Source organism: Helcobacillus sp. ACRRO (assembly GCF_022347125.1).
GTDB lineage: Bacteria > Actinomycetota > Actinomycetes > Actinomycetales > Dermabacteraceae > Helcobacillus > Helcobacillus massiliensis.
The window spans coordinates 1-57,103 of the sequence record NZ_JAKRNG010000013.1 but is presented as its reverse complement, the minus strand read 5'-3'; the positions used below and the strand labels follow the sequence as shown (position 1 = coordinate 57,103).

General features: G+C 69.8%; 46 protein-coding genes and 2 pseudogenes (1 of these 48 cut by a window edge). 27 read left to right on the top strand and 21 right to left on the bottom strand.

Annotated elements, in window-relative coordinates; genetic code table 11:
* Positions 1 to 631 carry the 5' portion of a serine hydrolase gene (locus MHY20_RS06375; protein ID WP_239375684.1) on the bottom strand. Its footprint begins 206 nt before the window's first position, so 631 of the gene's 837 nt are visible here — the first part of the coding sequence; it begins with the start codon at positions 629 to 631; the stop codon falls past the left edge of the window.
* A 62-nt stretch (positions 632 to 693) separates the two neighbouring features.
* On the opposite strand from MHY20_RS06375, the gene MHY20_RS06370 reads away from it, so the two are divergent.
* Entirely contained in the window at positions 694 to 1,893 is a 1,200-nt protein-coding gene (locus MHY20_RS06370; RefSeq protein ID WP_239375683.1) for a glycerate kinase, read from the top strand.
* Between the two features lie 12 nt (positions 1,894 to 1,905).
* Here MHY20_RS06370 and MHY20_RS06365 read toward each other — a convergent pair whose 3' ends face one another.
* Genes MHY20_RS06365 through MHY20_RS06355 form a run of 3 tightly spaced genes read right to left on the bottom strand, consistent with a single transcriptional unit; the run spans position 1,906 to position 5,727 of the window.
* Positions 1,906 to 2,922, bottom strand: a complete 1,017-nt coding sequence (locus MHY20_RS06365) for an NAD(P)-dependent oxidoreductase (protein WP_239375682.1) — start codon at positions 2,920 to 2,922, stop codon at positions 1,906 to 1,908.
* 14 nt (positions 2,923 to 2,936) lie between these two features.
* Positions 2,937 to 4,304 carry a four-carbon acid sugar kinase family protein gene (locus tag MHY20_RS06360; protein WP_239375681.1) on the bottom strand — a complete coding sequence of 456 codons (1,368 nt, stop codon included), beginning with the start codon at positions 4,302 to 4,304 and terminating at the stop codon, positions 2,937 to 2,939.
* Positions 4,305 to 4,326: 22 nt separating this feature from the next.
* Positions 4,327 to 5,727: a gluconate:H+ symporter gene (locus MHY20_RS06355; protein WP_239375680.1), complete on the bottom strand. Its 1,401-nt coding sequence runs from the start codon at positions 5,725 to 5,727 to the stop codon at positions 4,327 to 4,329.
* A gap of 163 nt (positions 5,728 to 5,890) precedes the next feature.
* Between MHY20_RS06355 and MHY20_RS06350 the strand changes: the two genes are divergently transcribed.
* A complete protein-coding gene (locus MHY20_RS06350) occupies positions 5,891 to 6,595 on the top strand; it encodes an FCD domain-containing protein (protein ID WP_183377058.1) in 705 nt (234 codons plus the stop codon).
* 96 nt (positions 6,596 to 6,691) lie between these two features.
* Positions 6,692 to 7,690, top strand: a complete 999-nt coding sequence (denD, locus tag MHY20_RS06345) for a D-erythronate dehydrogenase (protein ID WP_239375679.1) — start codon at positions 6,692 to 6,694, stop codon at positions 7,688 to 7,690.
* Between the two features lie 54 nt (positions 7,691 to 7,744).
* On the opposite strand, the gene MHY20_RS06340 is transcribed toward denD, so the two are convergent.
* A complete protein-coding gene (locus MHY20_RS06340) occupies positions 7,745 to 8,035 on the bottom strand; it encodes a GNAT family N-acetyltransferase (protein WP_183377056.1) in 291 nt (96 codons plus the stop codon).
* Between the two features lie 135 nt (positions 8,036 to 8,170).
* On the opposite strand from MHY20_RS06340, the gene MHY20_RS06335 reads away from it, so the two are divergent.
* Genes MHY20_RS06335 through MHY20_RS06315 form a run of 5 tightly spaced genes read left to right on the top strand, consistent with a single transcriptional unit; the run spans position 8,171 to position 16,288 of the window.
* Positions 8,171 to 11,113, top strand: coding sequence for a PD-(D/E)XK nuclease family protein (locus tag MHY20_RS06335; RefSeq protein WP_239375677.1), 2,943 nt, complete (start codon positions 8,171 to 8,173; stop codon positions 11,111 to 11,113).
* Positions 11,110 to 14,571, top strand: a complete 3,462-nt coding sequence (locus MHY20_RS06330) for a UvrD-helicase domain-containing protein (protein ID WP_239375675.1) — start codon at positions 11,110 to 11,112, stop codon at positions 14,569 to 14,571. Before MHY20_RS06335 ends, MHY20_RS06330 begins: the two co-directional genes overlap by 4 nt.
* A complete protein-coding gene (locus MHY20_RS06325; protein WP_239375674.1) occupies positions 14,568 to 15,650 on the top strand; it encodes a hypothetical protein in 1,083 nt (360 codons plus the stop codon). Before MHY20_RS06330 ends, MHY20_RS06325 begins: the two co-directional genes overlap by 4 nt.
* A gap of 54 nt (positions 15,651 to 15,704) precedes the next feature.
* Positions 15,705 to 15,896, top strand: coding sequence for a CopG family transcriptional regulator (locus MHY20_RS06320; protein WP_183377052.1), 192 nt, complete (start codon positions 15,705 to 15,707; stop codon positions 15,894 to 15,896).
* Complete coding sequence (locus MHY20_RS06315) at positions 15,893 to 16,288, top strand: VOC family protein (protein WP_183377051.1); 396 nt, start codon at positions 15,893 to 15,895, stop codon at positions 16,286 to 16,288. Before MHY20_RS06320 ends, MHY20_RS06315 begins: the two co-directional genes overlap by 4 nt.
* Before the next feature lie 67 nt (positions 16,289 to 16,355).
* On the opposite strand, the gene MHY20_RS06310 is transcribed toward MHY20_RS06315, so the two are convergent.
* Complete coding sequence (locus MHY20_RS06310; protein WP_183377050.1) at positions 16,356 to 16,814, bottom strand: nuclear transport factor 2 family protein; 459 nt, start codon at positions 16,812 to 16,814, stop codon at positions 16,356 to 16,358.
* A 241-nt stretch (positions 16,815 to 17,055) separates the two neighbouring features.
* Here MHY20_RS06310 and MHY20_RS06305 point away from each other — a divergent pair, with 241 nt between their 5' ends.
* The gene (locus MHY20_RS06305) at positions 17,056 to 20,574 is read left to right on the top strand and encodes a DEAD/DEAH box helicase (protein WP_239375673.1); all 3,519 of its coding nucleotides are present in this window, start codon (positions 17,056 to 17,058) and stop codon (positions 20,572 to 20,574) included.
* 33 nt (positions 20,575 to 20,607) lie between these two features.
* Positions 20,608 to 21,258: a GNAT family N-acetyltransferase gene (locus MHY20_RS06300; protein ID WP_239375672.1), complete on the top strand. Its 651-nt coding sequence runs from the start codon at positions 20,608 to 20,610 to the stop codon at positions 21,256 to 21,258.
* A 6-nt stretch (positions 21,259 to 21,264) separates the two neighbouring features.
* On the opposite strand, the gene MHY20_RS06295 is transcribed toward MHY20_RS06300, so the two are convergent.
* Both MHY20_RS06295 and MHY20_RS06290 read right to left on the bottom strand, forming a co-directional pair.
* A complete protein-coding gene (locus MHY20_RS06295; RefSeq protein WP_343217736.1) occupies positions 21,265 to 21,681 on the bottom strand; it encodes a type II toxin-antitoxin system VapC family toxin in 417 nt (138 codons plus the stop codon).
* Positions 21,678 to 22,052, bottom strand: a complete 375-nt coding sequence (locus MHY20_RS06290; protein WP_239375671.1) for a hypothetical protein — start codon at positions 22,050 to 22,052, stop codon at positions 21,678 to 21,680. The genes MHY20_RS06295 and MHY20_RS06290 overlap by 4 nt, the downstream gene beginning before the upstream one ends.
* A 41-nt stretch (positions 22,053 to 22,093) precedes the next feature.
* Between MHY20_RS06290 and MHY20_RS06285 the strand changes: the two genes are divergently transcribed.
* The gene (locus tag MHY20_RS06285; protein WP_239375670.1) at positions 22,094 to 23,329 is read left to right on the top strand and encodes an aminotransferase class I/II-fold pyridoxal phosphate-dependent enzyme; all 1,236 of its coding nucleotides are present in this window, start codon (positions 22,094 to 22,096) and stop codon (positions 23,327 to 23,329) included.
* Between the two features lie 70 nt (positions 23,330 to 23,399).
* Here MHY20_RS06285 and MHY20_RS06280 read toward each other — a convergent pair whose 3' ends face one another.
* Entirely contained in the window at positions 23,400 to 23,846 is a 447-nt protein-coding gene (locus MHY20_RS06280; RefSeq protein ID WP_239375669.1) for a DUF2871 domain-containing protein, read from the bottom strand.
* Between the two features lie 127 nt (positions 23,847 to 23,973).
* Between MHY20_RS06280 and MHY20_RS06275 the strand changes: the two genes are divergently transcribed.
* The 4 genes from MHY20_RS06275 to MHY20_RS06260 all read left to right on the top strand — a co-directional run bounded on the left by MHY20_RS06275 (position 23,974) and on the right by MHY20_RS06260 (position 27,121).
* Positions 23,974 to 25,134: an ADP/ATP-dependent (S)-NAD(P)H-hydrate dehydratase gene (locus tag MHY20_RS06275; RefSeq protein ID WP_239375668.1), complete on the top strand. Its 1,161-nt coding sequence runs from the start codon at positions 23,974 to 23,976 to the stop codon at positions 25,132 to 25,134.
* A complete protein-coding gene (locus MHY20_RS06270; RefSeq protein WP_239375667.1) occupies positions 25,127 to 25,624 on the top strand; it encodes a rhodanese-like domain-containing protein in 498 nt (165 codons plus the stop codon). The genes MHY20_RS06275 and MHY20_RS06270 overlap by 8 nt, the downstream gene beginning before the upstream one ends.
* 216 nt (positions 25,625 to 25,840) lie before the next feature.
* A complete protein-coding gene (locus tag MHY20_RS06265; RefSeq protein WP_239375665.1) occupies positions 25,841 to 26,857 on the top strand; it encodes a TerC family protein in 1,017 nt (338 codons plus the stop codon).
* Between the two features lie 99 nt (positions 26,858 to 26,956).
* Positions 26,957 to 27,121 (top strand): hypothetical protein, encoded by a 165-nt coding sequence (locus MHY20_RS06260; RefSeq protein ID WP_183377042.1) that lies wholly within the window; start codon positions 26,957 to 26,959, stop codon positions 27,119 to 27,121.
* Positions 27,122 to 27,188: 67 nt separating this feature from the next.
* Here MHY20_RS06260 and MHY20_RS06255 read toward each other — a convergent pair whose 3' ends face one another.
* Positions 27,189 to 29,015, bottom strand: a complete 1,827-nt coding sequence (locus MHY20_RS06255; RefSeq protein ID WP_239375664.1) for an ABC transporter ATP-binding protein — start codon at positions 29,013 to 29,015, stop codon at positions 27,189 to 27,191.
* Positions 28,999 to 30,912, bottom strand: coding sequence for an ABC transporter ATP-binding protein (locus tag MHY20_RS06250; protein WP_239375663.1), 1,914 nt, complete (start codon positions 30,910 to 30,912; stop codon positions 28,999 to 29,001). The genes MHY20_RS06255 and MHY20_RS06250 overlap by 17 nt, the downstream gene beginning before the upstream one ends.
* A gap of 109 nt (positions 30,913 to 31,021) precedes the next feature.
* On the opposite strand from MHY20_RS06250, the gene MHY20_RS06245 reads away from it, so the two are divergent.
* Positions 31,022 to 32,404: an APC family permease gene (locus MHY20_RS06245; protein ID WP_239375662.1), complete on the top strand. Its 1,383-nt coding sequence runs from the start codon at positions 31,022 to 31,024 to the stop codon at positions 32,402 to 32,404.
* Here the strand turns inward: MHY20_RS06245 and MHY20_RS06240 are convergent.
* The 3 genes and pseudogenes from MHY20_RS06240 to MHY20_RS06230 form a co-directional block, all read right to left on the bottom strand.
* Positions 32,401 to 33,519 carry a glutamate--tRNA ligase family protein gene (locus MHY20_RS06240; RefSeq protein WP_239375702.1) on the bottom strand — a complete coding sequence of 373 codons (1,119 nt, stop codon included), beginning with the start codon at positions 33,517 to 33,519 and terminating at the stop codon, positions 32,401 to 32,403. The two genes, MHY20_RS06245 and MHY20_RS06240, sit on opposite strands and share 4 nt — an antisense overlap.
* Before the next feature lie 69 nt (positions 33,520 to 33,588).
* A pseudogene (locus MHY20_RS06235) lies at positions 33,589 to 34,044 on the bottom strand (GNAT family N-acetyltransferase); the annotation flags it as partial.
* A gap of 245 nt (positions 34,045 to 34,289) precedes the next feature.
* Complete coding sequence (locus MHY20_RS06230; RefSeq protein ID WP_239375661.1) at positions 34,290 to 35,291, bottom strand: hypothetical protein; 1,002 nt, start codon at positions 35,289 to 35,291, stop codon at positions 34,290 to 34,292.
* Between the two features lie 248 nt (positions 35,292 to 35,539).
* On the opposite strand from MHY20_RS06230, the gene MHY20_RS06225 reads away from it, so the two are divergent.
* The 4 genes from MHY20_RS06225 to MHY20_RS06210 all read left to right on the top strand — a co-directional run bounded on the left by MHY20_RS06225 (position 35,540) and on the right by MHY20_RS06210 (position 40,177).
* Positions 35,540 to 36,076, top strand: a complete 537-nt coding sequence (locus MHY20_RS06225) for a peptidylprolyl isomerase (protein ID WP_183377315.1) — start codon at positions 35,540 to 35,542, stop codon at positions 36,074 to 36,076.
* Positions 36,077 to 36,579: 503 nt separating this feature from the next.
* The gene (locus MHY20_RS06220; RefSeq protein ID WP_183377316.1) at positions 36,580 to 37,341 is read left to right on the top strand and encodes a DUF559 domain-containing protein; all 762 of its coding nucleotides are present in this window, start codon (positions 36,580 to 36,582) and stop codon (positions 37,339 to 37,341) included.
* Positions 37,342 to 37,781: 440 nt separating this feature from the next.
* The gene (locus tag MHY20_RS06215) at positions 37,782 to 39,887 is read left to right on the top strand and encodes a neutral/alkaline non-lysosomal ceramidase N-terminal domain-containing protein (protein WP_239375660.1); all 2,106 of its coding nucleotides are present in this window, start codon (positions 37,782 to 37,784) and stop codon (positions 39,885 to 39,887) included.
* A gap of 98 nt (positions 39,888 to 39,985) precedes the next feature.
* Positions 39,986 to 40,177, top strand: a complete 192-nt coding sequence (locus tag MHY20_RS06210; protein ID WP_239375659.1) for a hypothetical protein — start codon at positions 39,986 to 39,988, stop codon at positions 40,175 to 40,177.
* Between the two features lie 3 nt (positions 40,178 to 40,180).
* Here MHY20_RS06210 and MHY20_RS06205 read toward each other — a convergent pair whose 3' ends face one another.
* Together MHY20_RS06205 and MHY20_RS06200 are read right to left on the bottom strand one after the other, a co-directional pair.
* Positions 40,181 to 40,789 (bottom strand): hypothetical protein, encoded by a 609-nt coding sequence (locus MHY20_RS06205; protein WP_239375658.1) that lies wholly within the window; start codon positions 40,787 to 40,789, stop codon positions 40,181 to 40,183.
* A gap of 188 nt (positions 40,790 to 40,977) precedes the next feature.
* Positions 40,978 to 41,857 (bottom strand): annotated as a pseudogene (locus MHY20_RS06200) (DDE-type integrase/transposase/recombinase); the annotation flags it as partial.
* A 373-nt stretch (positions 41,858 to 42,230) separates the two neighbouring features.
* On the opposite strand from MHY20_RS06200, the gene MHY20_RS06195 reads away from it, so the two are divergent.
* Positions 42,231 to 42,605, top strand: a complete 375-nt coding sequence (locus MHY20_RS06195; RefSeq protein ID WP_239375657.1) for an FAD-dependent monooxygenase — start codon at positions 42,231 to 42,233, stop codon at positions 42,603 to 42,605.
* Between the two features lie 101 nt (positions 42,606 to 42,706).
* Here the strand turns inward: MHY20_RS06195 and MHY20_RS06190 are convergent, their stop codons facing one another.
* Positions 42,707 to 44,965 carry an MMPL family transporter gene (locus tag MHY20_RS06190; RefSeq protein WP_239375655.1) on the bottom strand — a complete coding sequence of 753 codons (2,259 nt, stop codon included), beginning with the start codon at positions 44,963 to 44,965 and terminating at the stop codon, positions 42,707 to 42,709.
* A 128-nt stretch (positions 44,966 to 45,093) separates the two neighbouring features.
* Here MHY20_RS06190 and MHY20_RS06185 point away from each other — a divergent pair, with 128 nt between their 5' ends.
* Both MHY20_RS06185 and MHY20_RS06180 read left to right on the top strand, forming a co-directional pair.
* Positions 45,094 to 46,035 carry a rhomboid family intramembrane serine protease gene (locus tag MHY20_RS06185; RefSeq protein ID WP_239375653.1) on the top strand — a complete coding sequence of 314 codons (942 nt, stop codon included), beginning with the start codon at positions 45,094 to 45,096 and terminating at the stop codon, positions 46,033 to 46,035.
* Positions 46,036 to 46,607: 572 nt separating this feature from the next.
* Positions 46,608 to 47,267, top strand: coding sequence for a GNAT family protein (locus MHY20_RS06180; RefSeq protein WP_239375651.1), 660 nt, complete (start codon positions 46,608 to 46,610; stop codon positions 47,265 to 47,267).
* 120 nt (positions 47,268 to 47,387) lie between these two features.
* Here MHY20_RS06180 and MHY20_RS06175 read toward each other — a convergent pair whose 3' ends face one another.
* A complete protein-coding gene (locus MHY20_RS06175) occupies positions 47,388 to 47,822 on the bottom strand; it encodes an Lrp/AsnC family transcriptional regulator (RefSeq protein WP_239375649.1) in 435 nt (144 codons plus the stop codon).
* Between the two features lie 199 nt (positions 47,823 to 48,021).
* Between MHY20_RS06175 and MHY20_RS06170 the strand changes: the two genes are divergently transcribed.
* Together MHY20_RS06170 and MHY20_RS06165 are read left to right on the top strand one after the other, a co-directional pair.
* Complete coding sequence (locus tag MHY20_RS06170) at positions 48,022 to 49,077, top strand: ornithine cyclodeaminase (RefSeq protein ID WP_275436655.1); 1,056 nt, start codon at positions 48,022 to 48,024, stop codon at positions 49,075 to 49,077.
* A gap of 130 nt (positions 49,078 to 49,207) precedes the next feature.
* Entirely contained in the window at positions 49,208 to 50,116 is a 909-nt protein-coding gene (locus MHY20_RS06165) for an arginine deiminase-related protein (protein ID WP_221187372.1), read from the top strand.
* 118 nt (positions 50,117 to 50,234) lie between these two features.
* On the opposite strand, the gene MHY20_RS06160 is transcribed toward MHY20_RS06165, so the two are convergent.
* Both MHY20_RS06160 and MHY20_RS06155 read right to left on the bottom strand, forming a co-directional pair.
* Entirely contained in the window at positions 50,235 to 51,047 is an 813-nt protein-coding gene (locus MHY20_RS06160) for an aldo/keto reductase (RefSeq protein ID WP_239375698.1), read from the bottom strand.
* Between the two features lie 82 nt (positions 51,048 to 51,129).
* Positions 51,130 to 51,984, bottom strand: coding sequence for an aldo/keto reductase (locus MHY20_RS06155; RefSeq protein WP_239375647.1), 855 nt, complete (start codon positions 51,982 to 51,984; stop codon positions 51,130 to 51,132).
* A 153-nt stretch (positions 51,985 to 52,137) separates the two neighbouring features.
* Here MHY20_RS06155 and MHY20_RS06150 point away from each other — a divergent pair, with 153 nt between their 5' ends.
* Positions 52,138 to 53,826: a polysaccharide deacetylase family protein gene (locus MHY20_RS06150; RefSeq protein WP_239375645.1), complete on the top strand. Its 1,689-nt coding sequence runs from the start codon at positions 52,138 to 52,140 to the stop codon at positions 53,824 to 53,826.
* Between the two features lie 31 nt (positions 53,827 to 53,857).
* On the opposite strand, the gene nhaA is transcribed toward MHY20_RS06150, so the two are convergent.
* Complete coding sequence (gene nhaA, locus MHY20_RS06145; protein WP_239375643.1) at positions 53,858 to 55,342, bottom strand: Na+/H+ antiporter NhaA; 1,485 nt, start codon at positions 55,340 to 55,342, stop codon at positions 53,858 to 53,860.
* Between the two features lie 532 nt (positions 55,343 to 55,874).
* Between nhaA and MHY20_RS06140 the strand changes: the two genes are divergently transcribed.
* Positions 55,875 to 56,858, top strand: coding sequence for an endonuclease domain-containing protein (locus MHY20_RS06140; RefSeq protein ID WP_239375642.1), 984 nt, complete (start codon positions 55,875 to 55,877; stop codon positions 56,856 to 56,858).
* The last annotated feature ends 245 nt before the right edge of the window (positions 56,859 to 57,103 follow it).

Here is a 57,103-nt window from a genome sequence, read left to right as displayed (position 1 = left end):
AGATGATGCGGATCTGCTGCGCGTCCAGCGCCTGCACCGCCAGCTCCCGCGAGGCGGGGAAGAGGGCCGCGGCGGTGCCGACGGGTGCCTCACTCACCAGGGCCCGCAGCATCACCGTGAGGTCCCGCGGGGTCGTCTCGTTCGTCAGGCCCGCTGCCAGCGCCGAGGCATCACCGATCTGTCGCTCCAGGCGCGTTCCCGTCAGAGCGAGCGCCTCGATCTCGCGGGCGACCGCGCCGTTCGGCAGCAGCCCCATCAGGTGATTCGTCGCCTCGTTCGAGGACCGGTCGATCATGCGCAGCGCCAGGTCACGCACCATGACCGGTGCGCCCTCGGCGGGATGCGTCGGGTCGAGATGGTCGCCGTCGAGGGTGAACGGTTCGCCGTCATGCCCAGTGAAGGTGCGGGTCGCAGGAACCACCGCGTCCAGATCCAGAGCGCCCGCATCCGAGGCGCGCAGAGTCGCCAGGAGGACCAGCAGTTTGATGGTGGACGCCGCATAGAACGGCCGGTCGGCACGGTCCTCGGTGATCACGGACCCGTCGACGCGCACCGCACACACCGCGACGGCGCGCTCCGTGGGCGCAGCGGCAGTGGGCAGGGGCGACGCGGCAGGCTCCGGGGTGCTCATGCCCGTGACACTAGCAAGCCGCGCACCCGTCGGCCGGCGCCGAGACCTGGAAGAATCGGGGCATGCGCATCGTCATCGCCCCCGACTCGTTCAAGGAATCCGTCACCGCTGAGCGGGCCGCCGCCGCGATCGCCCACGGCGTCCGCACCGTGGTGCCCGGCGCCGACTGCCGCGAAGTCCCCATGTCCGACGGCGGCGAAGGCTTCACCGACGCGATCGGCGCCAGCCTCGGCGCCGACCTCATCGACGTCCCCACGACCGACCCCCTCGGCCGCCCCGTCACCGCCCGCATCGCCGTTGCACCCGCCCGCCCCAGCGTGGGCGGGACCAGTGCCGACGGGACCCCGGCGACCGCGGTCCTCGACATCGCCAGCGCCGCCGGCCTCGACCTCCTCACCGCGGGCGAGCGCAATCCCCGCCGTGCCACCACCCGCGGGCTCGGCGCCCTGCTGCGCGAAGCCGCCCGACGGGTGCAGCCCGGCGGGCGGATCATCATCGGACTCGGCGGCTCCGCCACGAACGACGCCGGCATGGGCATGCTCGTTGACCTGGGCCTTCGCCTGCTCGACGACTCCGGCACCGACGTGGACCCCGTGCCTGAGGACCTCGGCCGGGTGGCGCGGGTGGACGCGACCGGGCTCGACCCAGTGCTGCGCAGAGTCAGCATCCACGCGGCGTGCGATGTCGCCAACCCCCTGCTCGGCGCGAACGGCGCCAGCGCGATCTTCGGACCGCAGAAGGGCGCGGACGACCAGGCCGTGCGGGAGCTCGACGCGGCGCTCGCGGCCGTGGTCCGCGCTGCGGCCGAGGTCGAGCTGCCCGGCAGCGAAGGCCGCACCATCGACCCCGCCTCCGCGAACGAACCGGGAGCCGGCGCCGCCGGCGGACTCGGCTGGGCCCTGCGCGCCGTGCTCGGCGCCGAGATGACGCCCGGGATCGAGCTGGTCGCGGACACCGTCGGCCTCGATGAGCAGGTGGCCGGCGCCGACCTCGTCATCACCGGTGAAGGCAGCGTGGACGCGCAGACCCTCGAAGGGAAGACCCCCGCGGGCGTCGCCGCGGCCGCGCAGCGCCACGGCGTGCCGTGCGTGGTCCTCGCGGGCCGCGTCCACGCCGACGCCGATGTGCTCCACGACCACGGCGTCACCGCGCTCGTGCCGATCGTCCAGGGCGTCACCGATCTTGAGGCCGCGCTCGCGGACGGCGAGGCCAACCTGGAGCGCGCCGCCGCGATGGTGATGCGGCTCGTGACCGCGCGCTGAGCCCCCGGGGGGTCAGGCGCTGGGCGAGGCCCCGTCGCCGCGAGTGCCGCGCGTACCGCCGCCGAGGAGGCGGAACACCACAGAGTCATCGAGCCGGCCCATGCCCTCGTCATGTCCCCGCTGATAGAGAGCCTGCGCCGCGCCCGCGAGCGGGGCCTCCTGGCCCACGAGACCAGCGGCCTCATTCACCAGCCCCATGTCCTTCACGAAGATGTCGAGCGCACTGCGGACATCATCGAACGTGCCGGCGACCATGCGGGAGCCGCGGTCACCGAACATGAACGACTGGGCGGCACCGGCGCCGAGCACCTCATGCACCTGCGCAATATCCAGTCCCATCGAATCAGCGAGCGCGAGCGCCTCACCGGCGGCGGCGATGTGCACGCCGCACAGCAGCTGGTTGACCACCTTGAAGCGCTGCCCGTCGCCGACCTTCGAACCCACCACGGGCGCGTTCGACGCCATGGCGTCCAACAGGGGCCGTGCAGCGGCGACGTCCCCGTCGGCCCCCGACACCATGACCAGCAGGTCACCCAGGCCCGCGCGGGCCACGCCGCCGGAGACGGGCGCATCCACGAACCGTGCGGTGTGGGGAGCGAGCTTCGCAGCGGCCTCCTCGATCGCGGCGGGGCCGACGGTCGCCATCACCATCACCACCGTGTCCGGGGTGAGCACCTCGGCGATGCCGGTCTCGCCGAACAGCACGCTCATCAGCTGCGGCCCGGTGGCGACCATGATGACCACGGCGTCGGCGCCGGCAGCGGCGTCGCGGGCCGACGGGGCCGCGGCGACATCCGGGGCGACGGCCTCCAGGGATGCCGGGTTCATGTCGAAGGCTGTGACGCGGTGGCCGGCCTTCGCGGTGACGCGGGCCATCGGGCCGCCCATGGCGCCGAGGCCGATCCAACCGACGTTCAGTGCGTCACCACCAGTGGGAGCGGCGACGGGCGCAGCATCGGAAGCGGGCACCGTGGCATCAGCAGTCTGATCGGTGGGGTGGGAGGGCGAGGTCGTGAAATCGGAAGACATGACGGTCCTTTCGGTCATGCGGCGGCAGCGACGGCTGCGCGGAGACGGTCGATGACGTCGGCGAGGGCCTCCCGGCCGCCGACATTGCCGGGGAACACCACATAGGGGACGCCGAGCACGTCCTCGGGTGCGTCCTCAGCGGTGAAGAGGCTGATCTGGCCGGGGAAGAACTGACCGGCCACGGTGGCCCGACGGATGCCGAGACCCGACGCGGCCACCTCATGGGAGGTGATGCCGCCCTTGGCGACGACCCACGCGGGGCGGGCCGGCCGTACGCCCTGCACAACAGCGACCACGGCGTCGGAGACGCTCCGCGCGATCGCGAGGGACTCATCCTTCGAATCAGTGGAGACCAGGGTGCGGCTGGTGTAGACCACGCAGTCGGAGCCGTCCAACCCCGATCGGATCGCGGCGATCGTCTCCTCCAGGTGCTGGTCGCGGCGCTCAGGATCCAGCAGCGCCTCCACATCCAGTTCGAACTCGGTGAGGGCGCCTCGCTGCTGCACCACTTCCAGCTGCTGAGTCGTCAGCCCCACATGGGACCCGACCACGACCAGGCCGTGCTCACCTCGACCGGACGCCACCGGCAGATCGGCTTCGCCGAGCACCACAGCACTCGACTGGCCGGCCAGCGGCCGCACGAACGACGGGCCGCAGCGTGTGACGAACACGCGCCCGTCGGCCTGCAGGCGCCGAACGGCCTCCGCCACCACATCCATGTCGCTGTACTCGGTCGCGTTGACCACCACCCAGGTGCGCGAGCGCGCCCCAGCGAGGATCTCCACCACCTTCTCGACCCCGCCCTCGCGGATGTCGTCCAGCGAGATCGTCAGGACGTCCTCGGCGTTCACTGCGCCGCCGGAGCGCTCCTGCAGGAACGCCCGAAGGTCCGAGTTCGAATACCCGAACGTGGCGTCACGGGCGAAGTCCGTGTCCTCCACGCGGCGCGCCTCGCCATCGACCACGGCGAAGTGGACATCGCCCTCGGTGAACCGGCCCGCCTCGATCATCGCGGGGCAGAACAGGAACGCGTCCACCTCGATGCCCTTCTCGGCAAGGGCATCGGCGATCGCCTCCGGCTCCGCGATCACGTGCCCCCGCAGCGTCGAATCCGAACGGGAGATGACATGCAGGCCCGACGGGTCCTCCAGGCGGTCCAGCACGCCGCCCACGATGCGGTGGTTCAGCGCGACGGCGTCCCCTTCATCGAGGGCACGGGAATTGGTGAGCACGAAGCACGTGCCGGACCCGTCGGCCAGCAGATCTGCGGGGATCGCCGGATCGAGGTTGAACGCGGCCGAGACACCGGCCACGCACTGCGACCCCGTCGGGTCGTCGTCCAGAACGAGAAGGCGGGGCTGAACGGGCAGCGATGCAGACAATGCGGTCTCCTCAGGGGTGGGGTCAGCCGACGACGGCCAGCAGCGCCCAGAGGACCAGGGCGACAGCGAAGCCGGCGAGGGACATCAGGGTCACGGTGACGGTGTAGGACTTCAGAGCGGTGGAGGTCGAGACGCCGAAGTAGCGGCTCCACACCCAGAACAGGGAGTCGTTGACATGGCTGAACGCCATCGAACCGATGCCGATTGTGACGGTGACCAGGGCGATCTGCGGGGCCGAGAGCCCCATGCTGGCGGTCATCGGCAGGATCAGCGGCGCCGTGGTGAGCGTCGCGACGGTGGCGGAGCCCTGCGCGGCACGGATCATCGCTGCGAGCAGCCACGCCAGCACGAGGATCGGCAGGCCGGTGGAGGTGAGCAGGTCGGCGACGGCGTCGGCCACACCGGTCGCGGTGAGGACCGCGCCGAAGGTGCCGCCGGCGCCGGTGATGAGGATGACCGCTGCGGTGGCGGGCAGGGCCGCGGCCAGCACCTCTTCGAGGCGCGACACGGACCAGCCGCGGGCGAAGCCGAGGGTGATGGACGCGAACAGCACACCGATCAGCAGGGCGATCGGGGAGTTGCCGATGAAGGCGAGGAAGTCCGCGATTGGGTCGCCCTCGTCCATGAACAGAGCGGACACGGTGCCGGTCATGATGAGCGCGAGCGGCAGCAGGATGGCCGCGAGGACCATGCCGACCGAAGGGTCAGCGGTGCGGGCGGATGCGCCGGCGGTGCCTGCGGTGCCATCGGTGTCATCGGCAGCGGCGCTGGACAGCTCGGCGTGCAGCTCAGGAACCGGGGAGAACACGCGCTTGGCGATCACGGAGGAGAGCCACTGGCCGACCAGCCACATGACGATCGAGGGGATCAGACCGATGACGAGGACGAGGCCGACGTCGGCCTTCATGACCTCGGCGCCGCCGACGATGCCGGGGTGCGGCGGCAGAACGACGTGGACCGTCAGGAGTGCGGCAACCGTCGGCAGGGCGTAGGCCAGCATGTTCACGCGGCCGCTCATGCGGCGGGCGACGGCCAGCACGATCGGGACGAGCACGATGGTGGCGACGTCCACGAACACCGGGATGCCGAACAGGAAGGATGCGGCACCGAGGGCGAGTGGTGCGCGCTTCTCGCCGACTGCTCGTTCGAGGGCGGCTGCGAGGACGCGGGCGCCGCCGGAGATGTCGACGATCGCGCCGAGCATGGCGCCGAGGGTGACGATCAGGGCCACGCCCCCGAGGGTGCCTCCCATGCCGTCCTTCAGGAGGGGCACGACCTCGCGAAGGGGGATGCCCGCCACCAGCGCCAGGGCGACCGAGACCAGGAGAAGCGCCAGGAAGGGATGGGTGCGGGCCTTGATGATCAGGACCAGGATGGCGAGCACGGACGCGAGTCCGAGCAGCACGAGCACTGTGGGTGACATAGAAATCCTCGTTGATTCCACAGGGATCGCGGTGCTGGCGATCGGGATGTGTGCGGGGGAGGAGACCCCCGCGCCTATCAGATATCTGACAACTTAGGGCGCGGAGGGTAGTCTGTCAACGTCCCGGTTGATCCAGCAGAGCAGCCAGAAAGTGGAGACGTCGATGAAGACCGCCGACCGCGCGCTGCGCGGCATCCTCCAACGCATCGCCGACGGCACCTACCCGATCAAAGCCGAACTGCCCCCGGAGAGCGACATCGCCGCCGAGCTCGGCATGTCCCGCCTCTCGGTCCGTGAAGCCATGAGGGAGCTCATCGCCGACGGAGTCATCGCCGCCAAACAGGGACGCCGCCACCGCATCGCCCCCACCATTCACTGGTCGGTCCGCTCACGCGAACTCGCGACCACGGTCGCCGCGCTCGAGGGCGGCTCGCAGCGGCTGGTCGATGAACTGCTGGAAGCCAGGCAGGTCCTCGAAGTGGAGATCTGCCGCCTCGCCGCCACTCGCATCACCGATGAACAGCTCGAGCAGATGCAGCAGCAGGTGGACATCATGGAGTCGACCCGCGACTCACTCGATGAAGCCGACATCGCCGCCAACGTGGCCGCTGATCTGGTCTTCCACCAGGTGATCGTGGACGCGGCCAGGAACCGCTTCCTCGCCACCGGCATGCGCCCACTGGCCGACATGCTCTTCGCAGTGCGCGAGCAGACCTCCCGGAGCGCGGAGGTCCGCACCGACGCTCTGCACCACCATCGACAGATCCTCGCGGCGCTCACCGACCGCGACCCCGGCGCAGCGGCGGACGCCATGGCCGCCCACATGGACCAGACGATGGAGGCGAGCCACGGGCTCAGTCTCAGTTGACGCGGGATCCCGTCGGCCCCGGCTCTCGCTGTCCCTCGTTCCGGCCCCGCGCCGCCAGCTCACCCCCCCTTGTACGCGACTATTCGAAGGAGACTCATGCACGTTCTCATCACCGGCGGAGCCGGATTCCTCGGCACGATGCTCACCCAGGAGCTGCTCGACCAGACCGATGCCGGGCGGCTGGACGTGGGCGGCCGCGGCGGCATCACCGCCATCACCAGCCTCGACATGGCGCCGAGCCGAGTGGATGATGCGCGGGTGCGCTCCGTCGTCGGCGACCTCAACGACCCGGGCGACCTCGCTGACGCCCTCACCGGCGGGGCCGACGTCATCGTCCACCTCGCGGCGGTCCTCTCCGGCGGTTCCGAGCAGGACTTCGACCTCGCGGACCGCGTCAACATCGACGGCACTCGTGCTCTCCTCGACGCCGCTCGCCGTCAGAGCGCCGAGACCGGTGCCGCTGCGCGGTTCGTGTTCACCAGTTCCCTCGCCGTGTTCGGCGGAGACGTGCCCGGCACAGTGCCGGAGCACTGGGCCGCCCAGCCCGAATCCACCTACGGCGCGCACAAGGCGATCGGCGAACTGCTGGTCAACGAGTACGGGCGCAAGGGGTTCGTGGATGCGCGCATCTGCCGCCTCCCCACCATCTCTGTGCGCCCCGGCCGGCCGAACTCGGCCGCGTCCTCGTTCGCCAGCGGCATCATCCGCGAACCGCTGAACGGCGAAGTCGCGCCCCTGCCGGTCCCGCAGGACACGCGCCTGTGGCTGTCCTCCCCGCGTGTTGTGGTGCGCAACCTCGTGCGGGCCATCGCCATCGACGGGGCCGTTCTCGATGAATCCGCGAAGGGGCCATGGCGCGTGATGAACCTGCCGGGCATCACCGTCACGGTCGCCGAGATGCTCACCGCGCTCGAAGCGGTCGCCGGTCCAGAGGCCCGCGCCCTTGTGCGCGACGAACCGGATGCGGCGGTCGCCGCGATCGTCACCAGCTGGCCCGGGGCGTTCGATGTGGAGCGCCTGCGCGGGCTCGGCTTCGAGGCCGACGAGTCCGTCGAGGACATGGTGCGGCAGTACCGCGACGACTTCTGCGCCTGAGAGCGCCGGCGCTTCGACTCCGTGTCCGCGCGCTGAGCCGCGCCTCGCCCGCCGTCACCCGTCGGCGAGGAGGTCCTGGTACTCGGGGTGCCGGTCGATCCACCCGGCCACGAACGGGCAGGCGGGGTTGACGCGGTGTCCGTCGGCGCGGATCGCGTCGAGCGCGGCGCGGACGAGAGCGGATCCCACGCCCTGCCCCTCGAATTCGGGGTCCACCTCGGTATGGGGGATGGTGACGATGCCGCCGGGGGAGAGGCGGTAGTCGGCGAACCCGGCGAGGCGGTCGTCGAGGTGCGCTTCGAAGCGTGAGCGCTGCTGGTTGTCGGTGACGATCGGGGCGGCCATGGGTCCTCCTGGAGGTCGCTGGGCAGGTCCCACTTTAAATGTCGCACCCCTCTTCTAGGCTGGATGCATCACGCCCAGCCAGGGTCCTCGCCGGTCGCGCCGGCCGGGCTCCCGGCGGAGAAGAAGGGGATGAACATGCAGGTCAGGTTCGGGTGGACGCTCGATGGTGCGCCGTGGGCGCCGCGGATTGCGGCGGAGGGTGCGCGTGCGGATCTGACGCTGGGCCCACGCGGTCTGATCGAGCTGCTGCAGGTGCGGTTGGGTCTCGCGCATCCACCGGTGGCGCCGTCGGTGCGGGTCGCGCAGTACCGGTCGGCGATGCAGGTGGCGGACCATCACTGGTTCCGTGAGTCGTTCGCGGTGGATCCGTGGAACACGGCGGCGCATGTGCTGGCGCTGCGGGATGCCGCGATCGAGGCGGGGTGGGACGGTTCTCGTCCCCAGGATCCGTCGGTGCTGCCGCGCCTGGATGCGCTGGCGGCGATCGAAACGCAGATTCAGGTGGGTCCGGACGGTGCGGAGGGGACCACGCTCGTGCCGGGTGCCGCGGATGATCTGCGGGATGTGCTCTTTCATCTGACGGACCTGTCGGCGTCGGCTGCGGCGTGGCCGCTGGGGATCGACGTGATTCGCGTGCAGGAGCCGGTGGCGGAGCTGCCGGGCCTGTTCCCGGAGGTGTTCGCGCAGCTCACAGCGCTGGGAGTCGAGGTGGTGGATGCCGAGGTGGAGACCGAGGGGAATGGGCCGACGGGTGCCGTCACCGGCACGGTCCCGCGCCTGCGGATCATCGAGGCGCCGGAGGAGTTCAGCGCGGCGGAGGCCTGCGCGCGGGTCTTGGCGGATGTCGCTGAAGCGTCGGACGGGGAGGGCCCGTCGGCCGCGGCGGTGCTGGTGGGGGCACCCACGATCCTCCTCGATCATGAACTGGGCCGACGGGGCCTGCCGACCCTCGGCGCGGCGGATGCGTCCCGCAGCCGGCTCACGGGGCAGCTGCTGCCGCTGTTCCTGTCGATCATCCGGCCGCAGCTGGACGTGTACGACCTCGCGGCGTTCCTCGACTTCACCATCACCTGCACGGATGAGGACGGCGCCCTGATGCGGGTGGGGATTCTGCCGGCACCGGTGCGTCGGGCGCTGCTGGGGGCGCTCGAAAAGGAGCCCGGTGTGCAGCCCGCTGCTGCCGCGGGGGCCGCGGGAGCCTCAGCCCCTGCGGCCGGCGATGACGCCGCTGACGCCGACGACATGACCGCGTGGGACCGCGCCATCGCGGGCCTGGAACCGACGCACGCGCAGATCGCGCGGGACCTCACCGCGCTGCTCCAACCGGACGAGGAGGCGTACGGCGGAGGCGGCACCGTCAACACGGACCTGCTGACCGCCCGCCTCACCTGGCTGAACGACCGCCTCACCGCGCTCGGCCGCAGCGACGGCGCACGGGAGGCCGCGCAGCAGATCCGCGGCCACCTCGACCTGTTCACCCGCCTCCTGGATGACACCACGAGCGACCCGACCGGCGGCAGGCGCCCCATCATGGAGAGGGAACTCGCGGACATCGTGGCCGCGTCGGCCCCCAGCACCCGGTCCAGCCTCACCACCCGCACCGCATCCGCCTGGACCGTCCTCACCGACCCGGCGCACCTCGACCCCGCACCCGGCACCCACCTCATCTGGTGGTCCGGGATCGACGACACCCGGCCCACCCCCACCATCTGGGACCCGGCCGAAGCCGCCGAACTCACCCGCGCCGGCGCCCGCATCACCCCCGTGGAACAGGTCGCCGCGCTCCAGGTGGCGGGCCGTCTCACCGCCCTGCGCGCCTACGAGCAGATCACCGTGGTGATCCCGAAGCGCCGCGCCGGGGAGGCCATCGCGATCCACCCGTTGCTGTCTCACCTCGCGCTCGACATCGCCGCCCACGACCGCGAACTCCACGGGCGCGACGTCGACAAGGTCCTCACCCATCCCAACATCCGCACCACCGCCGCGGACCAGGCCCGCGCCCTCCTCGACACCGGCCGCGCCACCCTGCCCGAGCTGCAGATCCCGCAGGCGCCCACCACGCTCGAGCGCACCCTCCCCGGGGGAGGGGAGCACCTGCTGCCGCGTCGGCTCTCCTTCACCCAGATCGACACCCTGCTGTCCGACAACCTCACCTGGGTGCTGAAATACGGGTACGGCATCCGCCGCGGCCACATCGCCGAAGTGCCCGCCGGCAGCCGCATGATCGGCTCCTTCATCCACGCGGTCGTGGAGACCCTGGTGAAGCGCGGATCCGTCGGCCCCCAGCAGGTGCCCACCGAGGACACCATCACCGCCGTGTTCGATGAGCTCGCGCCCCGCTTCGCCAGCCCGCTCACCCTCCCCGGAGCCCGCGCCGAACGCGAGTCCGTACGCCGCAGCACCGTCGACGCGCTGAGCACCCTGTTCGGCACCCTCGCCGAGCAGGACATTGCGATCCGCGGCGTCGAAGAACCGTTCCATGTTCCCCTCGACCTCGCCATCACCCGGCCGGGCGAAACCGCAGAGCACCGCACCTCGGAGCTGATCGGCTCCATCGACCTCAGCGCGCGCGACCGGGGCGGCGACCCCGTCGTGATCGACCTGAAATGGACCCGTGCCGTCCGCTACTACCGCGACCTCGTCACCACCTCCCGCGCGCTGCAGCTCGCCACCTACCTGCACGCCCTCTCCCGCGAAGAGGGCCGCTCACCGGCCGACGGGTACGGCACCGCTGGGTACTTCCTGCTCGAACCCGGTGAGTTCATCAGCGACGACCCCCGTATCGGCGACCTACCGGCCGGGCCCGATACCCACCCGGAACTGTTCGCGAAGATGCGCGCCACCCTCGACCTCGAACTGTCCCGCATCGCTGCTGGTGACATCGGGTCCGACGCCGCCGACCTCGCCATCGCCACCGGACGCATCGGCGACTCCAGCTCGAGGACCCGCAAGGAGCATGCTGATGCCGTCGGCCTGCGGGACGCCGCTGCGGCCGAGGACGGTCGCCTGTTCCACGACCACCGCTTCGACTTCAACGACTTCACGCTGATCACCGGCCTGACGGGGGACTTCACATGAACCGCACACTCATCACCGCGTCCGCCGGCTCCGGCAAGACCTACACCCTTACCGAACGCATCGCCGCGCGCCTCGCCCCCGAGGACGGCAGTGAGGCGGTCAGCCCGTCCGGCATCATCGCCACCACGTTCACCAAACGCGCCGCCGCTGAGATCACCGAACGGCTCCAGCAGAAACTGCTCGACCGCGGCATGGTCGATGAGGCCGGTGAGATCTCCACCGCCCTCATCGGCACCGTCAACTCGGTCGCCGGCCGCATCGTCACGGACTACGCCATCGACACGGGCCTCTCACCCGAGCTGCGGATCCTCGACGAGCACGCCAGCGATGCCGCATTCCAAGCCGCGATCGACACCCGCATCGCCGAAGCGGAGGGCCGGCACATGCCGATGCTGCGCCGCCTGCGCCACAACGGCGACCCCGCCGACGACCGCCCCGCCTACATGCAGACCGAGATCGCGTGGGCAGCGCTCGTCAAACAGGTGGCGGACAGGGCCCGCGCCAACAACCTCACGGCCGCGGAGGTCAGGGCCGCGGCCGACGCCTCCTGGGCTGAGCTCGAAGCGCAGCTGAACCGCATCGCCCCCGTTGCCGACGAGGACGCCCGCGCCGAGTGGATGCGCATGTTCGACACCTGCCTCGACACCGTCCGCGCCGACGCCGCCGCCTGCGAGGACCCCGACGGGCCGCCCAGCCACTGGCCATCCGACGGCGCGAAGCTCAACAAGCGGTCCGTCGCGAACGTCGTCGGGTCCGTGCCGAGCCTGGAGGCGTACCGCCGCCGCATCCTGAAGGACGGCCGCGACCTCGACGCCGTGCCGTGGGCGGCATGGGCGAAGGCCGCCACCGGCAAAGTGCCCGCAGCCGCGGGTGGGAAAGCGCCCGGCACCCGCATCGTCGCCGCGTTCGAACCGCTCACGGCACTGATCACCCCGGTCACATTCGAGGACATCGAGGACGGCCCATCCACGCAGGCGGCCGACGGGGGCCTCTTCTCCAACCCGGCGCTGCGCGACGACCTGCGCGCCCTCGTGGACCTCGTGTTCCACACCGCCGCGGACTCCCTCGACGCCTACCGGGAGCACAAGCGCGCCCTCGGCGTCATGGACTACGTGGACCAGGAAGTCCTCGCCCTCGAGCTCATCACCGACAACCGGCGAGTCCGCGACTCCCTCGCCGCACGGTTCCAGATGCTCGCCGTGGACGAATTTCAGGACACGTCCCCCATCCAGCTCGCGCTGTTCCTCGCCCTCGGGGAGCTCGTGGACCACGTGCTGTGGGTCGGTGACCGCAAACAGTCCATCTACGGGTTCCGCGGCGCCGCCCCCGACCTGATGGAAGCGGCCGTGGACGCCGGCGTGATCGGTGCAGCCAAGCCGCTGCGCTACTCCTACCGGTCCACGCTCGGCCCGCTCAGCGTCTCCAACGCCCTGTTCTCCGCCCTGTTCCACGACCAGCCGCAGGCTGACGTCACCCTCGACGTGCCCGACTCCCGCCAGAACATCCAGCACCTCGGCGGGGCCGAGTTCTGGACGTTCGAGAAGGAAGAGGCATCGCGGATGTCGAACGCGGTTGTCACCGCCGGCATCGCGAATGGTGTCGCGGACCTGCTGGAGCGCACCCCCGAGATCGATGGTGAGGCCGTGCGGCCGCGGAACGTGGCGGTGCTGGTGCGTGCGAACGCGCAGATCCCCGAGCTGGTGGCGGCGCTGGAGCAGCGGGGCGTCCCCGCGACCGGATCCGCCCAGAGCGTGCTCAGCACCCGCGAAGGGCAGGTGCTGCGGGCCGGTCTCGCGTCGCTGCTGGACGCGGAGGACACCCTCGCCCTCATCGAACTGGTGACCCTGCTGCCGGACCATGCCGCGCACACCACCTGGTTCACGGACCTCGGTACCGCCCGCGGGGAGGACGGCCCGGAGGACCGGCCCGGGGCGGGTGATCGTCGTGCCCGCCGTGAGGTGTTCCGCCGCATGCAGGACGACCCGACCCTCGCCGCGCTGGGGCGGCTGCGCACCGCAGCGTCCGGCCTCACCCCGCACGAGCTCATCCTCGCTCTGATCGACGCGCTCGACCTGCCGCAGCGCATCAAATCGTGGACCTCCCCAGACGTCCGCCTGGAGACCCTCGACGTGTTCCGCCGCCTCGCCGCCGACTACGAGGAACGACAGGAAGCGGAGAACGCGCCGCTCAGCATCACCGGGCTCATCGCCCACATCGACGCCGAAGCGGACAACATCGAACCCACCTCCGATGCGGACGCCGTCCTCGTCACCACCGTCCACCAGGCGAAGGGCCTCGGCTGGAAGGTGGTGGTGTCGGTCCTGCCGGATCAGAAGGACCACCGCCGCGATGCGATCACCGTGATCCCGCGCGGCCCGTCCGAGTTCGACGCTCACCATCCCCTGGAGGGTCGACGCCTCCAGTACCTGCCGGAGGTTCCCGGTCTTGGGCTGCTGGAGGACGCCATCGCCGCGAGCGAAGCCGGGAAGCGTGCCGCGGCGGCGGCACGGGAAGAGGCGAAGCGCGTGCAGTACGTGTCACTGACCCGCTCGAAGTTCATCACCGTCCTCACTGCCGCCAGTGACGACCTGACGAAAACAGTGCTGGGCTCCCTCGACGACGCCGTCGACGTCACCCTCACCGGGGACGAGGCAGGGGAGCGGAAGACACCGGCACCGCGGCGGCTCACCGTTCAGGGGCCGACTGGTCCCGACGGGGAGCCCCGGTCAGGGAGTGCAGTGGTGGAGCATCGCGTGTTCACGGACTCCACGGCCCGCGTCGGTGGGGGAGGCGCGGCGCGGTCCGCGATCGCCGCAGCCGACCTCCCGGAACGCCTCGGTCCCGCCCCGGCGCCCCTGCCGGCCCGGATCACCGCCAGCAGCGTCCCCTCGGACGGCGTCGACGCCGATGTCCGCATCGTGGCGAGCCTCGGCGACGCCCTCATCTCCTCGGGTGATGAGCGGTGGGAGCTCGTCGGCGAAGCGGTCCACGCGTACCTCGCCGCGCCGTACGCGCAGCTCGAGCAGGGGCAGCGGGTGGCGCTCGCGGAGCGGGTCCACCACCGGTGGCTGTCCGCGCATCCGCGCGCTGCCGCGAAAGTGACCCCGCACCACTTGATGTCTGCGGGTCAGCGATGGGCGGACTGGTGCGATCGTGAATTTCCCGGCGCCCACACGGCGACGGAGCAGCCGCTCGCGTGGTGGAGCGCCGAGCAGCAGGAGATGGAGGGCTGGATGGATGCCCTGCTCACCCTCCCCGACGGCCGCACGATCGTGGTGGACCACAAGACGTTCCCGAACGAAGAGCCGTCGGCGATCATCCAGCACATCCGGGAGAGTTACCTCGGGCAGATGGCGACCTACGCCCGTGCGCTGGAGGAGACCACGGGGGTGCGGCCGTCGCGGCTCCTGATCCACCTGCCGCTCAGCGGAACCGTCGCCGAGGTGATAGTGCGGTGAGCCAGATGAACGACTCCGGAGGCGCGGCGCCCTCGGTGACGCCTCCTATCAATGAACCGGGCCTCCCGACCGGCGCCACTGTCCGTCCGGCGACGGACGCGGATGTGCACGCCGTTGCCGACGCGTTTCCGGACATGCAGCCGGATCGGTGGCGGGGCGGCGACAACCGCCGCTCCTTCGCTGCCCTCGCCGACGGACACGTGGTCGGACATTGTCGCGGGATCGACAACGTGTTCCACCCCGGCACTCGCACCCTGGTGTTCGAGATCGATGACGCGCACCGCGGCACTGATTTGGAGGATCAGCTGCTCGCCGCACAGATCGCGGTGTCCACGGTCCCGCTGACGGTGAAGCTCACCCGCGACACCCCCGCCATGACCGCGCTCAGCGCACGGCATAGGGGTTTCGCGTACCAGCTCTGCCCGCCGTGGGCGTATGTCGTCGGCCCGGAGATGCGCGCCTGGGCTGCCCGACACATCGCTGCCCACCGGGCCCCCACTGCGGGGGATTCGCAGGCGCTCGCGCAGCTCGAAGCCGAGCACTACGCGGCCCAGCATGCCGCGTGGAACCCGTCGGCCCCCATCGACACGATGCTCGACGCGTTCGCCGATGACCACGACCCGGACGCGCCCGGGTATGACCGCGACCGCAGCGTCGTGATCGAACGGGACGGCAGGGTCGTTGCCGCCGCGCTCGTCTGGCCCGGCAGCAACGCCGTTCCCGACCTCGACCTCACCGGTGAGGCAGAAGAGGGCGGCAGAGAAGTCACGCTCCTGTCCAACCCGTACGACTCACCCGCGGCATGGCGCGACAAAGCAGCCTGCATCGCCGCCGTCGTTGAGCGCTCGGCCGATGGGGACCGCCTGCTGATCGACTCCCACGCCACACAGCGGGGCGAGATCGCGCTGATGGGAAACGTTCCGGGGCTTGACCCCGCGCATGATGACGAATGGACCGCGCTCGTCGCGATCCCCGCCGGAACCGGCGCGAACGCGCAGGTCCGCCCACTGCCCGCGGACGCGCTGCCAGCGGACCTGTCGGCCGCCGGGCTCACCTGGGCGCGGCCCCTGCTCACCTGACCCGTGCCCATCCGGGTCTTGCCCACGGTCCACTAGATTGCTAGTATACTAGTCATGGTGGCGCAGAAGAAGGACCAGCCTGGGGCCGAAGCACCCAGCAAGGACGACCCGAAGAAGCAGTTCAACGTCTACCTGCCGGCGTCACTGATCAAAGAGATCAAGTTCGCCGCCATCGATGACCAGAACTCCCTGTCGTCCTTCGTCGAAAAAGCGATGCGCGACTACCTCACAAGGAGCCGACCATGACCCACCTCAGCCCCATCCGATTCACAGCGGCACCCGCAGCAGTCGCCGACTTCTACACACTGCTCGGCCTGCGTGAATACACTGCCGAAGCATCCGACGGGTGGCGCCCCATGCTCGGCGGCCCCCAGCCCGGCCGGCTCAACATCCATCACGCCGACGAGGCTCGCGGTGACGCCCACCTCCATGCCGTCGACCTGCACCTCGACACCGACGAGGGTGAATCGCTCGAAGCGCTGCACCGGGCACTGCAGGACGCCGGGCATGAGCCCGGCCCCATCATTGACGAAACCTTCGGCCGGTTCTTCCGCGCCGTCGATCCCGACGGGTACACCGTGCAGGTCAACGACACCGACCACGAACTCCAGTCCCGCCAGTACACCCTCGGCCAGTAGGCGCCGCTGTCGAAGCCTGGCCCCTCGGCTCAGCAGTGCCCAAGTCGCAGCCCAGGCGGGCCTGCGTTCACTGCAGCGGGATCTCGCCCGTCTCGCCGTCCCCGCGCGGACCGACGATGCGGCGCTCGTCCTCGCTGATCGGCACGTCGTTGATGCTGGCTTCGCGGCGCTCCATGAACCCGTCGGCGTTGAACTGCCAGTTCTCGTTGCCGTAGGAGCGCCACCACTGGCCGTCCGCGTCATGCCACTCGTACTGGAAACGGACGGCGATGCGGTTCTCCGTGAATGCCCACAGGGACTTGCGCAGCGCGTACTCCTGCTCCTTCTCCCACTTCCGGGTCAGGAACTCCACGATGGCCTCGCGTCCGGTGATGAACTCGTCCCGGTTCCGCCACTGCGAATCCGGGGTGTAGGCGAGAGCGACCTTGTGCGGGTCGCGCGTGTTCCACGCATCCTCCGCGGCCTGGACCTTCTTCGCGGCCGTCTCGGCGGTGAACGGCGGCAGCGGCGGCTTCTGATCGGACATGACTGCTCCTCCTCGAACATTCGTGAGCGTCGCCCGCGGCCTGCGCCGCGGGTCACCCCGAGTGTCCCGAGTTCACCTGGGCACCACCTGCCCGGCGCCCCTGCTTCCCCGCCCAGCGCAAGAAGCTTCAGCAGAACGAGGCACGTCTGGCGCGCCTCGTGCGTGCGGCATTCTGCTCAATTTCGACCGGGGAGGGGCATGCGACCACGCACCCGCCACCCGCAGACCGTAGGCTGGAAGGATGGCTGAGAACCCTGCCCTGCCCGTGATCGACCACACGCACCTGCAGCGGCGCTTCGGCGACACGGTGCTGGAGCGCGCGGAAGGACTGATCCGCCGCGGCCAGGTCCTCCACGCCGACTGGTCGCCGGAGAACGGCTCCATCGACGCCATGGTCCAGGGGACCGATCCTCAGCCCTACAGCCAGACCATCAAACTGCGCCGCGCCGCCGGCGACCCTTCCCGCTGGAGCGTCACACTCGCGCACTGCAGCTGCCCCGTCCGCCTCGACTGCAAGCACAGTGCGGCGGTCCTCCTCGACATCGCCCGCGACGCCGCCGCCCTCGCTGCCGCTGACCGCCTCCGCGGCGGATCCGCCGACACCACAACCGGCACCCGCCCCGCCGGCACCACCCGGCACGACGGGCGCACCGAACACGCTGGGCACGTCGATCACCCGGAGCACGCTGAGCGACCCGCCACCCCGGAGTGGCGCACCGCCCTGTCCTCCCTGCTGCGGGACGAGCCGCGCGAGCAGGAGCAGCCGACCCCACTGGCAATCGGCTTCGAGCTCGATGCCGAGAAGATCGACAAGCGCCCCTTCGAATGGGGGCAGGAGCCGGCCGCAGCGGAGCACATCGCCGCTGGCAAGCCCCTGTTCGTCAAGATTCGGCCGCTGCAGGCCGGCAAGCGCAACAACTGGGTGCGCTCCGGGCTGTCCTGGCGCACCTTCGAGTTCCGGATGCGCAGCCTCGGCTACGTCCCCGAGCAGGCCGATGCGCTCCACCGCATCTTCGCCGCCGCCGAATCCGAGCGCTCCCACGTGTCCGGCACCGTGGAGCACCTGTGGCTGAACTCCATCAACACCGACATGCTGTGGGAGGCGCTGCACCGCGCGCGCGAAGCGGGCGTGGCGTTCGTGGGCCTCGGGTCGGTGAAGGACGTGGAGCTCGCGGACCGCGCCGCCGTGGACCTGCGGCTCTCCCGCCCCGGCGAGGAGGGGGCCGACGGGTCCGCCGCGCGCGACGAATCCGGCGACCTCGCGCTGCGTCCCGTGCTCACCATGGACGGTGAGGAGATGGAGATCGGCCGAGCCCTCGGCGCTCACGGTGCTGTAGCGATCACGCACATGACGCCGGCGAAGCAGCCGAAGTTCTCCATCCGGATCGGCGGGATGAACGAGCCGATGCCCACCCAGCTGCAGAACCTTCTCGCGCGCCCGGAACCTCTGGTGATCCCGGCGGAGGACCGTGACATGTTCCTGCTGGAGGCGTACCCGCGGCTGCAGCGCACCGTTCCCGTCACCACGCGGGACGAGTCGATCCAGCTGCCGCAGATCCGGCCGGCGACCCTGGAGCTGACCGCCTCGTACGGGAAGGAGGACTCCCTCAACCTGGACTGGGCGTGGCGTTACCACGACCCGGAGCGGATTCTGCCGATGAACCAGCAGGTGGGGGCGCGCCGCACCATCGAGCATGAGGATGCGGTGCTGGCTCAGGTGCGGATGCTGTGGCCCACCGCCGGCGGCACTGCCACGGAGCGTCTGCATGGCGTGGACACCGCCGAGTTCACCACCACGGTCCTCGACCAGCTGATGGAGATGGACTTCGTTGAGGTGCGGATCACCGGCACCCGCCACGCCTACCGGGAGCTCGACGACGCCCCGCATGTGCGCGTCACGCAGACCGAGTCACCGGGGAAGAACGACTGGTTCGATCTCGGCTTCCACATCACCATCGACGGCCGTGAGATCCCGTTCCCCACCCTGTTCGTGGCGCTGGCGAAGGGCCAGTCGAAGGTGCTGATGCCGGACAAGACGTTCTTCTCCCTGGAGCGGCCCGAATTCGATGCGCTGCGCGAACTCATCCAGTCCGGTGAGCAGATGCAGGAGTGGGAGCCGGATGTTCAGCGGATCTCCCGCTACCAGATGGACCTCTGGGATGACATCGAAGCGGTCGCGCAGGAGGCGGAGACGGCGGCGACCTGGGATGCGGCCGTCGGCCGGCTGCGCACCCTCACGGACCTGGAGGACGTGCCTGCCCCCGACGGGCTGAACGCGCAGCTGCGGCCGTACCAGCGTGACGGGCTGACCTGGCTGGCCTTCCTGTGGCGGCACGGCCTCGGCGGCATCCTCGCCGACGACATGGGGCTCGGCAAGACCCTGCAGGCGCTCGCCCTCATCGCCCACGCGCGCGAGCGGCAGGCTGCCGGTGACGAACCCGTCGGCGGCGCGGGCCCCGTCGGCGCGCCCAGCGGGGGCGGGGCCGACGGGTCCGCGCATTCCCCGGGTGCCGCCTCCCGCCCGTTCCTCGTGGTCGCCCCCAGTTCGGTGCTCGGGGTGTGGCAGGAGGAGGCGGCGCGCTTCACGCCGGGTCTGCGGGTCGGTGTCATCGACCAGACGCGCCGCGCCCGCGGCACCTGGGTGGAGGACGAGGCCGACGGCTTCGACATCCTCATCACGAGCTACACGATCCTGCGGATCGACGCCGATGACTTCGCCCGCCTCGACTATGACGGCGTGATCTTCGACGAGGCGCAGTTCGTGAAGAACCGCGCCTCGCGCGTCCACCAAGCGGCGGCGCGGCTGCAGGCGCCGTTCCGCCTCGCGATCACCGGCACCCCGATGGAGAACTCGCTCGCCGACCTGTGGTCTCTGCTGTCGCTGACGGCGACGGGCCTGTTTCCGTCCCCGATCACGTTCCGGGAGCAGTTCACGAAGCCGATCGAGTCGGGGGAGCATCCGGAGCGGATGGATGTGCTGCGCCGACGGATCCGGCCCTTCATGCTGCGCCGCACGAAGGAATTGGTGGCGAAGGATCTGCCGGCCAAGCAGGAGCAGGTGCTGAGTGTGGAGCTGGAGAAGCAGCATCGGAAGCTGTACGACTCGGTTCTGCAGCGGGAGCGCAAGAAGGTGCTCGGGCTGCTGGATGACATCGACAAGAACCGGTTCATCGTGTTCCGGTCGCTGACGCTGCTGCGGATGTTGGCGCTGGACCCGGGGATCGTGGATGAGACGGAGCATGAGGGCGTGGAGTCCTCGAAGCTGAATTCGCTGTTCGAGCATCTGGAGGAGGTGCTGTCGGAGGGGCACCGGGTGCTGGTGTTCAGCCAGTTCACGTCGTTCCTGCGGCGCGTGGCCGGCCAGTTGGAGCAGCGTGGGGTCGCGTTCTCGTATTTGGATGGGTCCACCCGCAACCGCGGTGGTGTGATCGAGGAGTTCCGTGAGGGCGCGAACCCGGTGTTCCTGATTTCGTTGAAGGCGGGCGGTTTCGGATTGACGCTGACGGAGGCGGACTACGTGTTCCTGCTGGATCCGTGGTGGAACCCGGCGGCGGAGGCGCAGGCGGTGGACCGTGCGCACCGCATCGGGCAGCAGCGCAACGTGATGGTGTACCGGATGGTTGCGCAGGACACGATCGAGGAGAAGGTGCTGCAGCTGCAGCAGAAGAAGGCGGCATTGTTCTCCTCCCTGACCGACGGCGGCGATGCCTTCGCCGAGACCCTCAGCGCTGACGACATCCGCGGCCTGCTGGAGGGCTGAGCCGGGGGACCCTGCCGCCGCTACAGTTGAGCGATGAGCATCCCCGAGGACCACGGACCTCTCTACGCGGTCGTCACCTCCGACGACCGCGAGCACCTGGCGCGGCTGCTCGCCTCGTTCCCGGACTATGCACGGCGCGTCGGCGGCCTGCGGGCTGACGGAACCGTCGACGGCGACTCCGCCGCACGCGACGTGCTGGAGACCCTGCCGCCGGGGGTGGATGCGACGGCGAAGAATCTGCGCGGCCTCTGGGGGTCGGCACCCGTCGGCCCCTCCGTGCATCCCGACCGGGAAGCCTTCGCCGGGCGCCCCACTCCCTCCACTCACCCGGCCGCGGGCCCGCCCGGCATGGGCCTGATCGCCGTGGCCGACGTGATCCGCGGCTGGCCCACCGACTCCACCGCGTTCATCGGGATCCTGTTCGTGCACGGTGAGCAGCAGGGCCGCGGCCTCGGTGCCGCGTTCTACCGGCGCGTGGAGAAGGAGATCTCCCGCTGGGCCGAGATCGACCGGATCGAGCTGCGGATCGTGGAGACGAACGCGGACGCCGCAGAGCCGTTCTGGCGGCGCATGGGCTTCGAGCCGACGGGGGAGACCAGCCCGTTCGAGCGAGGCGAACCAGGCGAGGCGGGGCATGTGAGCAGCACGTCGGCCCGCTGGGCGAAGGACCTGCCCCGCCGCTGATTGTCGTCAGGAACCAGGAACGTCGGCTGGGGAGTGTCGGAGCAGGCCCGGGACACCATCGAAAGCCCGGTCCGCCGAAACTATTTCATTGAATCCAGCGAGGAAAGCTGTTGCCGCGTGGACGGCATCGCGGCCCCCAATTCGGCCAGCCGACGACAGCTCAACTGACTTGCGAAGAACTGCCTGGTCGAACGAATGCCAGAGCACAAGTCTGTCAACGATGCGGAGCTCCTGAGCTGCCTGAGAGCCGCCCACACGGCGCATACGGTGGAACAGGAACTCCTGCCCCGCCTCAACGCTTGCGTGCAGGGTGACACGGCTTTCGCCTGCCGCCCCTAACAGTAGGCGGCTCGGTTCGCGCATCGGATGAGGGCCTCCGACAGCATGGAGGAGCACTGTTGAGTCGATGAAAAGCGAGGTCACCAGCGATCCGCCTTCGCGATGAGCTCTGCGTCCATCTCGTCGCGGACGCTTTCGACCTCGCCTGCAGCCACAGGAGGCTCGGAGTCATCATTACTGGCGGTCAGAGCGAGCAGTTCGCGCGCTGCCTGTGCGCGCACTTCCACCGCATCCGTTGCGAATGATGCGTCGATGGCGTCGCGGACCACCGCGGACACAGAAGTTCCCTGCTCGGCGGCGCGCTCACGGAGCTGATCGAGCCGCCGCGAATCGAGAAGCAGTTGAAGACGGTGTTCCATAACGCTCATAGCCAGATCATACACATGCTCATGCTCATATGTGTTCGAGCTGATGGTCGCAGATCCGCCACAACGCTCCGTCACAGGCAGAAACATGGCCCCTCATTGCGTTCTCTAAGCGGCTTATGGTGAGGGGCATGACTCACAGCGACCCCTTCGACATTCCCCTGTCCGAACTGCGCCAGCGCCGCAGCATGAAATGGTCTGCGGTCGATGCCGACGTGCTCCCGCTGTGGATCGCTGAAATGGACGTGCGCCTGCCCGAACCGGTCCGCAGCGCCCTCCACCGCGCCATCGACCTCGGCGACACCGGCTACCCCGGTTCCCTGCCCGGCTTCGCCGCTTCGTTCGCCGATTTCGCGCACCGCACCTGGGGCTGGGACATCGACCCGGGCCTGTGCCGCGGATTCCCTGACCTCGCGGCGTCCGGCCAGGCGCTGCTGCGCCACTTCGCCGGCGACGACGCCCGCGCCGTCATCACCCCGCCGGTGTACAACAACTTCTTCGCCTGGCTGCGCGCCGCCGGCATCACCGGGGTGGAGGTCCCCGTCGGCCCCGACGGCGCCCAGGACCTCGACGGCATCGAAGCCGCGTTCGCCGACGGCGTGCGGGTCGCCCTCATCTCCAACCCGCACAACCCCCTCGGCCGCATCTGGACCGACGCGGAACTGGAGCGCCTCGCCGACCTCGCCGCCCGCTACGACGCGTTCGTGATCGCCGACGAGATCCACGCGCCCGTCGTCCACCCCGGCCGCGCCTTCCGGCCCTTCCTCACCATCAGCGACGACGCCCGACGACGCGGCGTCGCCCTCCACTCGGCATCGAAGGGCTTCAACATCGCCGGCCTGAAGTCCTCCCTCCTCATCACCGCGGCCGACGGGCCCCACCTGCCCGACGAGCTCGACGGCTTCGCCGCCGTCGGCCACCTGGGCGCCCTCGCCAGCGAAGTCGCGTTCTCGCCTGCGTGTGATGACTGGTTCCAGACCGTCCGCGAGGGCATCGCCGCGCGCACCGCGCATGTGGCCACGCGCGTCACTGAGGAGATCCCGGGCGCCCGCGCGGACGTGCCGGAGGCGAGCTACCTGGTGTGGGCGGACCTGCGCGAGCCCCTGGCTGCGGACCTTGCGGAGGGCCGACGCGCCGGTGACGTGATCCGTGAGCGCGGCCGTGTGCAGTTCGCGGACGGTGAGGACTATGGGCGTGAGGGCCGCGGGTTCGTGCGGATCAACTGCGGGACGTCCTGGGAGGTGCTGGACGAGGCGATCGACCGGCTCGTCGCTGCGTGCCGCGGTGGCCGTTCCGCTGACTCCGCTCGTGTCGGCGCGGCCTCTCCTGCCGGCGCCGCAGCGGCCACCGTCGCCGCGCGCCGCTGACCGGGGCCCGATCCGTCGTCCGATTCGGGATCCGGAGCGCGAAGAAGCCCGAATGCGCAGAAGGATCGGCTCAGCGCGCGGCCGGCTCCGCGGCGGTCACCTCACGGTCCTTGATCGCGCCGTAGAGGGCCACGAGCAGGGCGATGAGGCCGCCGGTGATGAGCATGTGGCCGAGGCCCGCGATGCCGGGGATGGCGGCAGTGGTCATCTCCTCCGTCTTGCCCTGCAGGGTGAGAATTCCGCGGATCACCATCATGACGCTGGTGAGGAGGACACCGGCGTTGTACACCCAGAAGAACACGGTGAACGAGCGCCGGCCGGACAGGCGCAGAGAGGCGTCCAGGGCGATCATGATCAGCGCCATCAGCAGGCCGAGGGCCAGCAGGTGGGTGTGCACGGTGGAAAGCTGGGACTTGACGCCGACGGCGTCGATCGACTTCGTGTACTCGCGGTAGAACAGGCCCGAGACCAGGCCGAGGATCGTGTACATGACTGCGGCAGCGTAGTTCTTCATCATGTCCCTCAGACTATGCGCGCGCCTGCGGGGGCAGATCAATCGAACGGTTGAACCCGTCGGCCCCGCGCCGCCGGTGCGCGTCCCGCCGCAGCCGGGCGTGCTGACGCTCCCGCCGTACACTGGCCGCATGCCCCACGCCACCGCACCCGCTCCCGCCCCCGAGCATCTGCCGCGCTTCCTTCCCGCCCCCACCGCGAGGGACCACAAGTACACGCGCGGCGTCCTCACCGTCGCCACCGGCTCCGCGCAGTTCCCCGGCGCGGCCCTGATCGGCACGGAGGCCGCGGCCCGGGTCGGCATCGGCATGGTGCGGTACGTCGGCGCGGAGTCCGTGGGCCGCCTTGTCCTGGCCCGCACTCCCGAGGTCGTCCTCGGCGAGGGCCGCTCGCAGGCCGTGGTCGCCGGGTCGGGGTGGGCCGTCCCGGCCGACGGAGCCGGGGAGCCCGAGGGACCCGCTGCACCCGACGGGTTCGAGACCGTTCTCGAGGCGTCCGGCCGCATCCCGCGCCCGGGTGAGGCGTCGAAGCCGCGGCCGCTGCCGCTGGTGCTGGACGCCGGCGCGATTCCCGCGATCGCCGGTGATGACCGCGTGGGCGACTGGGCGACTGTTCTCACCCCGCACGCCGGTGAAGCCGCGGACCTCCTCAGCGCGCTGCTGGATGCTGGCACGATCACCATGGAGCAGCTGACCGGCGCGGGCCTGTCACCGGTGTGCGCAGGCGCCGGCCCGGGCGACACCGCCCCAGGCGACTCACGCCCGGATCGCACCGCCGCGGACGGGACCGATACCGCCCCGATCACCGTGCCCCGCGCCGAGGTTGAGTCAGAGCCGCAGGCAGCGGCCGCGCTCCTCGCCGAAGCGACCGGCTCCACCGTGGTCCTCAAGGGCCACACCACGCACATCGCGACCCCGGAGCACGACGGCCCGATGGACTCCGCATTCACCGTCACCGCGCCCACCACGCGGCTTGCCACGGCCGGGTCGGGCGATGTGCTCGCGGCGATCATCGGCGCTCTGCTCGCGCTGAACGCGGCCGAGATCCAGGAGGCGCGCGCCTACTTCGCGCCGGCGGCGCAGGAGATCATCGCGATGATCGCCGCCGCGGGCGTGGAGCTGCACGGCCTGGCGGCGCTGCGGGCGTCGCAGGCACTCGCGGGAGGGGCAGCGCCGAACGGGCGGGCCGACGGGGACGCCCCCGCCGAACTCCCCTCCGCCGGAGCACCGATCCTTGCCGCGGACATCACCCGGTTCGTCCCGCAGGTCGTCGCCGAGAACACCCGTGCCTGACCCGGACCCCCGCGACACGCCCGGCCCGGCGGAACCGCCCGCGCCCACCTCGGCGGTGGACCGGCTCGCGCCCGAACCGACCTCGGTCGCGGACCTGCTCGCCGAAGCGCGTGCGGCCCAGCGCGCGGCCGGCATCCGTCGGCCCACCGCGGCTGAGCTGCCCGCGCTCCTTACCGACGGCGCCCACCTCATCGACATCCGCACCCCGTGGACCCGTGACACCGAGGGGCACGTTCCCGGCGGGATCGTGGTGGAGCACACCGTGCTGCTGTGGCGGCTCGACCCCGCGAGCCCGAACCGGATGGCGGGCGGTCCCGGCCCGGACGACCTCGTCATCGTCATGTGCAACGAGGGCTACCAGTCCACCCTCACCGCGGAGGCGCTGCGCCGCCTCGGGTTCTCCCGCGCCACTGACCTGGCAGACGGGTTCCGCGGGTATGCCGCCGCCGGACTGCCCATCGCGGCGCACCCGACCCGCTACGTGACCTGACCTGCGGCTCATTCCCGGCCGGCCGCGTGACCTGACCGGCGCTGCCGGCGCGGCGTTCGACACACCGCCCGCCGACCGCCCCGCCCGCAGCTGTGCGGCTGAGGGGACTGACGGGGGAATGCCGGGGTGCGGCCTGTAGTGTTGCCTCATCTTCCCGCATCCGCCGAGCGGGCCCCGCCGTGGGTCCCGCCGGGTGCAGTCGGCGAAAGGAACCCTATGGGCGGCACACTCTCAGTGCAGTTCGAAGTCATCACCCTCGCGGTGCTGGTCGCAATCCTGGTGGTGGACCTGATCCTCGTGGTGAAGCGTCCGCACATCCCCTCGGTCAAGGAATGCCTCGGCTGGGTGGGGTTCTACGTGGCGCTCGCGCTGGTGTTCGCCGCTGTCCTGTTCTTCTTCGCCGGTGGCCAGATCGCCGGCGAGTTCGTGGCCGGTTGGCTCACCGAATACTCGCTGAGCGTGGACAACCTGTTCGTGTTCCTGGTGATCATGTCGCGCTTCGCGGTGCCGAAGAAGTACCAGCAGGAAGTGCTGATGGTGGGCATCATCATCGCGCTGATCGCCCGCGCCCTGTTCATCCTCGTAGGCGCCGCGGTGATCGACCGCTTCGCCGGCGTGTTCTACCTGTTCGCGATCTTCCTGCTGTGGACCGCGTGGCAGCAGGTCAAGGGTGAGGACGATGAGGACGACGGCGAGTCGTTCATCATGCGCTCCCTGAAGAAGCTCATCCCCGTCTCCAACGACTACGACGGTAACAAGCTGCGCACCGTGGAGAACGGCAAGAAGGTCTTCACCCCGATGCTGCTGGTGTTCCTCGTGATCGGCCTGACGGACGTCATGTTCGCCGTGGACTCCATCCCCGCGATCTTCGGCATCACGCAGAGCGCGTTCATCGTGTTCACCGCGAACCTCTTCGCCCTGATGGGTCTGCGCCAGCTGTACTTCCTGCTGGGCGGCCTGATGGACCGCCTGGTGTACCTGCACTACGGCCTCGCGGCGATCCTCGCGTTCATCGGCGTCAAACTGCTCATCCACGCGGCGCACGAAGCGCCGTTCTGGTCGGAGAGCTCCGGCTTCGGTCGCTTCGTCCATTCGATCCCGGAGATCCCGATCTGGCTGTCGCTCTCCGTCATCATCGGCTCCATGGCCATCGCCACCATCGCGTCTCTCGTGCGCGCACCCCAGGTGGCATCGGCGGGTCGCGACGAGGACGACGACACCCCGACCGCGTGATCTGAGCGACGTTCCGGGACCCTCCCACGGCTGGCGGGGCGGGCGAGGACAGGCTCACTAGCCTGGCCAGGCGGGTCACGGACGCATAACGTCCGAGGCATGAACGCCTCATCGTCCCGTCCTGCTTCCACGTCTCCGGCGTCGAAGCCGGCCCGCGCGGTCCCGTCGGCCTCCTGCCTCAACCAGCTGCGCACCATCGCCGGCGGCGTGCTCGCCATGGCGGTCACGTACGGCATCGGCGCCCTGGTGGGCGTGGCCGTCTGATCGGCCGACGGTTGCCCCGCGCCCATCGGCCCTGCGCCGCGCGGACCCTGCCGCGCCACCGCTGTGCTCAGTCGGTGTGCTGGGAGGGTGCGTAGCCGCGTGCCTGCACGGTGAACATGTCGTAGTACTGGCCCCGCGCAGCCATCAGCTCGCGGTGCGTTCCCTGCTCCACCACGCGGCCGTGGTCGAGCACCACAACGCGATCGGCGGCGGAGACGGTGGAGAAGCGGTGCGTGATCAGGAGGGTGATGCCGCCGGCGGCGCGGGTCTCCTCCGCGGCCGCGGCGTACTTCCTGAAGAGTCGGTCCTCCGTCTCGGGGTCGAGGGCGGAGGTCGGTTCGTCGAGGATGCGCAGCAGGGGAGCGGTGCGCATCATGCCGCGGGCGATGGCGAGGCGCTGCCACTGCCCGCCGGACAGGCCCACACCGTCGGGCCAGGATGTGCCGAGCTGCGTGTCGAGGCCGTGCGGCAGGGCGGTGAGGACGTCGGTCGCCGACGCCCTCTCCAGGGCCCGCATCGCAGAGTCTGCGCTGTCGTCCCCGCCGAGGTCGCCGACGGTGATCGTCTCCCGCGCCGTCGCTTCGATGTTCGCGTGGTCCTGGAACGCGCCCGCGCACTGTGCCCTCCATGCCGCGAGGTCCATGTCCGCGAGCGGGACCCCTTCCACGTCGATGCTGCCGCTGTCGAGGTCGTGCAGGCCGAGCAGCAGTTCCACCAGGGTGGTTTTGCCCGCTCCGTTCTCGCCGACGAGCGCGATCGTGGACCCGGCGGGCAGGTCGAGTGTCAGGTCATCGAACACGGGGGAGGACGCCCCCGGGTGGGTGAAGGACACGTTCCGCAGACGGATCCCGTCGGCCAGGCCGGCCGGCGGCAGCGCGGTGCCCGCGTGCGCCTCCGCCTGCCCGCGCGCGTAGTCCTCGAGCCAGAGGTAGCGGGCAACGGAGCGCGCGCAGTCGTCGAGGGTGGTGATGGCGGTGCGCACACCGCCTGCGGCCTGCTGCAGGCCGGACAGGCTGGTCAGCGCCACCGTCATCGCGCCGAGGCTGACCGTTCCCGCGACGGCGTCCATGCCCATCCAGACGAGGACGCCGACGGCTGCCGCGAGGTAGATCAGCTCCATCGCGAGCGTCAGTGCGGACGTGCGGGCGGTGCCGCGCAGCAGGACGCTCTGCCAGCGCTGTGCAGCGGCCCGCAGTTCGGCCCGGAGGAACCCGCGGGCGCCGAAGGTTCGGGCCTCACTGCCGCCGGGGCGGCTCGCGGCGATGTCCATGAGCGCACCGAGCCGCTTGGAGTCGTCGGCGGCGGCCTCTTCGTGCTTCTGGCTGATGGAGGAGATGCGGCTGGTGATGAACAGCTGCGGGACCACGGCGAGGACCACGAGGATGAGGCGCCAGTCGGCGGTGACGGCGACGGCGACGGTGGCGATGGGGGCGAGCAGCCACCGCAGGGCGTTGAGCACCATGTTGTAGGTGCCGCCGATGCCGCCGGCGAGGTCCCGCAGCAGCTGCACCTTCGCGGACATCGTCGGGTCGTGCAGGTGCGCGGTGGTGGGGATGGAGGCGAGCAGCCGCGCGGTGCGGCCCTCGAAGCGGGCGGTGAGGCCCGCCATCAGGCTGACCCGGTGGGTGATGCCGATGAACGTCAGCAGCATGCCGGCGCCCGTCTCCAGGGCCAGCAGCGTACCGCCGGCGATCGCGAAGGACCATGTACCGGTGGCGATGCCGGTAACGATGAGGGCGAAGAACACCGGCTGCAGGGCCTCGGCGAGACGGAGCAGAAGCTCCAGCAGCGCCAACAGGCTGGAGCGGGGGCTGAGCGCCCACGCCTCGCGCAGGGCGAAGCGGACGGCGGTGATCCGGGAGCCCTTCGCGACGGGCTCAGGCGTCGTCGTCATCGTGTCCACCTGCTTCCTGGAACCGCTGGGCCTGGGTGGTGAACATGCGGGCGTAGGCGCCGCCGGCGGCCATCAGCTCGTCGTGCGTGCCGTCCTCGGTGATGCGGCCGGCGTCGAGGACCACGATGCGGTCGGCGCGGCGCACCGATGAGAGGCGGTGGGAGACGAGCAGTGTGGTGGCGCCGCGGGTGACGCGCAGGAAGTCATCGAAGATCTCCGCTTCGGCGCGCACATCCAGCGCGGAGGTGGGCTCGTCGAGGACGAGCACCTGCGCGCCGGCGTCCACGGCTGCGAGGGCGCGGGCGAGCGCCACCCGCTGCCACTGGCCCCCGGACATCGACGTTCCGCCCTCGAATCCCGGGGCGAGGATCGTGCCGAGGCCGTCGTCATCAGTGGTCAGGCGGTGCAACAGGTCCGTGCCGCCGGCGCGCCGCACCTGCTCGGCGACCTGTTCGTCGTCGGCGGGGCGGCCGAGCGTCACGTTGGCGCGGACATCCAGGGGGTAGCGGGAGAACTCCTGGAAGATCACGGCAGCCGTCGGCCTGCCCTCCGCGGCGGGCGTGAGCGGCCGCCCGCCCACCTCGATCGTGCCGGCGGAGGGGCGCTCCAGCCCGGCGATGAGGGACATGAGGGTGGATTTGCCGGCGCCGTTCACTCCCACCACGCCGACGCTCTGACCTGCGGGGATGCTGAGGCTGAGGTTGTGGAGGGTGTCGGTGTCGCGGCCGGGGTAGCGGAACGCGAGGTCGCGGATCTCGATGCCGGCGCCCGGGGCCGACGGGGGCAGCGCGTCCGTCGGCGCCCCAGCGGTCGGCTGGACGGTGCCGGCGGCGGGATGGGAGGGACCGGCGACGAGGCGGGAGGCGCGGGCGAGATCGTCGATGCGGCGCTGCAGGCGACCCGACACGATCATGTGCAGGTGCGGGTCGCCGATCGGCCCTACGAGTGCCACGAGGGACACGGCCGCGACCACGAGCGCGGCTATCTGCCCGGGGCTGATGCGGCCCGCGGTGGCGTCAGCGATGATCAGGGCGATGGTGCCGAGCAGCGCCACGAGGCCGAGCAGCATGGCAAGGACCTGTGGGCGGCGCAGACTCATCCCCTGCGAGCTCTCCCGCAGGGAGTTCTCCGACCCGGCGAGGTGCGGAGTGATCCACGGCAGCAGGCCGAACAGCCGCACTTCCTTCGCGGCGGCGGGCCCGGTGGCGAGGTCGAAGAAGTAGCGGGTGCGGCGCTTCGCCGGGCCCGGCGGCTTCGTCCGCGCCGCCATGAGCCGGCTCAGGTGCTGCAGCATCACGACCGCGACGATCTGGAACACCACCAGGAGGATCAGCGCCGCCCACACGTTCCACAGGCCGATGACGATGACCGGGGCGAGCGCCGAGACGCGCATGGTGACCGTGGTGACGGTGGATTCGGTGCCGAGGAGGATCTGCCAGCCCCGCAGTTCGGACGCCACCGACTGCGCCTCCTCGGACAGTTCCGGGGTGTCGAGGTGGCGCAGCGTGTCCGGGGTGAGGACGGCGGCGGCGAAGTCGTCGGAGCGGCGGACCTGCACAGCCCGGTCCAGTGCCTTCGCGCCGATGTCGGTGGCCGCTCCCAGGAGCGGGGCGGCGAGGAGGGCGCCGCCGAGCACGATCAGCGCGGTCACCATGCTGGGGTGGTCGGCGGCGGCGAGCGCTGTGACGACCCAGCCGATGGACAGCAGCCGCGCGGCCTCCAGCACCATCTGCGCCACGATGAGGACGCCGACCAGAGCCGACAGCGCCGGGCTCGACTCCACAAGGAGGCGCACCTGCCGCACACGGTCCAGCAGCTGCTGGCGCTGCGCCTCACCGGTGCTGAGCGCGGCGTCCGTGGGTGGGATGCGCAGCAGCGGCGCGGCGGGGGAGGACATGCCGCCAAGCATAGTGCTGTTCGTGACGGGGCGCCCCCGTTTTTCCGCAGGTCGCGCGGCCTTATTCTGGGGTGGCCCTCAGTACTCGCCCATTCTGCAGAGGAGCCCCGTGAGCACTGCCGCCCCTTCCGGCCTGCGCCGCCAGGTCACCCTTCCCGAACTCATCGCCTACGGCCTGGTGTTCATCGGACCGGCGGCTGCCGTCGGCGTCTTCGGTCCGCTCGACGCCAAGAGCCACGGCGTAGTCCCGATCGTCTACCTCGTTGCGACCATCGCGATGGCGTTCACCGCCGCTTCCTATGTGCTGATGAGCCGAGAGGTGCCCAGCGCCGGGTCCGTCTACGCCTATGCGCGAGCCGGCATCGGGCCGCGGGCAGGGTTCTTCACCGGCTGGATCGTCATGCTCGATTATCTGCTGATCCCGTCGGTCGCCTACCTGTTCACCGGCATCGCCATGAACTCCCTGGTCCCGGTTGTGCCGGTGTGGGTGTGGACCGCCGGTGCGGTTGCGCTGACCACTGCGATGAACCTCGCTGGATCCAAGATCGCCGCCCGCGCCGCCACCATTGTGGTGGTCGCTGAGGTGATCGTGCTGGGGCTCGTGCTGATCGTCGGCGTGTGGCACTTGGCGACTGTTGGTCCGTCGCGCGGCTGGCTCACCCCATTGACCGGTATCGGAGTCTTCTCCTGGCAGGCGGTGTTCGCGGCAGTGTCCGTCGCCGTGCTCTCCTATTTGGGGTTCGACGCGATCGCCACGTTCGCCGAGGAGACCGTCGGCTCCTCCCGCGTCGTCGGCCGCGCGACCCTGGTCTGCCTCGTCCTCGCCGGCGCCCTGTTCATCCTGCAGACCTACATCGGAGCCCTCCTGATGGAGCCGACCCCCGCGGAACTCGCCGCGAACCCCGAACTGCAGGGCCCCGCCTACTACACGGCGGTGGGGGAGCAGCTGTCTCCTATCCTGCACACTCTGCTCGCGGTGGCGAAGGGCATCGGCGCCGCATTCTCCGCGATGGTGGGCCAGGCGGCGGCGTCGCGAATCCTGCTCGGCATGGGGCGCACCGGAGCCCTGCCCTCGGCTCTGACGCGGGTCTCGGAGCGGACAGGCGTGCCGATGCGCGGCATCCTCTTCGCGGCGACCGCGAACGTTGCGCTCGCGGTGTGGGCCGCCACGCGGGCCGACGGGCTCGACCTCCTCGTCTCCATTGTGGACGTGGGCGCCCTGGTCGCTTTCACTCTGCTGCACGCTTCAGTGATCGGCTGGTTCTGGGCCGGCCGGCGCCACGCCGCGGGTGCAGCGCCCGTGGCGCGCTCCGTGCTGCGGCACCTGATCCTGCCGCTGATCGGCGCGGCGATCCTCATCGCGGTGCTGGTGAACGCCTCCACGATCGCGCTGATTGTGGGCGCGGTGTGGACGGTCGTCGGCGTGGTCGTGATGCTGGTGCGCGGTCCCGGCAGCCTGGACGACCCCGCCGTCACGAGGCGCGCGGCCTAGGCGCCCGGCGGCGTCGCCGGCAGATCCACCACCCACGGTTCGAGCACCCATTCAGTTCCCGGACCGGCCGACGGGTCCAGGGCGGCGGCGATGTCCGCGGCGCTGCGGGCATGCTCCACGCCCAGGCTGCGGCCGATCCGGTCCACCACGTCCGCGATGCTCTCGCCGGCGTCCAGGCGGTCGCGGAGGGTGACGGCGCCGTCCCGCTTCGCGAGCCGCTGCCCGTTCGTGTTCAGCGCGAGCGGCACGTGGATGTACTCGATCTCCGGCCACGGCGCGGCCCCGTCGGCCCCTCGGTGCCCCGTGCCCCGCGCGGCCCCGTCGGCCGCCTCCCCGCCGCCGGCGGAGGAGCCCCCGTCGGCCGTTCGGCCCGACCGCGCAGCGCCTTCCCACCCGGGGACGTCGCGGCCCCATAGGCTCGGCCACACCTCCTGCAGCAGCGCCGTCAGATGCGCCTGGCGGGGCGCCGAGGCCAGCAGGTCATCAGCGCGGACGATCTGATCGACCGCAAACGCGCAGTCATCCACCACGCTGACCAGGTTGTACGCCCACACCCCGTCCCCGCGGCGCAGGACGATGTCATCGACCGCGCCCTCCACGCTCCCCGCGAACCGGTCCCGCACCCGGTACGTGGACACATCCGCCCGCAGTCGCAGCGCCGGCTCCCGGTTCAGGTCCGCGACCTTCGCCCGGCCCGCTTCCCGCTCCGTCTCCGTGAGATCCCGGCACGTCCCCGGGTAGGCGCCGGGTGCGGCGTGCGGCGCACTCGGCGCCTCCTGGATCTCCCGGCGCGTGCAGTAGCACTCGTACACCAGGCCCCGCTCCGCGAGACGGCGCGCCGCCTCCGCATACAGGTCCGTCCGCTCCGACTGCCGCACCAGCGGCTCATCCCACTCGATGCCGACCGCCCGCAGATCCTCCAGCTGCCGCTGCTCCGCGCCGGGCCGCACACGGTCCAGGTCCTCGACGCGCATCACGAACCGGCGATGCGTGGCCCGGGCGAAGAACCACGCGAGGATCCCGGTGCGCAGGTTCCCCAGGTGGAAATCGCCGCTGGGGGAGGGGGCGAATCGGCCGGCCGGTGCCGGGCGGTCAGCGGGCGCCGCGAGCCCCATCGGCCGGCGCAGCAGCACGTGCTCGAACCCCGCCGTCGGATCCTCTTCACCGGTCTCGTGGAAGCCGAGCCGTTCGGCGAGGCGGCGCATCGGCGTGTTCTGCACCGCGGTGATCACGACCGCGTCCGACGGGTAGGGAGTGTCCGGGTCGAGGGAGCGGGAACGGTCCGCGGCGGCGAGGACCGCGCTCAGCGCCTCGAGGGCGTAGCCCTGCCGCCACTGGTCAGGGAAGAGGCGGACGTACAGGTTCGCCACCTTCTCGCCGCCGACCTCCATGCCGGAGAGGCCAGCGGCGCCGACGGGTTCCCCGTCGTGTGTAGTCACGAGGAAGTAGCCGTAGCGGTCGCGGCGCGCGTGGGCGAGCCACTGCGCGAGGACGCGCTGCATCTGGTCGACTGCGCCGAGCTCGGGGATCGCGTCGTGCTCAAAGGCGCGCGGGTCGGAGTGCAGGCGCCACAGCACCGGCAGGTCCGTGTGGGCGAGGGGGCGCAGCTGCAGGCGTTCGGTGAGGATCGGCTCGGACACGCGGCCAGCCTATCGGGCAGCGCGGCACCCGTCGGCCCCTGCCTGCGGCCACCGCACTCAGTCGGCTGGGACCCGTCGGCCCCTGCCTGCGGCCACCGCACTCAGTCGGCTGGGACCCGTCGGCCCCTGCCTGCGGCCACCCCACTCCGACGGCTGGGGCCCGTCGGCCCGCCGCGGCACAGCGAAGCGGCCCGACGCAATGCGCCGAGCCGCTTCGATTCACTGCCCCTGATGGGGAGCACGGATCACTTGTTCGGGAAGTGTTCCTTCTTGTTCACCGGAGCCTCCGGGTCGCGGGTGGCGTTGGGGTCCACGACCTTCTTCGGGTTCTCCACGTCGTTCACCTTCTTGGCGTCGGCGACGTGGGTCGGGGTGGAGGCATCGCGCTGGGCCGGGTTCGGCTTCACCGGGGTGTCGGTGACGCGCTTGACGTCGCCGCCCTTGGCCTCCGGGTCCGGGGTGCGCTTCACAGCGGTGTCCGCGCGCTTACCGGTCACGGGACGCTCAGAGCCCGGGTTCGTGTTCAGCGACTTCGGGTCGCGCTTGAGCGCACCCGGGAGATCGCCGGCCTCAGCGGAGGCGACGGAGTCGGACACGTCAGCGGAATCCGCATCGGTGGTGCCGGCAGCCGGGTAGTGCGCGCGAGCGAAGTCCGCCGGCGGAGCCCACGGATCCTCGATCGGACGGGTCTTCTGCCACACCACGTAGCCGACGGCCGCACCAGCAGCAGCCAGACCGGTCACCAGCAGCAGCTTGCCGCACACGCCCTTCTTCTTCTTCGGGGAGGTGGTGGCGGCCTTCTGGATGTCACCAGCGCTCTTGTCCCACTCCTTGCGGGCGGCAGCCAGAGCAGCGGTGAGCGCAGCGGCAGCGGTATCGGACGCGGCCGATGCGGTGTTGCGTGCGCGCGGCAGGTAGTCGTCCTCGAAGTCGCCGCGGAACTGCTTCGCCTTCTTCGCGTAGTCGCCGTTGAGGTTGGAGGCGAGATCACCGAAGCGCTCGCCGCCCTTCTTCAGGCCCTCACGCACGTTCTTCTGCACCACGGGAGCGTAGTCCTCGTAGTAGCCGGCAGCGCGCTCACGTGCCTGCTCAGCGGCAACAGCAGCCAGCGGGCCGATCGAAGCCATCGCCTTCTGGGCGCGGGTCTGCGCCTTCGATGCGTTCTTCTGCGCCTTCTTCGACAGATGCTTCTTCTTCACAGCGGCCTTCTTCTCAGCCGCGCGTTTGGTCCTAGGCAGGAGTGCCATGTGCGAACCCCTTTCGTTGGTTCCTCCGCGTCAGCGGAACAGACTGTGCACCCGGGCGCGCGCCGCGGCAGAACCGAAGGGTCAGCCGAGCAGAGCGCACCTGTGGGCTACGCCGCAACTCTACCGCTGAGGTCTCGGAAGGATCACAGAGACTCCCCAGACACCCGCGCGCATCGGCCCAGCACACCCGCGCGCATCGACAGCGGCCTCTGGGCCGGCCCGGTGCGGGTATGTGGGAGACTGGAGGCATGTTTGCAACGCTTCACACCAACCACGGTGACATCCGCATCGAGCTGTTCCCGAACCACGCCCCGAAGACCGTCGAGAACTTCGTGGGCCTCGCCAAGGGCGAGAAGGAGTTCACCAACCCCCTCAACGGTGAGAAGGAGCAGCGCCCCTTCTACGACGGCGTCATCTTCCACCGCATCATCGACGGGTTCATGATCCAGGGCGGCGACCCGACCGGCACCGGCACCGGCGGCCCCGGCTACAACTTCGATGACGAGATCTCCGAGAAGAACTTCGACAACAAGTACATGCTCGCCATGGCCAACGCCGGCAAGCGCATGAACGCCATCACCGGCCGCCCCTCCGGCACCAACGGCTCCCAGTTCTTCATCACAGTGGCCCCGACCCAGTACCTGTACGGCAAGCACACCGTGTTCGGTGAGGTCGCCGACGACGAGTCGAAGAAGGTCGTGGACGCCATCGCCACCGTGAAGACCGATATGCGCGACCGTCCGCTGGACGATGTCGTGATCGAGAAGGTCACCATCGAGGACTGAGCCCCTCGGCACCTGTCGTCGGGCCACGGCCAGCTTCCTGGCCGCCCGGCCACCTGACCACCGGTCGCGACGAAGGCCCCGGACCACCGCAGCAGCGGAGGCCGGGGCCTTCGTCTGTCTCCGCGCCGCCCCACGCCCGCGGGCCGGGGCGCCGCTGAACAAAAAACGACCGGAAACGCCCCGATACAGCACGAGGGATCCCTGCAGCCCGCTTTTTCTCCAACATGTGCACGCCGTGCGTCGGCTGCAGACGCGGGGCGGCTGCCGTGATCCCTTCGGCCCGAGCGTGCGCGCGCCGATCCTGGCACTTCTCCCCAAAAACGGAATCGCCGTGGAACGGAGGCTGTGTTCGGGTTGAGTGTTGAGAAATGGGACAGACGAGTGCGCCGCTCAACCTCGAGCGGGTCTTGACCGAGAGGCCTCCTCCGCCCGGCCGCCCGGCCACAACGATCCGGGATATCCACGACTCCTTCTTCAGCCACGGACAACTCAGAGCTCGGGGCATGACCCGCCGAAGAATCGAAGCTGCTGTTCGGCAGGGCAGGGCGGTCAAGGTGGGGTGGGGCTGGTACGCAGTCCCGGGATCAGACCCGACAGTCGCGGCGGCATTGGCTCGAGGCAGGCGGATCACCTGCTATTCCGCGCTTGCCCTGTACGGACTGTGGGTTCTCGACCGCAGCGGCACTCATGAATACGGCCGAAAAGGGATTGGTGGTCGTGCAACAACAGGCCACCGGGCGGCCTGCCGGTGGCCCAACGATTCGCCGGTAGCGCCACTGCACTATGCCCTCGACGATGCGCTGCGATGCGGCAGCGCATCGGAGTCAGCCGTCGTGCTGGAGTCCGCGATCAACAAGCGTCTGCTCTCCTTCGAGGAAGCCGAGTCGCTGCTTGCCGCGGTGCCGCGTGACCGCCGACGCCAGATCGGACGGATCTCGGGTCTCTCCGAATCGGGAACGGAAACCCTGATGCACCGCATCCTTGATGCGATGCGGGTTCCCTACCGCCAGCAGGTGCGGTTGGCGCACGGGCACAGGGTGGACTTCCGAGTCGGGAAACGGCTGATCATCGAATGCGACTCGCTGGCGTTCCACGGGAACACGATCGATGCCTACCGGATCGACCGAGCGCGCGACCTCGCCTCGATGGAGCTCGGTTTCCACACGCTGCGGTTCACCTGGCAGCAGATCGTCTATGAGCCCGACCGTGTCGAGGCGGCGATCCGGTCAGCACTCAGCCATGACCGCCGTTCACGCGTTCGCTGACCTCGGCGGTGATGCCTCGGGAGTGGGCATCGGCCCCAAACGCTTGTGCAAAAACAGGGGGAGCGGCCCCTTTTCGGTTGTGCACTGTGCAAGAGATGGAGTCCGATGCCCCCTCAAACGCGTGGAAAGCTGAAAACCGAGGATTCTGGTCGGAAAGTGCACGGTGACCCGTCGGCAGCCCGCGGCGAGGCGGGTGCGTAGGCGGGCAATGGCGCGGGGGCAGGGGCGGAGATCCGGGTGATGCTGCGCAGGGCCTGGCGCTGCGCGGCGTCTCATCACCGCGTTCCGCACCCGCCGGCGACGACCGAGTGGTAGATTCCTCACAGCTGAAACGCCGGGTACGGGGGATGAGCATGGGAGGTTCGCACAGCATCGAGGCGTGCGGACAGGCCCAGGGTTCCTCCATCGGCCCGCATCCCCCGACTCTCAAAGGACCACCGATGAGCCCCTCCCTCAGCTCCCCCCGCCGCTCGGTCGCGCTCCTGTCCTCGCTGGCATCCGTCGGCCTCGGACTGTCCCTGATCGCCGCGCCCGCATCCGCAGCACCCGTCGATCCCCTCGAGCGGGACACCACTCTGGCGGACACCGCGACACTGAAGACCCCCGCCGCCCCGGTGCCCGCCACGGATACCTCCGCGATGCAGATCCTCACCGGCTCCGGCACCGCCGACATCACCGGCGAGCCCGGCGAGAACGGCATGATGGGCTACGGCGACGGCAGCCAGAAGTCCAGCGGCATCCACATGCGGCAGTACGCGCGCGCGTTCGCGTTTCAGGACCCTGCCACGGGGGAGCGGACCCTCATCATCACCGCTGATGTCCTCTCCGGCACGAACCTGGTGCGGCAGCAGGTGCTGGCGCAGCTGAAGAAGGAGCTCGGGGACAAGTACACCGACGCGAACGTGATGATCGTGGGCACCCACACGCATGCCACGCCGGGGGGTGACACCGACTATTCGCTCTACAACGTGACCACGATGGGTGTGCACCAGAAGACCCTGGATGCGCGAGTGAACGGGATGGTGGATGCGGCGAAGCAGGCGGATGCGTCGCTCGCGCCGAGCACCCTGTCCCTCGGCACCGCGGAGCTGACCGATGCGGGCACGAACCGGTCGCTGAAGGCGTGGGAGCGGAACCCGTCGGAGCTGAAGGCGAAGACCCCGGGAGCCCGCGACCCGAAGTCGGTGACCCTCGGCATCGACCGGCAGGGCGATGAGCCGGACATGATCAACTTCTTCGGCACCCACCCCACGTCCCTGACCTCGAAGAACACGCTGATCTCCGGTGACAACAAGGGGTACGCGCAGTCGCTGTACGAAGCGGAGACCGGCGGGACGGGTGCGTTCCTGATGTCCGGCGGCGCCGATCAGACTCCCAACCTGAACCTGTCACCGGGCTCCGGCCCCACCGATGACGAGTTCGAGAACATGCGGATTATGGGCAGTCGCCAGCACGACGCCGCGGTGAAGGCGCGTCAGGCGGCGGAGCCGATGGGCTCCACCACCGTGAAGTCGCAGATCATGTGGCTGGACATGCAGAACCAGACGGTGAGTGCCGAGTACTCGACCACCGGGAAGACGGAGCGGACGTGCCGCGCGATCCTCGGTGCGCCGTTCGGCGCCGGCAGCCAGGAGGACGGTGGCGGCGGCGCCACGTTCCTGCACGAGGGTGACGCCAACAACCCGTTCTTCGAGGCGATCACGAAGGGCACGCAGAGCGGCGATGCGGCGCTGCGGCACTGCCAGGCGCCGAAGGCGACCCTGTTCGAGTCGGGGCTGATCAACGGCGTGCAGACCAGGCTGCCGCTGCAGCTGATCCAGGTGGGTGACCTGTGGATCGTCGGCGCGCCCGGTGAGGTGACGGCCGCGTCCAGCGTGATGCTGCGCGAAGCGGTCGCGCAGAAGGCGGGGATCGACCCGGATCAGGTGGTGGTGGCGCAGGCCGCGAACGCGTACGGCCACTACTTCGCGACCCCGTGGGAGTTCGAGCAGCAGGACTATGAGGGCGGCGCGACCCTGTTCGGCCGGTTCACGGTGCCGGCGCTGCAGCAGGGGTATGCGCAGCTCGCGGACCACCTCGCGAACGGCGCCGAGATCGATCCGGGGTCGGCGCCGAAGATCCGCCCGTACGTGAAGAGCGCAGTCGGCGTGGTCCTGTACGACCTGCCCGGCACCCGCAGGTACGGCGATGTCCTCACCCAGCCGACGGGTGCGGTGCAGCGGGGGCAGCGCGCCAGCGCCGTCTTCCAGGGCGCGCACCCGAACAACGATCTGCGCCACAACGACACGTATCTTGCGGTGGAGCGCCGGGTGGTGAGGGCCGACGGGTCCGCGTCGTGGGAGCGGGTCGCTGACGACAACGACTTCTCCACGCGGTTCGAGTGGAAGCGGCACCTGGCGGCGCAGTCCCATGTGACCGTGTCGTGGGATGTGCCGGAGGATGCGGCGGCGGGCGAGTACCGCCTGCGCTACTTCGGCACCGCGAAGAACGGGGCGGGGAAGCTGACGGAGATCTCCGGCACATCGCACTCGTTCCGCGTCGGGTGAAGCCGCTGGTCCTGCGGGGGAGTGTGGGGGTGAGGGCCGACGGGTGAGTCCGTCGGCCCGGATCAGGCAATCCTGCCCTGTTCGGTGATGGCGGGTCGGTGAGGCGCACTGTTCTCGAGGCGGCGGCGCGTCGCCGGCTCGGCATCGTCACCCCGATCATCGCGACGGTGGCGCTGCTGAGCGTGCCGCTGGCGACGTCCCCTGGTGAGTCGCTGGAGAGGCGGACCACGCCGACGGCGCAGCTCGAATTCCACACGCGGGTGGCGGGGACGGCGCTGCCGATCCTGTAGGTGCTAGGCGCGGTCGGCGCCCTCCGTCGGCGTCTCACCACGAGCCTGCATCCGCAGCTGCTCGAACAGCTCGAACAACGACTGGATCGGCGGATCCGTGGCGAACTGCGTATAGATCAAGTGGTTTCGCGGGAGCAACCCGCCCAGGCCGAACGGATACCCCGAGTCCCACCTGTTCCCCCGCCGCAGTTCGTCTGTCCAAGCATGATCCTCGACCATGAAACCGACCTGCGTCTTCTTGTCCGGGGCCTGACCGTGCGTCGGGTTCAGCCACAGGGACTCCACGTCCTCCCAACGCACCCGCCACGAGTGCGTGCACACCCCCTGCTCATCCACCGTCAGATGCCGCGGCCGCCGCCACGCCATCCACGCGTAGACCACATACAACGTCAACGGCAGAAACCCGATCCCCATCAACACCCGCAACAGCAACAGCATCGCGGACTCATCATCGAACAACGACGACGGCACCCCCGCCATGATCAGCACGGACAACACCCACAACACCACCGCCAACACGAACGCCGGCGCCCACACCTTCGTCCGCACACGCACCCGCAACGGGAAACGCACATCCTCCAGCGACACCGACTGCACTCCCTGCTCAGACATTGATCGTCCTTCCATCGCCACGTTCGGGGCCACCGCCCGACGCCCAACCGGCATCAACAGCCATCCCGAGTCGCATCTGTTGTCCTACCGCAGACCGTCCTGCCACAGACGCTTGAAGCGCCCGGGGTTTCGTTCCGAGGTCAGGACGCAACGGGCGGGACTGATGCGTGATCAGGTGTCAGTTGGGGTTAGGCCGCCAGGCTGACGGTCGGGTTCATGATGGTCTCGTTTTCGATGGGGGTCAATCGGCCCAGGCGGGCCTGTCGGTGGCGTCGATGGTAGGTTCGCTCGATCCAGGTGATGATTGCGATCCGGAGATCTTCTCGAGTCCGCCATTGCTTGCGGTCCAGGACGTTCTTCTGGAGCAGGGCGAAGAAGGACTCCATCGCGGCGTTGTCCCCGGCAGCACCGGCTTTGCCCATCGATCCGATGAGGTGATGGCGGTTCAGGGCGTTCACCGCGAGGCGGGCCTTCATCCGGTCGCTGATGGAGCAGCCGACGATCCGGCCGGAGAACACGTCCTTGATCGCGCAGAGGTAGAGCTTCCCCTCGTCGGTCCAGTGTTCGGTGATGTCAGTCAGCCATATCTCGTTGACGTTATCGGCGGTGAAGTCGCGCTTGATCAGGTCGTCGTGCACGGGTGGTCCGGGGCGCTTGCCGTTCTTGCCGCGCTTCTTCCCGAACACCGACCACCACTGATTGTCCCGTCAGATCCGCCACGCGGTCCGCTCACACATCGGCTCACCAGCGGCTTCCGCTTCCCTGGCGAGGAACCGGTTGCCGAACTCGGGATCGTCACGGTGGGCGTCGAACAGCGGTTAGCTCGATAGGCCTCGACCAGCTCGGACTCGGTGACCTGCTGTTTCCGCCAGCGGTAGTAGGGCTGGCGGGAGAGCTTCAGCACCCGCAAGGACACCGCGACAGGGACCCCATCGGCGGCGAGCTCACTCACGAGCGGGTAGAGCCTGTTCCCGGCAGGTTCGCCTGCGAGAGGTAGGCGGCAGCGCGGCGCAGGACCTCGTTCTCGTGCTCCAGCAGCCGGTTGCGCCGGCGGAGGTCGCGCAGCTCGACCAAGTGCGCAGCGTCGGGCTCAGCGCCGAGCTCAGCGCAGCGGTGGAACAAGGGGTCCTCTCCGCTTGGCGGGCGGACCGAGACGGTGTGGACCGGATTCAGCGAGCTTGAGCCCTCACCAGGGAGTCTGTCCGTGAATGTCAGACCTTGGCTGAGACCGCGAGCCGTGCGCCGAAGAAGATCAGGACACCCCGGTGACTCGGTCGATCCAGCGGAGGAAACGAGCGGACCGGAGCTGTCGTCCGATCGTGGCGGTGCCCAGGATGATCAGGGTCAGCCAGATCATTCCGATCACGCAGGCGGGTCGAAGTGCGGTGCTGTGTCCGCTGCCGCCACGGGGTGAGCCCGAGACCCGCGCAGTCTGCTCGTGATGGCCGTCGTCTCGCGTCCGGTCCGGTGGTGCCGGCTCGCCGGTGACGCCGCGCACGCGATGACTCCAAACCTCGGCCAGGGCGGCGGGCAGGCTATGGCGGACGCGGCCACTCTCGCGACTCTGCTCGCCCCGCTGGCTCCCCATGACTCTCCGGACCCCGAGGCACTGGCGCGGGCACTGGAGGCATACGACTCGCTGCGCAGGCCTCGCAGTCAGCGGATCGCGCAGCGGTCCCGGCTGGTGGGCCGGCTCGCCCACGCCGGTGGTCCGGTTGCGGCGCGAATGCGGGACGCGGTGCTCGCCGCCACGCCTCAGTCGGCGCTCAGGCGGCAGTCGGACTGGTTGCAGTCGTGGACTCCACCGGCGAAGTGAGTGCCCAGAGTCCGCGGCCAGATGCGACCGCTCCTCCTCCTGTCGGTCGATCCGGTTTGAGCTCGCGCCGGAGCGTACCGCCGACCGTGCGTCCTGGACGGTTAAGGGGTAGAGCCCGGCTGTACCGCCGCCGTCGGCCACCACACCCTGTCGCCGATGAGGGTGAACACGGCGGGCACGAGGACGGTGCGCACGAGCACCGTGTCGATGAGGACGCCGAGGCCCACGATCAGACCCAGCTGCCCCAGCACCACCAACGGCAGAACACCCAGAGCGGCGAACACGGCGGCGAGGACCACGCCAGCGCTGGTGATGACCACGCCCGTGTGGGACACGGCCCGCACCAGGGCACTGCGCATCGGGTGCGTCCGGTTCTCCTGGCGGATGCGGTGGGCGAGGAAGATCGAGTAGTCCACACCGAGCGCCACCAGGAACAGGAACGCGATCAGGGGGACGGTGATGTCCAGGCCCGGCCAGTCGAACAGGGCCTCGCCGAGGAGCGTGCCCATGCCGATCGCACCCACGGTGGAGACGCCGGTCAGGGCCATCAGCACGATCGGGGCGACGACCGAGCGCAGCAGCACGCCGAGCAGGATGAGGACCACCAGAACGATCAGCGGCGCGATCAGGGTCAGGTCCCGCACGGACGCGTTGTGCACATCCGCCGCGGCCGCGCTGGTGCCGCCCACGAGGATCTGCGGATCGGTGTCCACGGCAGCGGAGCGCAGGGCGTCCACCTCAGCGGTCGCAGCAGCGGTCTCCGGCTCCGCCGTGCCGGTGACGCTGATCGGAACCCAGGTGCCGCCGTCGGCAGTGAACGGCTTGCCGGTCACGTGGGCGCGCTGCACACCGTCCACGTCCTTCGCCTTCGCGAGGAACCCGTCGGCCGCGGCCTCGGGCGCGACCACCGTGTGCGGGCCGGCCTCACCGGCCGGGTAGTGCGCAGCCATTGTCTCCAGTCCGGAACGGGACTCGGACGCGGTCGCGAACTGCTCCGACTGCGACAGCCCGATCTGCGTGCCCACCAGGCCCAGGCCACCGGCCACGAGGATCGCGAGGGCGGCCAGGCCCGAGATGACCGGATGTGCCGTGACGGCGCGGGCCACGGCAGCGAACAGGCCGCGCGGCTCCTCCTCGGCACCGCCCTGTGCCTCATGGTGATGCGCGGGCCGCGGGATGAACGGCCAGAAGATGCTGCGGCCCAACAGGGCCAGCAGAGCGGTCAGCGGGAACACGACCGCCAGCAGTGCCAGCAGCAGACCAGCGGCGGCAGCGATGCCGAGGCCGCGCGTGGCAGGCATCAGCGCCACCATGAGGGTCAGCAGGGACAGCACCACGGTCACGTTCGAGGTGACGATCGCGGGGATGATCCGCGACCACGCGGTGGCGAGCGCTGAGCGCTGATCCTGCTGGACGTGCAGCTCCTCGCGGTAGCGGGAGATCAGCAGCAGGGCGTAGTTCGCGCCCGCGCCGAACACCAGCACGGAGATCACGCCGGCGTCGAAGGCGAGGCTGAGCTTCTCGCCGAGGAAGCTGGTCAGAGAACTGGAGGCCCCGTCGGCCAGGGCGATCACCACCAGCGGCACGATCCACAGGATGGGGGAGCGGTAGGTGAGCAGCAGCAGGACCGCGACCACCGCGATCGTCACCGCCAGCAGGGTGAAGTCGGCGCCGACGAAGGCGCCGCGGATGTCGGAGCCGATGGCGGGACCGCCGGTCACCTGCACGGTGAGGTCGTCGCCGCCGGTGCGGTGCGCGGTCTCCCGCAGGGCGTTCACTTCGGCGTCCACAGCCGTGTTGTTCTCACTGGTCGCGGTGGCCTCATCGGCGGAGGTGGACGGCTCCGTGTTGATCTGGGTGCCCACGATCACCGCCTTGCCGTCCTCCGACGGGATCGGCCCGAACGCCTCCGTGCCGCTCTCGGCGGCGAGCGCGGACTTCACCTTCTCGGCGCGCTTCATGTCCTCCGGGGTGAGGGCGGCGCCGTCCGGGCGGGAGACCACGGCCATGACCTGCTGGTTCTCACTGCCGGGCGCCTTGGCGAGCAGCTCCTTCGCCTGCGTGGACTCAGCGGTCGCGGGCGCGGCGTCCATTCCGCCGACGGGCCCCGTGCCGCGCAGACCGCCGAAGATCGCGAGCGCGGCGACCACGGCGACGGCGAGGGTGATCCACGCGCCCTTCGTGGACGTGAGGAATAGGCCCATGCGCTCCAGGCGGGTCGGCTCACCGGCGGGGCCGGGCCCGCCCGGGTGGGCGCTGTGCCCGTTGCCGGTGTGGGCGGAGCGGGCTGCGGGGTCAGATGCGGAGGGGGAGGCCGACGGGTGCCGGCGGGCCTCAGTGCGGGGCAGTGCGGTGCTCATGCCTCCACGCTAGAAATCGGGCAGACGGGGGTGATCAACCGAAGGGTTGATCGTGCCCGCGCTCTGACCGGGCCCGCTCCCCGCGCCCTGACCGGGCCTGGGCGGGCCGGGTCGGGTAGAAATGGGGTATGAGTCAGAACCCACCGAGCTTCGGCCAGTCAGGATCCTCGGGCGCCGCCCACAGCGCGCCCGTCTGTCCGCGCCACCCGCAGGTCGCCAGCTATGTGCGATGCCGGCGCTGCGACCGGCCCATGTGCGGCGCCTGCCAAGTGCACACCGAGGTCGGCGCCATCTGCACCGACTGCGCCGGCGGCCTGCAGCGCGACCGCGCCGCCGCCCAGCCCCGCAACGCCATCGGCGGCCGCGGCTCCGACACCCCGATCATCACCTGGACACTGATCGGCATCTGCGTGGTCATGTTCGGCCTGCAGAACCTCCCCGGGGTCTCCGGCGTGATCCGGCAGTGGACCACCTTCGCGCCGTTCCGCACCGAGGCGATGCCGTGGACACTCATCACCTCCGGATTCCTCCACGGCGGCATCATGCACCTGCTGCTGAACATGTACGCCCTGTGGGCGATCGGCCAGTTCCTCGAACGGTCCTTGGGCCGCTGGCGCTACCTCGGCCTGTTCCTGCTGTCCGTGATCGGCGGCCACGCCGCCGTGATGTGGCTGGCGAGCGCGGGCCTGGACGACTGGTACACCGGCACCGTCGGCGCCTCCGGCGGAGTGTTCGGCCTGTTCGGCGCACTCTTCGTGGTGCAGCGACGCATGGGCGAGCAGGCCACCCAGGTGCTGGTGCTGATCGGACTGAACTTCGCGTTCTCCTTCATGTACCCCGACATCTCCTGGCAGGGACACCTCGGCGGCATGATCACCGGCACCCTCATCGCCCTCGTCCTGTTCGCCACCCGGGTGAAGGCGACCCCCGGCGCGGACCGTGCCGCCCTCGCCCGCCGGGCGGACCTCACCCATGCCGCGGTGCTCGCGGCCGCGCTCGCGGTGCTCGGCGCAGTGGTCCTGGCCCGCGTGCTGACAGTGCCGGACTGGGCGATGCCGCCGCTGTTCTGACGGCACCGCGGGCGGCGTGCACCGCCGCCTCACTTCTGCACACCGGCTGCGTGCTCTGCTCTGAGCGCGCAGCCGGTCTGTTCACGCCGACATCAGGGGCCCGTCACCAGGGGTTTTCTCGGTGACCGGGCGGTTGCGGTTCCACAGTCTGTCCACCCGTTGTGGACAAGATGGGGCTTGTGCACATGCGCCATCCACATCGCTGTCCACATGTGTGGAGTAATCGCATTATTGTGATTTCCCAGGTCAGTGGGTGTTCCGACGGGTTATCCACAGTGAGTGTGGTGGGTGGCCGGCAACTGTGCACACGATTCACACCCGTAGTTGTCCCCACTTGGGCGCGGTGTGTGCACAACGCAGGCCGCATATGTGCACAATCGAGGCCGGGGAATCCACGAAGACCCCAAAAGTTATCCACAAAGTTGTCCACGGCTGGGGATAATCACAGGCGTGTAGTTCCCGTCGGCCCTGATTCGGCCACCCGGCCCCGCGCGGTTGTCCACACTTCCGGTTCTTCAGGGGCCGCAGCCCCACTCCGACATCGCGGCCGTCGGTCCCCGTATGCTCGTCCAATGAGCACGCCCGCCAGCCTCGAGGACCTGTTCCCGCCGTTCGCCCTGCGCATCACCGCCGACGACCTCACCATGCGCCTGATGCGCGACAGCGACCTTCCCGAGTACGCCGCACTGCTCCATGAACCGGTCTTCGACCCCGCCTTCGAACACGCCTGCTTCGCCTGGCTGGGCGAAGACCTCGCCGCGACCGCGAAAAGTGCGGTCCAGTTCCAGTGGGCCCAGCGCGCCGCCATCGGTGGAGACGACTACGAGATCCCCTTCGGCGTCTGGTGGAAGGGCCGCCTCGTCGGCAGTCAGGGCCTGCGCCTCAAGGAGTTCGCGAGCCTCCGCACAGTCGACTCCGGGTCCTGGCTCACCCGCTCAGCCCACGGCCAGGGCATCGGCACCCTCATGCGCCAAGCGATCCTCGTGTTCGCGTTCGACCACCTCGGCGCCGAACGCGCCGAATCCGGTGCGGAGGACGGCAACCTGCCGTCCCTCGCCGTGTCGAAGCGGCTCGGCTACCGGCCGAACGGCACAGCCGTCGTGATGGAGGGCGGCCGACGGAGGCTGCACCACCGCATGGTCCTCACCCCGGACGACTTCGTGCGCCCCGAGGTGGAGGTGCAGGTGGAGGGCTTCACCCCCGAGCTGCGGCGGATGCTGACGGGGGAGTAGCCGCCCGGGTCGGCACCCGTCGGCCCGGGTCTGATCCCGTCGGCCAGCGCCACCCGGGCATGAGCCCGTCGGCCGGCGCCCACCCGCGCACCTCCGCCGCCACGGGAGGGGGCGGGCTCGTCAGTGCCGCACCACCGAGCTCAGCAGCAGTGAGGAATGCGAGTTCTCCACCCCGCTGGTGTTGCGGATTTCGCGGAGCACCTGATCGAAGTGGGTGAGGTCGCGGCAGGAGATCTCCGCGACCAGGTCCCAGTTGCCGTTCGTGGTGTGCAGCGCCGAGATCTCCGGCATGCCGCGCAGACGCTCGATCACGGTCGTGGTGGTCACGCCGCCCACCGCGATGTGGGTGATGCTGCGGATCTGATCCAGTTCGCCTTCGTCGCGCACCCGCACCGTGTAGCCGACGATCACGCCGCGCGACTCCAGGCGCTCCAGGCGCTTCGTCACCGTGGTCCGGGAGACACCGAGCTGCGCGGCGAGCGTCGCGATCGGCATGCGGCCGTCCTTGCGGAGAAGGGAGATGAGGGAGCGGTCGAACTCAGACAGAGCGGGCATGGCCACAATGCTAACCAAGGATGCGCACAATGATGTATCTCTGCGCACACTGTGCCCACTACGTCGGTGGTGTGTTCACATTGATCCCTTTAGGCTTGACATTGTTCTGAGTCGCAACGAACGGCCCCGCGCCGGCCACCAGCTGGAACGGGACCCGCACGCGACTCAGCGAAGACCGAGCCGCAGCAGCGGCATCCCCATGTGGAAGGAGCACACAGTGGTAGCTTTCGTCGGCGTCGATTCCATGGCGCGCTGGATCCAGCGCGACGGCGTGGAGAACATCATCGCCCGGATGATCGACCAGCTCGAGGCGGACTTCAAGCGCTGGGAGATGTTCTACAAGATCCCCCGCGTCGCCTCCCACACCCCGATCGGCGTCATCGAACTGATGCCGACCTCGGACTCGGAGACCTACTCCTTCAAGTACGTCAACGGCCACCCCTCCAACCCGGCGCGCGGCTACCAGACCGTCACCGCGTTCGGTGTCCTCGCCGATGTCGACAACGGCTACCCGACCTTCCTCGCCGAGATGACCCTGCTGACCGCCGTGCGCACCGCGGCCGTGTCCGGCATGTTCGCCAAGCACCTCGCCCGCAAGGACTCGAAGGTCATGGGCATGATCGGCTCCGGCTCGCAGTCCGAGTTCCAGGCCCTCGCCATGCGCCACGTGTTCGGCATCGAAGACCTCAAGATCTACGACGTCGACCCGGCCGCGCAGGAGAAGGTCCGCCGCAATCTCGAGCCGCTCGGCTTCCGCGTCCAGATCTGCGACACCTCTGATGAGGCCGTCACCGGCGCGGACATCATCACCGTCTGCACCGCCGACAAGGCGCAGAACAAGGTCCTCTCCGACCGCCAGATCGACCTCGCGAACCCGGGCGTCCACATCAACGCCATCGGCGGCGACGCCCCCGGCAAGACCGAGCTCGAAGCCGCCATCCTCGAGCGCGGCCCCGTGTTCGTCGAGTTCCCGGAGCAGACCCGCATCGAGGGCGAGATCCAGCAGATGCCGGAGGACTTCCCGGTGGTCGAGTTCTGGAAGGTCCTCACCGGCAAGGCCGACGGGCGCACCTCCGATGACCAGATCACGATCTTCGACTCCGTCGGCTTCGCGATCTCCGACGGCTCCGCGCTCAAGGTGTGCCGCGACATGACCGCCGGCACTGAGCTGCAGGACCAGGTCGACCTGGTCGCCGACCCGGACGACCCGAAGGACCTGTTCTCCATGGTCAACTCCCTCAAGCCCGTCGGCTGAGGGCGCTGCCATGGGATACACCTCCATGGCGCAGATCGGAACCGACGGGGGCGCGGCAGCGCGCCTCCGTCGGCCCTCCCCGGAGCAGGGGTCTCCTTCGCGTACCCGAACCCAGGCTCCCAGCGCCGTCATGATGGTGCGACCGCACCGTTTCCGCCCCAACCAGCAGACCGCGGCGGACAACCACTTCCAGACTGAGCCGGACGCATCCCGCAGCGTCATCGCCCAGCGCGCCTACGATGAAGTGACGCGCATGGTCGAGCAGCTGCGCGGCCGTGGGGTCGATGTCCTCCTGCTCGAGGACGAGGGCACCACCACCCCCGACTCCGTGTTCCCCAACAATTGGATCACCACGCACCCCACGGGGCTGCTCGCCACGTTCCCGATGTATGCGGAGAACCGCCGGCGGGAACGCCGGGCCGACGCGCTCGAGCTGCTGCAGGAACGGTTCCACGTGTACGACACGGTTGATCTCTCGGCGGCGGAGCTGGAGGGCGAAGCGCTCGAAGGCACCGGCGTGATGATCTTCGACCACCTGGAGATGCTGGCGTACGCGTGCCGCTCGAAGCGGCTCTCCAGCCGCCTGTTCGACGAGTTCTGCGAGCTCGCCGGCTACACCCCGATCCTGTTCGACGCCACTGACTCCGACGGTGTCCCCGTGTACCACACGAACGTCATGATGGCGCTCGGCACGGACCTCGCCGTGATCGGTGCGTCGATGATCCGCGACGAGTCCGAGCGCCGCGCCGTGCTCGGGCAGCTGCGCGACACCGGCCGCGAGGTCGTGGAGCTGACGGAGGAGCAGATCGGGTCGTTCGCCGGGAACTGCCTCGAGGTGCAGGGGGCCGACGGGCGCCTGCTCGTCATGAGCCGCACCGGTGTGGATTCGCTCAGCCGCGCCCAGCGTGATCGGATCGAGTCGCGCGTGGAGCTGCTGCCGGTGGATGTGCACACGCTCGAACTGGCCGGTGGGTCCGCTCGCTGCATGCTCGCCGGGATCCACCTCGAGCCCCGCCAGGTGCACACCCCGCGCGCCTGACGCGGCGGGGCGGCCGGGCAGGGCGCCTCGCCGTGGTGGGGCTGACGCGGCGGGGCGGCCGGGAACGCTGCTCGAACCCGGCCGTGCCTCACCGAGTCAGCCGCCCCGCGTCAGCGGCTCACTCGTTGAAGTCGGCGGGGTCGCGGGACACGCGGCCCTCGGGCCCGCGGTCCAGTGCGGTGATGCGCTCGACCTCGTCATCGGTCAGCGTCAGCTGCAGCGACTTGAAGTTCTCCCGGATGCGCTCCGGCGTCACCGACTTCGGAATCACCACGAGGCCGAGCTGGCGGTGCCAGGCGAGGATCGTCTGCGCCGGCGTTGCGCCGTGCGCCTTCGCGATCTCGGTGATGACCGGGTCGGTGAGGGCATCGCCGCCCTGCGACAGCGGCCCCCACGACTCCGTCAGCACACCCATCTCCGCATTCACGCGGCGCAGCTCCGGCTGGTTGAAGTGCGGGTGCAGCTCGATCTGGTTGAGCACCGGAGCCACGCCGGAGCCGTCCACCAGATCCTCCAGCTGCTCCACCGGGAAGTTCGCGACGCCCACCGACGAGATGCGGCCCTGCTCCTTCAGCTCCAGGAACGCCCGCCACGTCTCCGGGTACAGCCGACGCTTCGGCATCGACCAGTGGATCAGGTACAGGTCGATGCTCTCGCGCCCGAGGCGCTGCATCGACTCCTCGAACGCGCGCAGCGTGGAATCGTACCCCTGGTCGGTGTTCCACAGCTTCGTCACCAGGAAGATCTCCGACGGGTCCACCCCCGACGCTTCGATGCCGCGGCGCACACCCTCCTCATTGCCGTACACAGCGGCGGTGTCGATGTGGCGGTAGCCGACGGTGAGGGCCTCCTTCACCGACGCCTCCGCCTCCTCGTTCGACATCGTGAACACGCCGAACCCGAGCTGCGGGATCTCGCGGCCGTCGTTCATCGTCAGGGTGGGGGAGGCGAGAGCAGTCACGGGGTGTCCTTTCCTCAGGCGGGGGGTCAGGGGCGGGGCCGACGGGTGCCGGCTATTCCCCGATGCGGCGCATGGTGGCGGGGTCCATGCCGGTGCGGCCCGCGATGCCGCGGTCCAGTTCGTTGATGAGGTCGATCTGCGCATCGGTCAGTTCGATCCGCAGCGACTCGAAGTTCTCCCGCAGACGCTCCGGAGACACCGACTTCGGGATCGCGATCGTGCCGATCTGCCGGTGCCAGGCCAGCACCACCTGCGCGGGCGTGGCGTCATGCATCGCGGCGATCTGGTGCAGATCCGCCTGCGTGAACAGTTCACCGCCGCGCGCGAGCGGCGCCCACGCCTCGGTGGGGATGATCAGCTCGCGGTTCACCTCGCGCATGCGGGCCTGGTTGAAGAACGGGTGCAGTTCGATCTGGTGGACCGACGGGGTCACGCCCGTGGCGTCGATGATCTCCCGCAGCTCCGGCTCGGCGAAGTTGGAGACCCCGATGGAGCGGACCCGGCCCTCCTCCTGCAGGTCGATGAGGGCGCGCCAGGTGTCCACGTACAGTCCCTGCTCGGGTACGGCCCAGTGGATGAGGCAGAGGTCGAGGACGTCGAGGCCGAGGCGGTCCATGGAGGCGTCGAAGGCGCGGCGGGCGGCGTCGTAGCCGTGGTCGTCGTTCCAGATCTTCGTGGTGACCACGATGTCCTCGCGCGGCACGTCGCTCTCGCGCAGGGCCTGCCCCACGCTCTCTTCGTTCCCGTAGAGCGCGGCGGTGTCGATGAGGCGGTACCCGATGTCCAATGCGGCAGAGATCACGCCGGGAATGTCAGCGTTGTCGACCTTGTACACGCCGAGCCCGAGTTGCGGGAGCTCGAGGCCGTCGCGCAGGGTGACGACGGGGCTGACCAGGGGTTCTGTCATTCGGGGGCCTCCTTGGGGCACGGACCGGCACCAGGCTATCCTTCCCGTCCGGCGCGCTCGGACCCCCGGCTGCACGAAGACCCGGACATTACCTTTTCTTTACCCGACGATGGTCGAATGCGGAATCACTGTTGCGTCCCCATACTGGTTCCCATGACTCGCAGCACCAGCTTCCCTCTCGTCCGCCGCCCCCGCCTGCGCACCGCCGCAGCCCTCCTCGCCGGCGGCGTCCTCCTCGCCTCCTGCACCAGCGGCCCCGACTCCGCACCCGCGGGCGGAACGGGTGACAAGGGAGCGAACCAGGGCGCTGGCCAGCCTCCGTCGGCCGCCGACGACGCGAAGAAGCTCCCCAAGGGCGCCCTCGACGCCTCCGTTGCGACCGACCTCGCGCCCACCGACGCCGTCGACTCCGCCCTCGCCTCCGACTCCGACCTCAAGCCCTCCGGCAAGGTCATCACCGGTGACATCAACGGCGACGGCGAAGAGGACGCCCTCCGCCTCGCCACTCGCACGAGCCAGAACGGCAGCGTGGTCGTCGTCGGCGCGCTCGGGAAGTCCGAATCCGTCGGCCAGCAGACCGTCCTGCTGCCCGCCCAGCAGCTCGGCGTCCACCTCACCGTCACCGACACCGGCGCCTCGGCCGACGGAGTCCGCATCACCGTCGACGCCCACACCTCCGCCGGCATCGTCGACCACAGGCAGCGACGCCTCGTCATCACCCCCGCCGCGAAAGGCGCCGGCACCGCCGCAGCCTGGGACATCGGCGTGACCCCCGCCTCGGCCGGCTCCGACGGCGAAGTGTCCAGCGCGAAGGAGGACCACGCCGACGAACTCAAGGTCAACAACGGCGCCCCCATCGCCTCGATCACCGAGGGCTTCGAGTACTCCGACCCGATCCTGTTGGGCCGCCCCGTCGAATTCGCGTTCGACGTCCCCGACGGCCAGGACCTTGTGCTGTCCGGTTCGTTCACCGACACGCAGCTCGACGCCGTCGACGCCGACGGCCACCAGCTCTCCATCGGCACCGACGGCCTGATCCACACCGACCACCCGGGTGTGGTGCGCGTGCGCAGCGCCAGCCTCGCCGCCCCCACCACGACTCCGCAGATCCGCGGGCACCTCGTGCCCACCGGCCGCCACATGGGGGCGGAGCAGAACTCCGACAAGCGCCCCGAAACCGCTGAGCAGGCCGAAGCGAACAGCGGCGAGCCCGGCGGCCAGCCCGACGAGTTCGTCCCGTGGAACCAGGGCATCACCGGCACCTCGGCCTTCCCCACCCACACCGCTGACGGCAAGCCCATCGCCTACCTCACCTTCGACGACGGCCCCGGGCCCGACACCCCGAAGGTGCTCGCCACCCTTGAGAAGTACGACATCCCCGCCACCTTCTTCCTCCTCGGACAGTCCGCCGCCGCTGATCCCGACATGGTGCAGACCATCCGCGACAAGGGCATGAAGGTGGGCGGCCACTCCCAGACCCACCCGGACCTCACTAAGCTCGGGCCCGACGGGGTCCGCCGCGAGTTGCGCGATTCCCGCAAGGCGATCGGCGGCGACCTCACCTGCATGCGCCCGCCCTACGGCGCGTCCAACTCGCGCGTCCGCAGCATCATTGCGGAGGAGAAGGAGAACATCGTCGGCTGGACCGTGGACCCGCAGGACTGGGCGAAGCCCGGCGCGGACACCATCGCGAAGCGGGTTGTCGAGCAGACCCACCCGGGCGCGGTGATCCTCGAGCACGACGGCGGCGGCGACCGCAGTCAGACCATCGCGGCGATGAACCAGTACATCCCGCAGCTGCAGGCGAAGGGCTACGTGTTCCGCACCATCCCGTCCTGCTGAGCGCTCACCGGCGCTTCCGGTTCCGACGTGTTCAGCCCTGTCGGCCGGTGTCGTCGCTGAACACGTCGGGGATGCCGTCCTGGTTCGCATCCACCGACTCCTCCTCCGCGATCTTCGCGTAGTGGCGGCTGCGGGGCAGGAGGATCGCCGACCCGACGATCGCCGCCAGCACCGAGGCGGTCAGAACACCCACCTTCGCCGCATCCTGCATGGACGGATCCGACGGGAAGCTGAGCTCCGCGATCAGCAGCGACACGGTGAAGCCGATGCCGGCGAGCGCCGCCATGCCGATCAGGTCGATCCATGCGATCGCCGGATCCAGATTCGCCCGCTTCAGACGGGTGATGAGGAACGTTGTGCCGACGATCCCGATGATCTTGCCGGCCACCAGACCCGCCATCACACCGAGGGCGATGGTGCCGGTCCAGGCGTCGAGGAGGCCGCTGAGACCGCCGACTGCCACACCGGCGCTGAAGAACGCGAACACCGGCACCGCGAACCCGGAGGACAGCGGTGCGAAGCGGTGCTCGAAGGTCTTCGCCAGCGAGTACTCCCTGCCGAGGTGGGAGCGCACCGTCACCGGCACCATGAACGCGAGGACCACACCCGCGATCGTGGCGTGGATGCCGGAGTTGTAGAACAGCGCCCACACAACGGCGCCGAGCGGCAGCAGCACGAACCACGCCGCACCGTACGACTTCTTGAACAGCGTCTCCGCCTTCTGCGCGATCAGGCGGTACAGCGCCAGCGGGATCAGCGCGATCGCCAGGTACCCGAGCTGCAGATCATCGGAGTAGAACACGGCGATGATCACGATCGCGAGCAGGTCGTCCATGATCGCGAGGGTCAGCAGGAACGTCCTGAGGGCCGACGGAAGCTTCGAGCCCACGATCGCCAGTACCGCAACAGCGAACGCGATATCAGTGGCCGCCGGGATCGCCCAGCCGTTCGTTGCGCCACTGGGGCCGGCGAGGTTGATCGTGAAGAAGATCAGCGCCGGAACCGCGACACCACCGACTGCGGCGGCGACGGGCACAAGCGCCTTCCCGGGGTCCCGCAGGTCGCCCTGGATGAACTCCATCTTCAGCTCGAGGCCCACCATGAAGAAGAAGATCGCGAGGAGGCCGTCGGCCGCCCAGTGGCCGATGGAGAGGTTGAGGTCGAGCCCGAACAGTTCGAAGCCGAGGTGAGTGTCGCGCAGACCGAAGTAGGCGTCCGCCGCGGCGGAGTTGGCGAGGATCAGCGCGATGATCGTGGCGAGCACGAGGATGCCGCCGCCGGTCGCCTCACGCGTGAGGACCTTTTCGATGCGGGAGTATTCGCGGTAGGTGCCGCGCTCCAGGATCGCCCGACGCCGCGGGGTCGAGGCAACCGGCTCCGTGCCGTCGGCGCTGGGGCTGCTCAGCTCAGGGCTGCTGGGCGCGGCGCTGCTCTGCTGGGTGCTGCTGGGCGCGGGGCGGCTGGGCTCAGGGCTGCTGGGCTCGGAGCCGTTCGGGGCTGCGGGTGAGGGGGCCATAGGAGTCCTTTCGGGGTCAGCGAACATCGTCATTCGCCGACCAGACTTCCCGGCACACCGCAGTCCACCTTGTCACGCCGGCCGCGCTTCGACCTAGGCGCCGCGCGCCCCCATGTGACGGGCGCCACTGCAGCGAGGGGGCCTGAACGGCGCCCGACCCGCCCGCCGTCGCCCCGGCCCGCCGCACTTCCCCCACAGAATTCGATATATGGGCAGAATTCGGGCCGAATAGCGAACATCCAACAACTTCTGTGGGCTGGGCTGAGCTCGCGGCGGGGCCTCGGTTGGCGACTGTGGACCGACGGTTACCCCCAGCGCACCCTGGGCGGTCGCGGAATCCGTCGGCCGGTACGAAGGTCGAAACATGGCCCGCCACTCAGCCCCGCTGCCCCCACTGCTTCATCGGACCGTGTTCCTTGCGGCCGATGCAGCAGCGTGCGGCGTGTCGAGGGCGCGTCTCAGGGCGAGGGACATACTCCGATTCGGGCAGGGCCTCTACGCACACCGTGACCTCGAGGTGACGGAAGCGATGATGGCAGCTGCGCTGGTGAGGAAGTTCCCGGGCAGCACGGTGTCGGGGTTGAGTGCTGCGCGCCTCCACGGCATCCCGCTGCCGACCTGGCTGAACACCTGGGAGCCCGGGCAGCCAGTGCACCTCAGCGACGCCCCGGGTAATCGTCGCCGGAGCACCCCTCTGGTGACCTGGGATCATTCGCTCGTCCACGGGGCTGATCGAAAGGCGTGGCGGATACCGCGCGTGCCGGCGCTGGGTGACCTGTCGGGGCTCAGTTCGTCCTCAGTCCAACGATCGGGAACAGCCGGCACCGGATCGGGGCCAACCGGTTTTCAAGCGCGCACTGCCAGAACCGATGGGCCTGGGGTGCGCGGATATTCGTTTGTTCCGATGCTCACGCCGGCGCGTCTGTGGATCCAGATCTGCCCGGATCTGCCGTGGGATTGGCGGGTCGCCGTCGGCGATCACCTGGTGCGCATCCCCTTCCACCGGGCTGATGAGCGCTACGGTCGCGGACCCATTGAGTCGCCGTTGACGCTCGCCGAGACCGTCTCCCAGTGCGCCGCGCTTCGCGGTGTCGCACTGGCGAGAGACGCTCTGCCGTTGATCAGGGTCGGTGTCGACTCCGTCCAAGAGACCAGGACACGGCTCGCGTTCGCATGCGGGAGGATCCCTGCCCCGGAGGTCGGCGAGCCGATGCATGATGCCAACGGCCGGATCTGGGCACGCCCCGATTTCCTCTGGCGGGAGTTCAAACTGGTCGGGGAGTACGACGGCATCAAGCACTTCGCGAGTGGTGCCGCTTCTCGGGACCAGGCACGGTCAGCGAGGCTGCGACGCGCGGGCTTCACCGATGTGCACATCTTCTACGACGATCTTCCGCTCAGCGTGCCCGGTCAGACAGACGCAGAGGTCCGGGCTGCGCTCGCGGACTGCGGGGCCGTTCGCTTGGTGGGAGAAGAGCTGCGCCGATTGGGGTGGAAGTCGGGTCAGCGCAGGTGACCGGACTGGCTGGAGAGTCCCGAGTCGTCAGGGGAGCTTCGGGCTAGCTGGGGTGCCTCGGGCCGACCGGGAACGGGGCCGGCTGAAGCTGGTTGGCCGACGGATTCCGCGTTGGCTGGGGCGAACTGTTCACTGAGCACCAACAGAATTCGACGGATGTTCCTTATTCGGGCTGAATAGCGAACATCCGTCGAATTCTGTGGCGGCGGCGGCGCGGCGGCGCGGCGGCGGGGGCCGACGGGGGC

Bases quoted from the DNA above. Each gene is read 5' to 3' on its own strand.
- MHY20_RS06370 (WP_239375683.1), top strand. From the start codon at position 694: ATGCGCATCGTCATCGCCCCCGACTCGTTCAAGGAATCCGTCACCGCT.
- MHY20_RS06365 (WP_239375682.1), bottom strand. From the start codon at position 2,922: ATGTCTTCCGATTTCACGACCTCGCCCTCCCACCCCACCGATCAGACT.
- MHY20_RS06355 (WP_239375680.1), bottom strand. From the start codon at position 5,727: ATGTCACCCACAGTGCTCGTGCTGCTCGGACTCGCGTCCGTGCTCGCC.
- MHY20_RS06350 (WP_183377058.1), top strand. From the start codon at position 5,891: ATGAAGACCGCCGACCGCGCGCTGCGCGGCATCCTCCAACGCATCGCC.
- denD (WP_239375679.1), top strand. From the start codon at position 6,692: ATGCACGTTCTCATCACCGGCGGAGCCGGATTCCTCGGCACGATGCTC.
- MHY20_RS06340 (WP_183377056.1), bottom strand. From the start codon at position 8,035: ATGGCCGCCCCGATCGTCACCGACAACCAGCAGCGCTCACGCTTCGAA.
- MHY20_RS06335 (WP_239375677.1), top strand. From the start codon at position 8,171: ATGCAGGTCAGGTTCGGGTGGACGCTCGATGGTGCGCCGTGGGCGCCG.
- MHY20_RS06330 (WP_239375675.1), top strand. From the start codon at position 11,110: ATGAACCGCACACTCATCACCGCGTCCGCCGGCTCCGGCAAGACCTAC.
- MHY20_RS06320 (WP_183377052.1), top strand. From the start codon at position 15,705: ATGGTGGCGCAGAAGAAGGACCAGCCTGGGGCCGAAGCACCCAGCAAG.
- MHY20_RS06315 (WP_183377051.1), top strand. From the start codon at position 15,893: ATGACCCACCTCAGCCCCATCCGATTCACAGCGGCACCCGCAGCAGTC.
- MHY20_RS06310 (WP_183377050.1), bottom strand. From the start codon at position 16,814: ATGTCCGATCAGAAGCCGCCGCTGCCGCCGTTCACCGCCGAGACGGCC.
- MHY20_RS06305 (WP_239375673.1), top strand. From the start codon at position 17,056: ATGGCTGAGAACCCTGCCCTGCCCGTGATCGACCACACGCACCTGCAG.
- MHY20_RS06300 (WP_239375672.1), top strand. From the start codon at position 20,608: ATGAGCATCCCCGAGGACCACGGACCTCTCTACGCGGTCGTCACCTCC.
- MHY20_RS06290 (WP_239375671.1), bottom strand. From the start codon at position 22,052: ATGTTTCTGCCTGTGACGGAGCGTTGTGGCGGATCTGCGACCATCAGC.
- MHY20_RS06285 (WP_239375670.1), top strand. From the start codon at position 22,094: ATGACTCACAGCGACCCCTTCGACATTCCCCTGTCCGAACTGCGCCAG.
- MHY20_RS06280 (WP_239375669.1), bottom strand. From the start codon at position 23,846: ATGATGAAGAACTACGCTGCCGCAGTCATGTACACGATCCTCGGCCTG.
- MHY20_RS06275 (WP_239375668.1), top strand. From the start codon at position 23,974: ATGCCCCACGCCACCGCACCCGCTCCCGCCCCCGAGCATCTGCCGCGC.
- MHY20_RS06265 (WP_239375665.1), top strand. From the start codon at position 25,841: ATGGGCGGCACACTCTCAGTGCAGTTCGAAGTCATCACCCTCGCGGTG.
- MHY20_RS06260 (WP_183377042.1), top strand. From the start codon at position 26,957: ATGAACGCCTCATCGTCCCGTCCTGCTTCCACGTCTCCGGCGTCGAAG.
- MHY20_RS06255 (WP_239375664.1), bottom strand. From the start codon at position 29,015: ATGACGACGACGCCTGAGCCCGTCGCGAAGGGCTCCCGGATCACCGCC.
- MHY20_RS06250 (WP_239375663.1), bottom strand. From the start codon at position 30,912: ATGTCCTCCCCCGCCGCGCCGCTGCTGCGCATCCCACCCACGGACGCC.
- MHY20_RS06240 (WP_239375702.1), bottom strand. From the start codon at position 33,519: ATGGGGCTCGCGGCGCCCGCTGACCGCCCGGCACCGGCCGGCCGATTC.
- MHY20_RS06230 (WP_239375661.1), bottom strand. From the start codon at position 35,291: ATGGCACTCCTGCCTAGGACCAAACGCGCGGCTGAGAAGAAGGCCGCT.
- MHY20_RS06225 (WP_183377315.1), top strand. From the start codon at position 35,540: ATGTTTGCAACGCTTCACACCAACCACGGTGACATCCGCATCGAGCTG.
- MHY20_RS06220 (WP_183377316.1), top strand. From the start codon at position 36,580: ATGACCCGCCGAAGAATCGAAGCTGCTGTTCGGCAGGGCAGGGCGGTC.
- MHY20_RS06215 (WP_239375660.1), top strand. From the start codon at position 37,782: ATGAGCCCCTCCCTCAGCTCCCCCCGCCGCTCGGTCGCGCTCCTGTCC.
- MHY20_RS06205 (WP_239375658.1), bottom strand. From the start codon at position 40,789: ATGTCTGAGCAGGGAGTGCAGTCGGTGTCGCTGGAGGATGTGCGTTTC.
- MHY20_RS06195 (WP_239375657.1), top strand. From the start codon at position 42,231: ATGGCCGTCGTCTCGCGTCCGGTCCGGTGGTGCCGGCTCGCCGGTGAC.
- MHY20_RS06190 (WP_239375655.1), bottom strand. From the start codon at position 44,965: ATGAGCACCGCACTGCCCCGCACTGAGGCCCGCCGGCACCCGTCGGCC.
- MHY20_RS06185 (WP_239375653.1), top strand. From the start codon at position 45,094: ATGAGTCAGAACCCACCGAGCTTCGGCCAGTCAGGATCCTCGGGCGCC.
- MHY20_RS06180 (WP_239375651.1), top strand. From the start codon at position 46,608: ATGAGCACGCCCGCCAGCCTCGAGGACCTGTTCCCGCCGTTCGCCCTG.
- MHY20_RS06175 (WP_239375649.1), bottom strand. From the start codon at position 47,822: ATGCCCGCTCTGTCTGAGTTCGACCGCTCCCTCATCTCCCTTCTCCGC.
- MHY20_RS06170 (WP_275436655.1), top strand. From the start codon at position 48,022: ATGTGGAAGGAGCACACAGTGGTAGCTTTCGTCGGCGTCGATTCCATG.
- MHY20_RS06165 (WP_221187372.1), top strand. From the start codon at position 49,208: ATGATGGTGCGACCGCACCGTTTCCGCCCCAACCAGCAGACCGCGGCG.
- MHY20_RS06160 (WP_239375698.1), bottom strand. From the start codon at position 51,047: ATGAACGACGGCCGCGAGATCCCGCAGCTCGGGTTCGGCGTGTTCACG.
- MHY20_RS06155 (WP_239375647.1), bottom strand. From the start codon at position 51,984: ATGACAGAACCCCTGGTCAGCCCCGTCGTCACCCTGCGCGACGGCCTC.
- MHY20_RS06150 (WP_239375645.1), top strand. From the start codon at position 52,138: ATGACTCGCAGCACCAGCTTCCCTCTCGTCCGCCGCCCCCGCCTGCGC.
- nhaA (WP_239375643.1), bottom strand. From the start codon at position 55,342: ATGGCCCCCTCACCCGCAGCCCCGAACGGCTCCGAGCCCAGCAGCCCT.
- MHY20_RS06140 (WP_239375642.1), top strand. From the start codon at position 55,875: ATGGCAGCTGCGCTGGTGAGGAAGTTCCCGGGCAGCACGGTGTCGGGG.